Raw genomic sequence first — 55,956 nt, forward strand, 5'->3', positions numbered from 1 at the left:
ATTTTACGCCGATGTCGGATGTTCGTGCCAGCCAGGCGTACCGTCTGCTGGTGGCAAAAAATCTGGTGCGTAAATGTGCACTGGAATTATTACAACCACAACAGCTATCCCGTATTGAAGATATTCACAGCAGTGAGCTGGCATTAAATGCTGTTATCAGCGGCGGGGAGACTCCAAATGCGTAAGTTAATTGATACTCCCGAAGCCGGGGAAATGCTCCGCTCACGGCCTGCGAAAGAAAAACGTCCGGGCCATACCGGCCAGAGCATGCAACATGAAAGTGCCTGCAAACATGTCAGCGGTCAGGCGGTATATGTTGATGATATGCCCGAGTTACCCGGCTTGTTGCATATCGCGGTGGGCGGCAGCGATTACCCCCACGCCAGAATCCGTTCGCTGGATTTACAGTCAGTAAAAGATACCGCAGGTGTGGTTGAGGTGATAACCGTTGCCGACGTACCGGGTCTGGTGGATATCGGTCCGGTGTTTGCCGGAGATCCGGTATTGGTGCAGGAATTATGTGAATACGTTGGCCAGCCGATATTTGCCGTAGCGGCGACCAGTATCGAAATTGCCCGGGCGGCGGTTAAAAAAGCAAAAATTGACTATGAAGTACTGGAGCCTGTGCTGGATGTTGAAAAAGCACTGCAGCAGAACTTTTTTGTGCGCCCGATGCATCAGCATAAGCGCGGCGATTCTGCCAGCGCATTAAAAAATGCGCCACACCGTTTGCAGGGGGCAATGCACGTTAATGGCCAGGAGCATTTTTATTTAGAAGGTCAGGTGTGTACGGTGCAACCAACGGAAGACGGCGGCATGCTGGTTTATGCCTCCAGTCAGCACCCGACCGAAGTGCAGAAGCTGGTGGCAGAAGTACTGGATATCAGCATCAATAAAGTGCAGGTTGAAGTGCGCCGTATGGGTGGTGGTTTTGGTGGTAAAGAAACCCAGGCAGCACCGCTGGCCTGTCTCGCCGCCATTGTGGCTCATAAAACCGGCCGACCGGTGAAATACCGTATGACCCGTCAGGACGATATGGTGATGACGGGTAAACGCCATCCATTTTATAACCAGTACGATATCGGCTTTGATGAGCAGGGTATTATTCAGGGGGCGGAGTTAGTGGTGACGGGCGACTGTGGTAATTCGCCGGATTTAAGTGATGCTATTGTTGACCGCGCCATGTTCCACTCGGACAACGCTTATTATCTGAATAATGCCACGGTCACCGGCCACCGGGCGAAAACACATAAGGTATCGAATACGGCCTACCGTGGTTTTGGTGGTCCACAGGGTGTGATTCTGGCAGAACAGATGATGGACGATATTGCCCGCCATTTGCGGGAAGATCCGTTAACCATCCGTAAGCGGAATTTATACGGTGTGACTCATCAGCATATCCGTACGGCGGATGGAAAAACCGACCCGCGTGATGAAACCCATTATGGTCAGAAAGTTGAGCACAACCTGCTGACGGAACTTATTGACCAGCTGGAGATCAGCTCTGACTATTGGTCACGCCGTGCTGCTATTCGTAAATTTAATCACTCCAGCGCGGTGCTGAAAAAAGGCCTGGCGTTAACGCCGGTTAAATTCGGTATTTCGTTTACGGTGCAGCATTTAAATCAGGCTGGCGCGCTGGTGCATATTTATACTGACGGCAGTATTCATCTGAATCACGGCGGCACCGAGATGGGACAGGGATTATTCCTGAAAGTCGCTCAGGTTGTGGCGGAAGAATTTCAGGTAGACCTGGATACCATTCAGGTATCCGCCACCCGCACCGATAAAGTACCAAATACTTCTCCAACAGCTGCCTCTTCCGGAACCGATTTAAACGGTATGGCAGCCAGGGATGCCTGCTTACGTATTAAAGAAGGGATGTTTGCTTTTGCTTACCAGCATTATCAGGCGGATGCCAACAGTGTGACCTTGCTGGACAACCAGCTGGTGTATACAAAAGACGGTGACGAACAATGTGTGCCTTTTGCTGATTTTGTCCAGCAGGCCTATATGGGGCGGGTGCCGTTGTCGTCGACGGGGTTTTATAAAACGCCAAAAATCCATTATGACCGTGAAACCGGTAAAGGCCGGCCATTTTATTATTTCGCCAATGGCGCAGCCGTCAGTGAAGTGATTGTTGATACGTTAACCGGAGAATACCGGCTATTACGCACGGATATTTTGCATGATGTCGGCCGTTCACTGAATCCGGCTATCGATATTGGCCAGATTGAAGGCGCCTTTATTCAGGGCATGGGCTGGCTGACGACTGAGGAGCTGGCCTGGAATAACGACGGCCGGTTAATCAGTAATGGCCCGGCGACTTATAAAATTCCGGCCGTTGGTGATACACCGTTTGAATTTAATGTCGAATTAATGCAAGACCGGCCGAATGATGAAGCCACGGTATACCGTTCCAAGGCGGTGGGTGAACCACCGTTTATGCATGGTATTTCGGTATGGAGTGCGATTCGTGATGCTATTGCCAGTGTCAGCGATTACAAACTGAATCCGCGTCTGGATGCCCCGGCGACGCCTGAGAGAGTGTTGTTTGCACTTCAGGAAGTGCAATCTGACGGTGATCAATAGTGTATCCGGTATTCGGTTCAGTGGTTGTGTTTCGAGGCCGTCTGCAGCAGGGAAGCTGCAGTCGAGCGTACATGGACAAAATTGCAGGAGCAAATTTTGCACAGCGAAGCTGCCTGCAAGGCAAAGCACAGGGAAGTGGTTTGTGCGTATTTACCGCGTGCCAGAGAAATACAATGACTGAGCTGAATACAATGAATAGTCCTTTGCGTGGAGACCAATAATGCGCTCTCAACACTGGTTTGATGCGGTACAAAAATGCCAGCATAACGGTGAAGCTTATGCCCTGATTACTGTGTTGGGCTGCAGCGGCTCAACGCCGCGTGATCAGAGCAGCAAAATGGTGGTTACCGGAGAAAAAACCTACGACACCATTGGTGGTGGCCAGCTGGAATTTGTGGTGACCAATAAAGCGCGTGAGTTATTGGCGCACAATAACGATGCTCAGCAGATTGATCATTTCCCGCTGGGAGCGTCGTTAGGGCAATGTTGTGGTGGCAGTGCCACGGTATTAATTGAAACTTTTGCTGCCTGCGATTTCCAGCTGGCTGTGTTTGGCGCCGGTCATGTGGCGCAAGCACTGATGTCTATTGTTGCCGGTTTGCCATGTAAGGTGACCTGGGTGGATAGCCGGGCTGAATTATTTCCGGCATCGCTGCCAGACAATGTCAGGGCTGTGGTCAGTGATGATCCGGGTTATGAGCTGGAGCAGTTACCAGCTGCCGCTGATGTATTAATTCTGACTCATAACCATCAGCTGGATTATGAATTAACTGAAACGGCACTCAGGCATCCGTGTCTGAACTCGATTGGTCTGATTGGTTCCGATACCAAAGCCCAGCGGTTTGAGCGTCGTTTAGCGGCCCGGGGATTTTCTGCGGAAGATATCGAACGACTAAACTGTCCGGTTGGACTGAGTGTGGTTCCCGGCAAGTTACCGATGGAAGTGGCGGTGTCGATCGCCGCGCAATTAATCGCAGCTCGCCAGCATCCGGGCCCGGATGAATCCGGTAAGCAGCGTGGCATCAGCTGGAAAACTATTAAACAACAACTCAGTCATGAGCAGCGCCCGGTGGATAGCCGTGGCCGCGGGTCATCGCTGAAGTTGTCCGATTAACACCTGATAGCGAATAATCAGAGATTGTATGAGTACAACAAATCCGTTTGAACAGTTATACACCGATCTGGCCAGCCGCAAACTGGGCGGCCAGGCACTGGCCTGCAGTAACGACTTTTTTGCCGGCATGGAAAACCTGGTAAAAGCCGAAGCTGCGGTATTCGACAAAGACCTGTATGGCGACCGCGGTAAAATTATGGATGGCTGGGAAAGTCGTCGCCGCCGCTTTTTGCCCGATGGCAGCACCGATGATGGTCTGCAGTACGACTGGTGTGTCATCAAGCTGGGTGCCCAGGGCATTATTCATGGTGTTAATGTCGATACCGCATTTTTCCTCGGCAATGCACCACAAACGGTTGCGCTGCAGGCTTGTGTCAGTGATGTGAATCCTGATGACACGACGGAGTGGACTGATATTGTCGCGCGTTCGGCGGTTGGCCCGGGCTGTGATAACTTTTTTACGGTCGAATCCGATCAGGTCTGGACACATGTACGGCTGAATATGTACCCGGATGGCGGGATCGCACGTTTACGTGTTTATGGCGAGGTGGTTGCTGATGCTGCGCAACGGCTTCCCGGTGAGCTGATTGACCTGGCCTATATTAAAAACGGCGCCCGGCCACTGGTGTGTTCGGATATGTTTTTCTCACACATGCAAAATCTGATTATGCCAGGGCGCGGGGTCAATATGGGAGACGGCTGGGAAACCAAACGTCGTCGTCATATCGGCGATGCCGAACAGGACCGTTCCCACGACTGGTTAATCCTGAAACTGGCAGATGCCGGTAACATCGAAAAAGTGCTGGTGGATACCGCTCATTTTAAAGGCAACTACCCACACAGTTTTGCGCTTGAAGGTGCAACTCTGACGGAGGAGCAGGCCGCTGATGTCGAAGTGCTGGCCGCGGATGCGCATCAGGATGCATTGCTGGCTGACCGTGCTCAGCCTTCAGAGATCGACTGGCAACCGATCATGGAGCGAACTCCGCTGTTTGATGATCGTGAGCATACTTTCCGTAAAGAGGTCAAAAATAACGACCATGCATTCACCCATATACGGCTGAAAATGTATCCGGACGGTGGTATCAGCCGGTTACGTTTATGGGGATATCTGAGTGAGTGATTTACGTTACAGCCTGGTTCAGCTGAATCAGCTCAGTGACGCTGACGCGGCGTTTGCTTTCAGTAACTGTTGTACTGCGCAGCGCTGGATTGAGGGTATGGTCGCGGCGCGACCATTTTCCTCAAAAGAGCAGTGCTTACAGGCTGCCGAACAGGTGTGGGCAAAGCTAGACGAAGCTGACTACTTGCAGGCCTTTGAAGGCCATCCAAAAATTGGTGATGTTTCCAGCCTGAAAGCCAAATACGCACACACGAAAGAACTGGCTTCCGGTGAACAGAGCTCTGTGAATGAAGCCTGTGATGAGGTGATTGAACGTCTGGCGCAAGGCAACCATGAATACCATAAGAAAAATGGTTTTATTTTTATTGTTTGTGCTACCGGAAAATCTGCGGCAGAAATGCTTGAGCTACTGGAACAGCGTCTGCCCAATTCGCGCGAGCAGGAACTGGTTAACGCTGCGGCGGAACAGGCAAAAATCACCGCGATCCGACTTAATAAACTATTACCGGAAGAGGCGTAATTATGTCTGCATCTTCACCGATTACCACCCATGTTCTGGATACTCATCTTGGTAAGCCAGCCGTGGGAATGGCGGTTGTGCTGGAAAAACGCAGCAACGATGATCAGTGGCAAGAAATTGCCCGCGGCGAGACTAATGCTGATGGCCGGATTCTTGATTGGCTGGCGGGTCAGCAGCGCGAGGCCGGTGTTTACAGAATCTCGTTTGCCACCGATCCCTATTTTACAAAGCAGGGGCTGACCTGTTTTTATCCCAGCGTATCGTTCGAGTTTCGTATCGAAAATCCGGACGAGCACTACCATGTACCGCTGTTAATTTCGGCGCATGGTATGTCGACGTATCGGGGGAGTTAGTTGACACAACGTGACTGCATGCCTATGCCTGAAACTCGCCGCAAGTACATCCGTGTAGGCTCGACTGCTGCATCCATGCAGCAGACGGTTTCATTCATAGGCATCCAGCCCCTTTGAGTGTCTCACGGTGTTTGAGCTGAGCTGCTGGGATGTATTGGTGAGAGCCTTGGCGCCATGGATGGCGCGAACGAGCGTACAAGGACGTATTCACAGCGTCTCGCACCAATATATCCCAATAGCTCAGATATTTTCTTTGTATTAGACGTTGTAATTATGACCTTTATTTTAAAACCCCAGCCATTAACAACAGAAGCCTTTGCACCGTTTGGTGACGTGGTCGAAGCGGGGGCAAAGACGGCAATTATGATTAACGGCGGCAATACCGAGCGTTATGATTCACTGGCCAGGGTGCAGGTGGAAAATTCAGATGATTATGCGGTCATTAATATCTTTCGTGCTCAGCCACGGATGACTCAATACGGTCAGCGAGCTACGGATAAACGCACTATGCAGGTTGAAATGATGGAGCGCCATCCTTTTGGTAGCCAGTCATTTCAACCGTTGTCAGGAGAGCCGTATCTGGTGTTAGTGGCCGATGCGGTTGAGCACCTGAAGCCTGAAAATCTGCATCTGTTTCTGGCCCGGGCCGATCAGGGCATTAATTATCACAAAAATACCTGGCATCACCCGGTGTTGGGATTAAATAAGGTGTGTGACTTCCTTGTGGTGGATCGCAAAGGCAGTGGCAACAATTGTGAAGAATTTTATTTTGATCAGGATCAGCGGATAGAAATCCAGCTGTAACATGATTCTGAATAGTGAGAGAGAGCTAATGAATACCCAGAGCACGACTGTTTATCGAGCCAGTATCCTGCATTTCCTGGATGATCCGGACAAGGCGGGTGAGGATGCCTATGAGTTTTTTGAAGACGGCGCTTTAGTGGTCGAAAACGGTAAGGTAATAACAACCGGGAATTTTTCCGAGCTGGAGAAAACCCTGGCGGAAAACGTGGAGCAGGTGGATTATCGCGGTCATCTGCTGATGCCGGGCATGATCGATACTCATATTCATTTTCCCCAGGTAGAGGTGATCGCTTCGTATGGTGAGCAGTTGCTGGATTGGCTCAACAACTACACCTTTCCGGCTGAGCGTCAGTTTGAAGACAAAGAGTACGCCAGTAAGATCGCTAATTTCTTCCTTGATGAATTGCTGAAGTGTGGCACTACCACAGCGCTGGTGTTTGGCACGGTGCATAAACAAAGTGTTGAGGCCTTCTTTGAAGCCTCAGAAAAGCGTAATACCCGGATGATTTGTGGCAAGGTGATGATGAATCGCAACGCCCCGGATTTTTTGTGTGACGATGTTGAAAGCAGTTACACCGATAGCAGGGAACTGATCGAACGCTGGCATGCTAATGGCCGGCAGTTATATGCGGTAACGCCACGTTTTGCTATTACTTCCACGCCAGAGCAGCTTGAGAAGGCCGGCCAGCTGCTGGAAGAATATCCGGGTGTTTATATGCAGACCCACATTTCTGAAAATAAAGATGAAGTGGCGTTTGTTCAGGAGTTGTTCCCACAGGCAAAAGACTACCTGGATGTTTACGACCAATATAAGTTGTTGGGTGAACGCAGTGTTTTCGCTCACGGTATTCATTTAACGCCACGTGAACATCAGCGTTTCCGCGAAACCGGCTCCAGTGTTTCCTTCTGTCCTACTTCAAATCTTTTCCTTGGTTCCGGCTTGCTGGATATTGCTGAACTGGAAAAAGAGCAGGTGGCTTACAGCGTTGCGACGGATGTTGGTGGTGGCACCAGCTTCTCCATGCTGCAGACGCTGAACGAAGCCTATAAGGTGTGTCAGCTGCGTGGGAATAAATTGTCGCCGCTGAAGAGTTTGTACCTGGCAACCTTAGGTAACGCTCGCACGTTGAAGCTGGACGATAAAATCGGTTCGTTTAAGGCTGGTAATGAAGCTGACTTTATTGTGATAGATTTTAATGCCACGCCACTGATGGCATTAAAACAGAGTAAATGTAAAACGCTGGCGGAAAAACTATTCGCCATGATTGTTCTGGGTGATGATCGTACCGTCAAAGCAACCTATGTGGCCGGCCAGGCACTGCACCTGCGTGATAGCGGAGGTAACTGATGGAAGTCTATTTTTACGACTGGTTAAATTTGTTTTTTCGCTGGTTTCATGTCATTGCCGGTGTTGCCTGGATAGGTGCTTCGTTCTATTTTGTCTGGCTGGATAACAGCCTGGAAGAGCCGCCGCAGTGGAAAAAAGACAAAGGTATCGGCGGTGATTTATGGGCTATTCATGGCGGTGGTTTTTATGAAGTGGCCAAATATAAGCTGGGGCCGGAAGCCATGCCGACTAATCTGCATTGGTTTAAATGGGAAGCTTATACCACCTGGCTGACCGGCATGGTGATGTTGTGGGTGGTGTATTATGTGGGGGCGGAAAGTTTTCTGATCGACAGTTCACGTATGGCGCTGAGCCAGGGTGAAGCGATTGCCGCAGGCCTGGGTTTTATTGCGGTGGGTGTCGGGATTTATGAGTTAATGGTGCGCTCACCGTTGCGCCATAACGGCAAATTATTTGGCATTATCCTGTTTGCGATTCTGGTGTTTGCGTCCTGGGCTGCCAACCAGATTTTTTCAGCGCGCGGGGCATATATTCACGTTGGTGCCATCATCGGTACGATTATGGCCGGTAACGTATTTCTCGGTATTATGCCGTCGCAGCGAGCGCTGGTTGAAGCGGTTCAGCGAGGTGAATCACCAGACCCGAAATATGGTGCCTTTGCCAAGTTACGTTCGACCCATAATAACTATTTCACCTTGCCGCTGATTTTTATCATGATCAGCAATCACTACCCGATGACCTACAGCCATGAATACGGCTGGCTGGTATTAGCGGCGATTGGTTTTATCAGTGCCTTTGCCCGGCATTTCTTTAACCTGCGTCACCGTGGTGAGTTTAAACCGGTTATTCTGCTGATTGCTGCGCTGATGCTGATATCGCTGGCGGTGGTTATGGCGCCGCAGAAAATTGAAGCCAAAGCCGGTGAAGCAATACTGAGTGATGCGCAGGCGCTGCAGATTGTTGAGCAGCGCTGCACTTCCTGTCATGCACAGCAACCCAGCAATCCCGGATTTGCCTCAGCGCCGGCGGGCATTGTGCTGCAAAATGCCGCGCAGCTGATGGCGGTGAAAGACAAAACCATCCCGGCGTTACAAAGTGGTTATATGCCGTTGGGAAATCTCACTGCGATGACCGATGATGAGCGTCAGGCTTTGCTGGTTTGGCTGGCGAAATAACGCTGACCGCTCTGATAAAAGAAGCCACCAATCCGGTGGCTTTTTTATGGCTGTTTGATGGCGTTATCCGGCTTTTAAGCGCAGAATCTTCTGCTGAGCGTCAGGCCTCAATCTTCGGTGGATGAACCCGGCGCCAGTGTTGTGCAATATCAATACGGCGGGTTACCCAGACGTCGTCATGGCTCTGCACGTAATCGAGAAAACGTGCCAGTGCTGCTGCTCGTCCCGGACGCCCGACTAAGCGGCAATGCAAACCGATATTCAGCATTTTAGCGGCGGCGGGGTTGTCTTTACCTTCGGCGTATAACACATCAAAGGAATCTTTCAGGTAAGCAAAAAACTGGTCGCCACAGTTAAAACCCTGATTGGTGGCAAAACGCATATCGTTGCTGTCGAGGGTGTACGGAATAATCAGATGGGGTTGTGAGTAGTCATAACACCAGTAAGGTAAATCATCAGCATAGGCATCGCTGTCGTAAGCAAAACCGCCGGCTTCCACCACCAGGTCGCGGGTATTCGGGCTCATACGGCCGGTATACCAGCCTTGTGGCCGTTCACCGGTGACTTCGGTATGGATACGGATGGCTTCGGCGATGTGCTGACGTTCGGTGTCTTTGTCGATGTACTGATAGTCGATCCACTTCAGGCCGTGGGAAGCAATTTCCCAGTTGGCATCTTTCATCGCCTGAACAATTTCCGGATTGCGCTGCAGCGCTGTCGCCACACCGTACACGGTGACCGGCAAATTGCGCTGGGTAAACATCCGGTATAAGCGCCAGAAGCCGGCACGGCTGCCGTATTCGTAAATAGACTCCATATTCATGTGGCGTACGCCTTCCAGCGCCTGTGCTCCGACAATCTCCGACAGAAAGGCTTCCGAGGCTTTATCACCGTGGAGAATGCAGTTTTCACCGCCTTCTTCGTAGTTGATCACAAACTGCACCGCAATGCGGGCATTGCCCGAACCATCAGCCGCAGGGTTCGGCCACTGCGGGTCGGGAGTGTGTTGACCGTAGCCAACCATATCGCGTGGATAATTTTCAGGCAGATCGCTCATGATGGTGTCGCTCAGTGTTCGCAGATCCGGCTAGTGTAAAACATAAAGCTGACCAGGTGGTTTGCTTTTTGCCGGTTTTCGCCGCTTTGTCGGGCTAATGACTGAGCTGGCTGCTCAGTTGTATCTGATTAAAGTCACTCGCCCGGGGGTGCTGGCTGTTGCCAGCCGGCTGTTCATCGCGTACCAGCCAGCAGGTTTGCATGCCGCAGTCGGCGGCGGCATCCAGTTCCTGTTCGATATCGGATAAAAACAGGATATTGGCCGCGTCGATATCGTGTGTTTGTTGCAGCCAGGCAAGAATGTTGCGGTAGGACTGTGCTTCCCGTTTATTACCGACGCTGGTGTCAAAATGGCCACTGAACAGTGGCAATAAATCACCATCCTGGCTGTATCCGTAAAACAGCTTTTGTGCCTGCACCGACCCGGAGGAATAAACGTACAGCGGAATGCCCTGAGCATGCCACTGGCGCAGCTGATGGGTGGCATCGGCATACATATGAGCCTGATAGGCAGCCGTTTCATAACCCTGCTGCCAGATCATGCCCTGCAGCGCTTTCAGAGGAGTGGCTTTAACGTCGGCGCGGATCCAGGCCAGCAGCTGTTGCGTTAACGCATGCAGGTCGTCGTCGATGGACTGGCCGGACTGTTGCCGGACCAGCTCGGCAGTGGCCTGTAACTGTTGCCGGACGTCGGCTTGCTGTTGGTGGTCGCGGATAAACTGCGGCAGGTGCTCTGCAGCATAAGGAAACAACACCTCTTTAACAAAGGCAATCGACGAGGTGGTGCCTTCGATATCGGTGAGGATCAGTTTTATCTGAGAAAAAGACGGCATGATAGCTTCCGGGTGGATTAATCTTCCAGGCGGTTGTAATGGCTGGCAATATCACTGCCGGTATATTCTGCCACCCAGCCCTGTGGATTATTAAACAGGCGAATGGCAATAAATTCAGGCTCTGGTCCCATATCAAACCAGTGGCGGGTATTGGCCGGCACACTGATCAGATCGCCGGCGGTACATAATATTTCCACCACTTTGCCTTCCAGATGCAGAGTAAACAGCCCCTGACCAGCGACAAAAAAACGCACTTCATCTTCGCTGTGGGTATGTTCGCTTAAAAACTTCTGCCGTAATTCATCTTTTTGCGGGTGATCGGCTGTGAGGCTGATAACGTCGACCGTCTGGTAGCCGCCTTCGGCTTTGAGGCGATCGATATCCGGCTGATAGGCTGCCATCACCTGCTCGCTGTCGGCGCCGGCGCTGAGGGCATCTGCGGTTTGCCATTGTTCGTAGCGAATCCCCAGTGGCTGCAGTCGTTCAGCAATGCGTTTTTTATTGTCGCTGGTAAACAACAAGTTGGTCATATCGGTTTCGGTATAAATACGGATCTCACTCACGCGCTTGCTCTCACTTGTTGTTCGTGCCAATGGGTTGCTGCAGCTGTAACAGCTGTAACTGATATCCCAATAAATGTTCCAGTGCTTCCAGATGGCGGAAACATTCGCTGATGTTTTTGCCCCAGGTATAGACCCCGTGTCCGCGGATCAGATAAGCGTGCCCCTGGCCCTGTTGCGCCATCCGTTGTTCCACTGCGGTGGCCAGACGGTCGATATTCTGATCATTGGCAAACAGCGGTATGGCGACCGGGTGTTCGTGGCTGGTTTCTCCGGCAAATGCCTTCTGCAGCTCCCAGCCCTGTAACGTTAAAACGTCTTCAGGCCACAGCTGTGATAACACCACTGCGGTGGCGGAATGGGTATGTAACACCGCCCCGATCGCCGGGTCGCGGCGGTACAGCTGAGTATGCAGCAGGGTTTCAGCCGACGGTCTGGCGTCGACTTTATGTTGTGGGTGGGGCAGTGGCTGGCCATCCAGGTCAACCACCAGGATATCGTCCGCTGTCAGTTCGCCTTTGTGTTTGCCCGAGCTGGTTAAGGCGCAGCAGTGGTCATTCAGGCGAATGGAATAGTTGGAGCTGGTGGCCGGTGACCAGTCGCGCTGATACAGCGTCCGGCCGTAGCGGCATAGCTCAGTGGCGGCCAGGTTAAAATCATTGATGTCGTAGGCAAATTGAGTCATAGCGGCTGGCCTTAACGGGCGAACAACATGGCGACGGTTTCGCGGCTGGGTTCCAGGATCAGGCCCTTTTCGGTGACGATGGCATCGATCATTCCGGCGGGGGTAACGTCAAACGACGGGTTGATGGCATCACAACCGGCTGGCGCGATTGGCTGGCCGTTCAGGTGGGTGACTTCATCGGCCGGGCGTTGCTCAATCGGAATATCCGCGCCGCTGCTGAGGGTTAAATCGAATGTGGTGGTGGGGGCCGCAACCATCACTTTAATGCCATGTTGTCTGGCCAGTACCGCCAGGCTGTAGGTACCAATTTTGTTGGCGGTATCACCATTGGCGGCGATACGATCGGCGCCGACAATCACCCAGCTGATGCCGCCCTGGCGGAACAACTGAGCCGCGGCACCGTCACATACCAGCTTCACCGGAATCTTATCCTGCATCAGCTCCCAGGCGGTTAACCGTGCGCCCTGTAACCAGGGCCGGGTTTCTCCGGCGTACACCTGTTGCAGGCGACCATCCTGATAAGCGCTGCGGATCACTCCGAGTGCCGTACCATGACCACCGGTAGCCAGTGCACCGGTGTTGCAATGGGTATAAACCGCTGACCCTTCGCTAATCAGGGCGGCGCCAAACTGCCCCATGGCGAGGTTCGCCTGAATGTCTTCGGCGTGAATCTGACGCGCTTCAGCGACCAGTACATGAGGATCCTGACTGCTCAGCGCCGCCATCCGCTCTAATGCCCAGAACAGGTTAACCGCCGTTGGGCGGGATTCAGCCAGAACCCGGTAGGCGTGTTGTAAGTCGCGTCCGGCCAGTGCATCCAGGGCATAACCGTAAGCCGCGGCAATACCAATCGCCGGGGCACCACGCACCACCATAGCGCGAATTGCATCGGCGACTGCGGCTGCGCTGTTGTAACTCAGAGTCTGATGCTGATGCGGCAGGTGGCGCTGGTCCAGCAGATGCAATTGTTGGTTATGCCATTCGATGGCATGGAAGGAGGCGGTATAAGTCATGCCGGACCCTGCTGCGGAACATAAAAGAGTCGCCATTTTACTCCGAAACCAGCAGCGGATATAGACGAACGCTGGCATCCGTCTGGCTGTTATTCAGTTTGGGCACGCTAAAGCAGATTCTGCATGTCGTGAAAGGCACGCACCAGGCCGTTGGTGGAACCATCAAAGTGTTGTGGTATGTCTTCGCCTTCGAGGGCGGATAACACCTTACTGCCCAGCTGTTTGCCCAGTTCCACACCCCACTGGTCGAACGAGTTGACGCCCCATAAGAACCCCTGAGCCGCGACTTTGTGTTCGTACAGAGCAATCAGTGCACCGACGGTATGGGGCTTGGATTTCGGGAAATACAGGGTGTTGCTCGGGCGGTTACCGGGAATAACTTTTTGTGGTGCGGTGACAATCGCTTCCGCTTTACTCATGCCGGCTGCCATCAGCTCCGCCACGGCTTCCTCTTCCGATTTACCCTGTAGCAGTGCCTGGCTCTGGCTCAGGCAGTTGGACACCAGCATGGCGTGGAAGTTATCGATCGGGTTATGGCTGCACATCGGCATAATAAAGTCACACGGCGAAAAATGGGTGCCCTGGTGTAGCAGCTGGTGGAACGCATGCTGGCCATTGGTGCCCACGCCTCCCCAGATCACAGGGCCGGTGTGATAATCCACCTGGTAGCCGTCGATGGTGACCGATTTACCATTACTCTCCATATCCAGCTGCTGCAGATGGGCGGGCAGCGAGCGCAGGTAATGGTCGTAGGGCAGAATGGCGTGTGAGTTAACGCCAAAAAAGTTGACGTACCACAGCCCCAGCAAGGCCATGGTGATCGGCATATTCTGTTCGATCGGGGCGCTACGGAAGTGTTCATCCATGTCGTAAGCTCCGCGTAACATATCGCGGAAATTGTCGATGCCAATCGCCAGAGCCAGTGGCAGACCAATGGCAGACCACAGCGAATAACGACCTCCGACCCAGTCCCACATGGGGAAAATATTTTCTTCCGCAATGCCGAATTCCAGCGCTTTGGCGACATTGGAAGAGACCGCGGTAAAGTGTTTCGGCAGATCGGCTTCAGTGCCGCCGTTATTCAGAAACCACTCGCGGCAGGCGAGGGCATTTTTTAACGTTTCCTGAGTGCCGAATGATTTCGACTGCACAATAAATAACGTGGTGGCCGGGTTCAGCCGTTTCAGAATTTCGGTGATATGGGTGCCGTCGATATTGGCCAGATAATGAATATTCAGGCCGCTGTCCCAATAAGGCTTGAGCGAACTGGAGGCCAGTTTCGGGCCGAGGAACGAGCCGCCGATACCAATCGATACCACATCGGTAAACGGCTGATTATTAAAGCCGCGCCACTGATTACGGCGGATTTTCCAGCAGAACTCTTCCATACGTTGCATGGTATGGCGCACTTCCGGCATCACATCAACGCCGTCCACCAGAACTTCCCGGTTACCGAAGTTACGCAGTGCGGTGTGTAATACCGGTCGTTTTTCACTGCGGTTAATCGCTTCGCCGCTGAACATGCTGTCGATCTGACCCGGCAAATCGCGTGCTCGCGCCAGTTGCTGCAGCAGCTTCATGGTTTCTGCGGTGATGCGGTTTTTTGAATAATCGAGATTCAGCCCCGCAGCCTGCAGGTGAAAGCGCTCAAAACGATTGGCATCGGTGGCGAACCAGTCGCGCATGTGCTGACCCTGAATATCCTGATAGTGTTGCGCCAAGGCGTTCCAGGCGGTGGTTCGGGTAAGGCTGGCGCCGGTCATAGGCTGTATTCCCTGTTGGTTGGCCGGCAGTGGACCGGCGGGTAAAACGGTAACAATCAGCAGGGAGTATAAGGAGGCGCGCCGGGGTTGTGAATCGCGGCCAAAAAAAACGCCGCAAAGCGGCGTTTTTGTCGATATTGCGTGCGCTCAGGAATTAAGCAACCTGAACCGGAATATCGAAACTGGTATGGCTTACGGTGTTATCTTCATTGATGTACACCATTTTTGGCTTAAAGGTCGCCAGTTCGTTTTCATCATAGTTGCCGTAGGCACAGATGATAATACGATCACCGACGTCGGCCATATGTGCCGCCGCACCATTGACCGAAATTATACCGGAGTCGTCTTCGCCACGAATAATATAGGTGGTGAAACGTTTGCCATTATCAATGTTATAGATCTGGATCTGTTCAAACTCGCGCATTCCAGCGAGATCCAGCAATTTTCCGTCAATGGCGCAAGAACCTTCGTAGTTCAGCACCGAGTGTGTCACCCGGGCCTGATGCAGCTTGGCTTTGAGCATGATGGTTTGCATGGTAAACCCTTTCTTTGCTGTTCGGACGATTCTTCGTCACAGAACCTTGTTTTCCGACCCTGTGGTCAGCTTCTGCTACCGGGTTCTGGGACTCCGGAATTGTTCAATTCTTGGCCTCATTGGCGCAAGGCGCGCAAGTATGCCTCATTCAATCGCCTGATTCAATGTCACCTGAATATTATCAATCAGGCGTGCGCTGCCGAGGAAAGCCGCGCCTAAAACGACCACAGAAAAATTTGTTGGCAAGTCTGTCTGCAGCTGCTCTGAGGTCAGTGGTTGCAGGCTATCGGCGTGGCGTACTTCCAGATAATCGGGGCGTAAGCCGCGCTGGCCAAGGCGTTCACCAGCCTGTTGAATGCAGTGTTCCAGTGTGCTGCCCTGGCTGAGCGCTGTGGCTATCTCCTGCAGCGTTTGATGCAACCCCGGTGCCTGCTGGCGTTCTTCGGCGCTCAGGTAACCGTTGCGGGAGCTGAGTGCCAGGCCATCTTCCGCCCGGGCGGTGGGAACCGCGATCACAGTGACCGGCATACACAGATCGGCCACCATTTTGCGGATCACCGCAACCTGCTGAAAATCTTTTTCGCCAAAGTAGGCGTTGTCGGGTAACACCTGATTAAACAGTTTGCTGACCACGGTTGAGACACCGTCAAAGTGACCCGGGCGGCTATCACCACACAGACCTTCAGATACCACCGGCACATGGACGATGCTTTGTTCGTCCTGACCATTGGGGTACATCTCATCGACGTCCGGAGCAAACAGCAGGTCGCAGCCTGCGGCTTCCAGTTGCTGCTGATCCTGAGGCAGGGTGCGTGGGTAGCGGCTCAGGTCGTTTTTGTCATCGAACTGCAGCGGATTAACAAAAATGCTGGCAACGGTGAAACACTGATCGGCCTTCGCCCGATCGATCAGGCTGATATGTCCGGTATGCAGATTACCCATCGTGGGGACAAAACCGATGGTTTTACCGGCCTGACGGGCAGCCAGCACCTGCTGACGCAATTGCTGAATGGTATGCACAGTCTTCATGATGTTGTTTCCTTATCAGGCAAAGCCGTGTTCGTTACCGGGGAATTCGCCTTGTTTGACCTGCTCGGCATAAGCCTGGATGGCTTCGGCAATGGTGCGGCCATCGGTCATAAAGTTTTTCACAAACTTAGGCACGTAACCTGTGTTCATGCCCAGCATGTCGTACACCACCAGTACCTGAGCGTCGGTGTCTGCGCCGGCTCCAATGCCAATCACAGGTACCTGGACGGCATCGGTGATGCGTTTGCCCAGCTCGCTGGGGACACATTCTAGCAGGATTAGGTCAGCGCCGGCGGCTTCCAGGCGCAGTGCATGTTGCACCATGGCATCGGCTTTTGCTTCATCCCGCCCCTGTACCTTGTATCCCCCCAGCTTATTCACCGCCTGAGGGGTTAACCCTAAATGAGCACACACAGGTACACCCTGCTGCGACAGTGATTCGATCAGCGGAATCAGCCATTCATCGCCTTCAATTTTGATCAGCTGTGCACCGGCCTGCATAACTTTGCGGGCACTTTCCAGACCCTGCTCCAGAGTGCCATAACTCATAAACGGCAGGTCTGTCATCACCAGTGCCGGGGTTTGTGCACGAGCGTTGCCGCGGGCGACCATTTCGGTGTGGTAGGCCATTTCATCAATGCTGACCGGCAGTGTGCTGTCCTTGCCCTGCAATACCATTCCCAGCGAATCACCAACCAGCAGAACTTCAACGCCGGCGTCGGCCGCAACTTCGGCGAAGGTCGCGTCGTAAGCGGTTAACACAGCGAATTTCTGGTGTTCTGCTTTGCGTTGTTTGAGGGCAGGAATGCTGATGGATTTCATGACATTTTCTCCGGTTTATCCGCCAGTGCGGACTTTATCGTGAGGGCGTATGGTGCGGATTGTGGGCGTCTTGTCAATAATTTGTGTGTCTGTGACAGCGCTTCAGAGGCAATCTGACAGGCTTTTCAGGCGCTGTAATTCACCATCAAATTCGGCTGTCAGTTCAGTCAGGTAGCGGCCATCGGGCAACTGCAGCTGCGGGGCGATTTCGGCCAGTGGAACAATCACAAAACTGCGCTTATGCATTTCGTGGTGCGGCAGGTTAAGACGCTCGCTGCGCAGCTGAAGGTCGCCGTAGAGCAGTATATCCAGATCGATATTGCGCTCCCCCCAGTGACGTTTGCGTACCCGGCCCTGATCCAGCTCCTGTTGTTGCAGCGTATCCAGCAGCGCCAGTGGCGGTAGCGAAGTTTCCAGGCCGGCAACGGCATTGAGAAAGTCCGGCTGATCCTGTGGCCCCAGCGGTTTACTGCCATACAGTGATGAAACCGCGGTCAGGCGGCAATCCGGCAACTGGCGCAGAAACGCCAGCGCGCTGCGGATCTGCTGTTCCGGGTCGTTCAGGTTGGCGCCCAGGCCGATGTAACAACGGGTCATCAGTCCGGACGCTGACTGCGTGGTTTACGGCGGCGGTTGGGCCGGCGGCGGCGTTTTTCACCGTCCGGGTGGTGGTCGCGCTGGTGTTGTGAGCTGTTCTCTGGCAGCGGATTCTGTTCCTGGTAATGTGTCCACCAGTCGCCCAGGCCATCGAGGTTTTCACCGGACTGTTCGCGTAACAACACAAAGTCGTAGGCGGCACGGAAGCGCGGGTGTTGCGCCAGCTCGTGTACCCGTCGGGAACGGGTTTTTGGCAGGCGCAGCTGCATTTCCCAGATTTCCCGCATCGGAATCGAAAAGCGTTTGGGGATGGAGGTGCATTTGGCCTGTTGTGCAATGACCCGGTCGGCGGCCTGATGCAGGGCCGGGTGAGGAGCAACACCCTGGGCTTCAAACTCGCGCTGCACACGTTGCACTACCGGCCACAGCAGTGAGCCGAAGAAGAAATACGGCGTCACCGATTTGCCGCGGCGAATGCGGGCATCGGTGTTACGCATGGTGTTTTCCACCATAGTTAACGCCTGAGGATCATCGCGCAGGCATTGCTCGGTCGCCGGGAATAACGGTTCGAATAAATTGTACTGCCGCAACATACGGAAGGTGTCGAGTGCACGACCGTGTAAAAACAGTTTCAGCACTTCTTCGAACATCCGTGCCGCCGGGATCTGCAGCAGCAGGGGGGCCATGGTCGGAATCGGCGCCGCGGTGCCGGCTTCGATTTCGAAGTCCAGCTTTACCGCAAAACGGATCGCCCGCAGCATCCGCACCGGATCTTCGCGGTAACGGGTCTGTGGATCACCAATCAGGCGTATCTGGCGCTGTTGCATATCCTGCCAGCCACCGGCATAGGCGTGAACGCTGAAATCGGCGATATCGTAATACAACGCATTGATGGTGAAGTCACGACGCATGGCGTCCTGATCTTTGTTGCCGTAAACGTTGTCGCGCAGGATCATACCCTGATCGCCGGTGGCAGCGACCTTGCTTGAGTGTTCGCCTGCTGGCGGGGCGCGGAAGGTTGCGACCTCAATCACATCGCGACCAAATACCACGTGAACCAGTTTGAAACGGCGGCCGATTAAACGGGAATTGCGAAACAGCTTGTTGACCTGTTCCGGCGTCGCGTCGGTGGCGACATCGAAGTCTTTCGGGTGCAGATCCATCAGGTTGTCGCGCACGCCACCGCCTACCAGAAATGCCTGGTGCCCGGCCTTATTCAGGCGATACAGCACCTTCAGCGCGTTTTCGCTGATGTTGCTGCGGCTGATAGTGTGCTCATCCCGGGGAATAATCTGTAACCGGGTGCGATCCGCTGCCGGATCTTCCTTGTTACCCCAGAGGCGGGATAACGGGCTGATCAGTTTGTTTAACCGGCTCAAGGTGTCTCTTTTCTGGTTGTTCGATGAAAGCGGCTGAGTGTAACGGTTCCCCGGTGGCAAATAAACATAAGGGGTGGTAATTGCGGGTTTCTGCAGCGTTAAACAGCAAAAAAGCCGCTTTTGCGGCTTTCCGAGTCCCGTGTTTGTTATTTTTATTGTCCCGGGCTGTCAGCGGTTGCTGAACAGAGGTAACAGGGAGAATTTATTGTTTTGCATAAACAGGCGCTCAGGGCCCTTTATTTTTCTTATTGTTCACAGCACAAACGGCTGGTCATCCAAAACAATAAATTCATAACGTCAGACCTGTTGTTATTGTTAGTGGTCTGCTGACGGCAAATTGTTATTTTTATTTTGTGCCGCTGACATTGGATGCTGTTGTTATTGTTTTGTTATTTTTATTGTTCGTTGCATCCTGTCTGAGTTGTTTAAAGCAGAAGCCGTGCCAGTTTTTGTTTTTCTTTATTTTTCAATAACTTACAAAATCTGACCGAATGGTTGTTACCGTGTGTTTCGACCAAAGTGTTACCACTGGAGTGCCAAAGTAACAAAAAGGTAACAGAGGTAACGAATTGTAAAGTCCAGGTGTATGCAACGGCCGGAGTGTCATGACTGGTGTTGTGACTGGTGTTGTGACTGGTGTTGTGACTGGTGTTGTGACTGGTGTTGTGACTGGTGTTGTGTCCGCTCCGGAAAGCGGTTGTTGTGGCTGTTTATTTCCGGGCAGCGAACGGCACGGCTGTGATCATCGGTTGCCGGCTAAACAGTTGGCGGTGATGGGTGTTTGGCGTTTCAGTGCGGGGGGATAAAGAGGAATAAGTTCATTGTTTTGAGTCACCGGCTCAGGCCGTTGTTATTGTTATTTTGTCAGACTGAACAGTCTGCTCAAAACAATGAACTCACAAGTGCTCAGACTTAGCTGATCACCACCCCGGTTATTATTATTGTCTGGGGTGTCCTGCTGCAGGCTTTGTTATTTTTATTGATGCCTGTCGTTGTTACGGCAATAGGGACAATTATTTTTATTCTGGTCCGCTTGTCGTGAACTGTATAAAGCAGTTGTCGTGCCAATTATTAAAAATCCTTTAAAATCAATGGTTTGCTGAAATGCATAAGCGGTTTTAGCTGTTCTGAGACTAAAGTGTTACGTAGTTTTGCTCCCTGAGGTAACAACGCGTGTGTGGCGTAACAGGTTGCCGGTTAGTCAGGTCGTCGTGATGTTACTAAGCCTGATGTTGCATGCTTGGCGGAGAAGACGTGCAGGGGAGGAGTGCAGGATATTTACCAGCAGCTGGTAGTCAGGGGAGATTTTGCATCGAGCAGATATAAGAAAGCTGATTGCTTTGGCCACGCCCTGGGGAGCGAACAAAGGAATCAGCTATCAGTGAGTCGGGGCTGTTATTATTATTTTTCAAACTCTTTCGCCCGTTTTATTTTTATTATTGGGCTTATTATTGTTTGAACACGCGTCTGAGACTTTTTTATTGTTATTGAGTGCTCAGTCGTCAGTGTCTTGTGATTTATATAAAGCGATTAGCATGCCAATTTTTGATATAAAAGGTAAAAATCCTTTTAAAACAGTAGGTTAGCGTTCTTTGACTTAAGGTTAAGGCAGGACGGGCAAGCCCTGGCCCGTTTGGATGTTACCTTGAGTGGCGTGTAATGACGGATTTGGCGTGCAGTGTAACCCTGAGGGTTACACTATTTGTTACCTTTCTTTCTCGGGATACCCAGGCGCTGGCGTCGTTCCCACAGGCTTTTACGTGAGATGCCGAGCTTCCGCGCCAGATCGGTTTCCGTCATGCTGGCTTCGTTTTCCAGTACAAAGTGGACAAAGTAGTCGTCGAGTGACAGGTCGCCCTGTTCCTGCTGTGGATCGGCAGCGCTGTAGGGTTCACTTTGTAACAGGTTCTCCTGCAGTGTCTGGCTGACATAACGGTCGCCGGAGGTATCCAGGCCGAGAAATTCAGCCGCGATGGGTTCACCTTCATCGGCCAGAATGACGGCCCGCTCAACGGCGTTTTCCAGCTCGCGCACGTTACCTGGCCAGTGGTACAGGCGGATGGTTTCCAGCGCATCGGCGCTGAAGGTCATGGCCGGCTGTTCCATTTTATCGCATGCCCGGGTCAGCATCGCCTGGGCCAGTTCGATCACATCGTTACCACGTTCGCGCAGTGGCGGCAGATGCAGTTCAACCACGTTCAGACGGTAGTACAGGTCTTCGCGGAATTCGCCTTTGCTGGCCAGTTCCTTCAGGTTGCGGTGGGTGGCTGCGACCAGCCTGACATTGACCTTCTGGCTCTGAACTGAACCAACGCGGCGGATTTCACCTTCCTGTAATACCCGTAACAGTCGTGCCTGAGCTTCCAGCGGCAGTTCACCGATTTCATCCAGAAACAGGGTGCCACCATCGGCGGCCTCCACCAGTCCCTGGCGTTGTGCGGTGGCGCCGGTAAAGGCGCCTTTTTCATGGCCAAACAGCTCCGATTCGATCAGGGTTTCCGGAATCGCGGCGCAGTTTACCGAAATCATCGCCGCCTCGGCACGCCGGCTCTGTTTGTGCAGCGCCCGGGCCACCAGCTCTTTACCGGTACCGGATTCGCCCTGGATCAGTACGGTGGCATCGGTGCGGGCTACTTTGCTGATTTTTTTAAACAGCAGCAACATAGGTTCGCAGCTGCCGATAATGCCGCTGACCGGATATTCTTTGCTGACTTCCTGTTGCAGGCGGCTGTTGTTGTCGTCCTGGTTGCTGGCCAGCCGGGACTCTTTCAGAATACGTTCCACTGCCAGGATCATTTCATCGTGGTCGAAGGGTTTGGCGATGTAGTCCACCGCCCCCATTTTCATGGCATCGACCGCAGAACGCAGGCTGGCATAGCTGGTCATGATCAGTACCGGGGTGTTACCGGCCAGTTCAATCAGTTCCGTACCATCACCACCTGGCAGTCGTAAGTCGCTGATAATCAGGTCGTAAGCACTGAAGTCCTGGGCTTTGGCATCATCGAGGTTATCCACATCCGTCACCTCATGGTGATGACGCTGCAACAAACGTCGCAGGGTCAGGCGGATGATGGACTCATCTTCAACGACTAAAATCTGGCTCATGCAGAGGTATCCACTTCTTCTGTTTGGTTATAACGCGGCAGGCTGACTTTAACACAGGTTCCGCGCCCTTCGGCTACCGGACTTTCGATCGCGATATGGCCATAGTGTTCTTCGATAATGCTGTACACCAGTGCCAGCCCCAGCCCGGTGCCGGACCCCACCTCTTTGGTGGTGAAAAACGGTTCAAAAATATGATCCAGTTTATCCGCCGGGATACCGTGGCCCTGGTCGGTGATACGTAACACCACCTGATGTTCGTCGGCTTCTGCTGTCACCCGGATCTGGTCGCCCGGCTGGCTGGCATCGCGGGCATTACTGAGCAGGTTAACAAACACCTGTACCAGACGCTGGGCATCGCCTAACAGCTGCAGTTCGGCCGGGCACTGATTGATAAATTCAATGTCCTGGCTGCGTTTACTCAGGCGCAGCAGCTGCATGGCCTCATCGATGCAATGACTGACTTCCACGGCCTCGTGTTCGGTGGAGTGATGGCCGGCGTGGGAAAAGTTCATCAGTGACTGCACGATACGGGTTACCCGGCGGGTTTGTTCCTGAATCTGGTCAGCCATTTCCTGCAGTTCGGGGTTATCGGTTTCGTAACGAATCAGTTGTGCCAGGCCATCGATACCGGTAATCGGGTTGCCGATTTCGTGAGCCACCCCGGCTGCCAGGCGGCCAATAGAAGCCAGCCGCTCGCTGTGCATCAGTTCTTCTTCGAGAATCTGGGTTTCGGTCTGATCCTCCATCAGCACCACAATACCGCCGGGTTGCCCGCCACTGGGCTGGATCAGCGCTTTGTGCAGGCTGTACCAGCGTGGCCGGGCATCCACTTCGATGCGTTTTTTGTGTTCGTGCATTTTGTCGCTGGCGACAAAATCACTCAGTAACGATTGCCAGGGTGCGGACAGACGATCGAGGTGAGAACCACTGACGCGGCGAGAGTCGATGCGGGTCAGGTCCTGCATCGCCTGATTCCACATCAGGATTTCGCCATCGTCGGCCAGAGAGCAGACGCCAATCGGCAGGCGCTCAAGGGTCTGGCGGTGGTAGCGGCGCAGATTATCCAGCTCGCCGGCCAGACCACTGAGGCGGTCATGAAAACCTTCCAGCCGTTGTTCGATCTGGTAAATGTCTTCGCTCAGCTCGGCATTTTCCTGGAACGGCAGATAACGGCCGATAATATCGTGTGCCACTGTCGGCCCCATCAGCCCCGACAGGTTGGCCTCCAGCCGGGCGCGCAGGCGGCGCAAGGCATAAGGCCGGTCTTCGTAGGATGGCAGATCAAGGTCGGCCAGCGCCTGATACACCTCACGTTCAGCGACGTAACGCCCCAGCGGTTTGCTCAGTGACACAATCACGTCGTTGGAATTACCGGCAATCAGTGGTCGTCGTGACGGTCGTGACACGGTGTCGATGGAGCAGGCTTCGGCGGCGGATACTTCCGATGGTTTTTGTCGGGTTGCCAGGCTGATCACAACAAACAAGGTGATATTGGCGGCGAATGAGGTCAGTGCCGCCAGGTGCCAGTTACTTTCATCCACCGCCGGTAACGGCAGCGGTACCTGCCAGCCCAGCGCCAGTTCCGAAAACGGCAATAACAGGGTGTATAACCAGCATAAAATGCCGGCGATCAGGCCTGATAAAAAGCCTTTGCGGTTAGAGCGTGGCCAATACAGCAGCCCTAATACGCCGGGTAAAAACTGCAACGCAGCGACAAACGCCAGCAGCCCCAGGCGGTTGAGGTCGAGGTCGGCGCCCACCAGCGCATAAAAGCCGTACGCCAGCAGCAGAATGGCGGCGATTAACGACCGTCGCACCCATAACAACCAGCGGTAAAAGTCGGCCCGAGGGCTGGGTTTGTGTAACGGCAATACCACATGGTTGAGTAACATGGCAGCCATCGCAATGGTAATAACAATAATGATGCCGGATGCGGCGGCGAGGCCCCCAAGGAAGGTTAATACCACCAGAAACGGTGATTCCAGCTGCATACCAATGCCAAGGGCGTAATATTCCGCCGGCAGATCAATGTTAAGATAGACCCCGGCCCATAAGATCGGGGGCACCGCCATTGCCATCAGCAGCAGAAACAGCGGGAAGCCCCAGCTGGCGGGTTGCAATGCATGGCCGTTGACGTTTTCGGTAAAGGCAACGTGAAACATGTGTGGCATGACTACCGCGGCGGCAAAAAACACCAGCAATAACGTCCGCCACGGCCCTTCCTGTAAGGTGACCTGCTGGTTAAGGCGATCCTGGTGTTCGGTGAGCCAGGATTCCAGTCCGCCAACTTCGGCAAACACACCGTATAACGCCACACCGGCCAGGATCAGGATGGCGGATAACTTCAGCAGCGACTCAAACGCCAGTGCCAGTACCAGGCCTTCGTGTTTTTCCCGGGGGGACACATGACGGGCACCAAACAACACCGCAAATACAATCATGATGACGCAGAAACCAAACGCCAGCTGTGGCGCTTTCCAGTCGCTGTTAAGGATATGCAGGGTATCGGCGATGGCGGTGACCTGTAACGTCAGCATCGGGATCACCACCGCCAGCATAAACAGGGTGACCAGCGTACCGGCCAGGCGTGAGCGATAACGAAAGGCTAATAAATCGGCTAACGAACTGAGCTGGTAGATACGGCTGATATTCAGCAACGGCCGCAGCAGAATCGGCGACATCACAAAGGCGCCGGAAATCCCCAGATAATACGCCAGGTAACCGTAACCGTACTGATTGGCCAGACCAACCGAACCATAAAAGGCCCAGGCGCTGGCATAGACCCCCAGCGATAATACGTACACCAGTGGATGGCGCACCCAGCGTCGTGGCACCCAGTTACGTTCAACCGCGTAGGCGGTGGTGAATAGTGCGCTGAGGTAAGCAAAAATAATCAGCCCCAGCTGACCCAGACTAAAGCTCATCGTCACCCCGCTTCATATTCATCCAGATATACAGGCCGATCAGCAGCAGCCAGATAGCAAATGGCCGGTACCAGGCGCCTTTGGCGTCCAGCCACCAGTCCATCATGATGGGAGAAAACAGGTAGATGCCAATCAGCAGCAATAAGCCGAGGCGGTAATCGTACATACGGGCAGTTCCGTGTCAGCCAGATGAGTCAACGGCGCAGAGTAGCACACTCCGTAACGACGCCGAATGGCAGCAACGACCGACCTGCTCTGATGTTGCTGATCAGCCGGGCGGATGTAGCTGATTGCTGGCGCGCTGCCGCCCGGCGGGGGCCGGTTGCTGGCGCAGGCCTTGTAACGCGGTTAACTGCCAGTGGTCGATGGCCCAGTCAATCACGGCCTGGTTGCCGGCGTTTTTCAGCGTTGCCGGCGGTGCCTGTTGCAGCCAGTCGAGTGCCAGCCACAGCGTATTGCCAGAGTCATCGGGCAACAGCGGTTGCGCCAGGTTCTGTTTGCTCAGCTTCTGGCCGTTGGCTTCCAGTGCTACCGGAATATGGGCGTAATGTGGCTGCTGGTAGCCCAGTGCCTGCTGCAGGCAATGCTGGCGGATGGTGGAGTCGATCAGGTCAATGCCGCGTACCACATGGCTGATCTGCTGGTCGGCGTCGTCGACCACTACCGCCAGCTGATACGACCAGGGGCCATCACGGCGTTTCACCACAAAGTCGCCAATGTGCTGTTCCAGTTGTTCGCAATAATGACCCTGTAAGGCGTCATCAAAACAACAGCGGCCGCGGCCGCTGGCAAAACGCCAGGCAAAATCCTGTTGCTGCTGTTGCGCGGCCGGCACGACACAGCGGCCCAGATGCAAACGGCCGGCGAGTTGTTTACGCGAGCAGGCGCAGGGAAACGCCCGTTGTTGTTCAATCAGTTGTTCCAGTGCCTGCTGGTAGGCCGGCTGACGCTGGCTCTGATAACGCACCTCGCCATCCCAGTGCAGCTGATAAGCTTCCAGAATGTGCAGGATCTGACTGGCGGCGCGGGGGTCTTCGCGTGGCGGATCAAGGTCTTCGATACGGACTAACCAGCGGCCCTGATGGCTGCGGGCATCGAGATAACTGGCTAACGCGGCCAGCAAAGAACCAAAATGTAATGCACCGGTGGGGGAGGGAGCAAAACGACCGGTATAAGCAGGAGTGACAGACATAACAGCGGCAAGACACATCGGCAGGGGGAAAGCAGTCCCTGCCGACGGTCAGATCAGAATCAGAGACCCAGTTGTTTCTCTTTGATTTCCGCCAGGGTTTTACAGTCGATACATAAATCGGCGGTTGGGCGGGCTTCCAGACGACGAATGCCGATTTCCACACCACAGGCATCGCAATAGCCGTAGTCGCCGGAGTCAATCAGATCGAGAGTTTTGTCGATCTTCTTAATCAGTTTGCGCTCACGGTCACGGGCACGCAGTTCCAGGTTGAACTCTTCTTCCTGGCTGGCACGATCATTCGGGTCAGCGTAGTTGTTGAGTTCGGTTTGCATGTGCTCTTTGGTGCGATCAACTTCTTCCATCAACTCCTGCTTCCAGTTGCGGAGAATGCTGGTGAAGTGCTCCAGCTGAGCATCGCTCATATATTCTTCACCTTCCGACACCTCGTAAGGGGTGAAGTTGGTCAGAGCAAATTCTTTAATATCTGGCATGGTTATACAGCCTCACCTGGTTAGCCGGACAATCGGCAATTCAAGTCCATGCGCCGGGGGCGCTCCAAATGACAAGCGGGGGAAATTAGCAGATAACACTGGCGGCGCCAACTCTTTATGACGCTAATTTGATTACGGTCCGGTTTACTTCTGGCACAATGCGTCGCCTGCCCGGCGTATTCGTGCAAGATTCCGGGTTTACTGCACAATAATTTCATTGGTTAAAGTAGTCCCTTGGCATGACAGATACAACAAAACGTGGTCAGGAAATACAGCCATTTCAGGTGATGGCGATTCTGGCCGAAGCCCAGGCGCTGGAAGCGGCCGGCCGGGATATTATTCACCTGGAAGTGGGCGAGCCGGATTTTGCCACTGCTGCACCTATGGTGGATGCGGCGGTGGCTGCCATGCGCGCCGGGCAAACCAAATACACACCGTCACTGGGATTGCCGCAACTGCGCGAAAAAATCGCCGGTTATTATCAGCAGCGTTTTGGTGTCAGCATCAGCGCCAGCCGCATTGTTCTGACTCCGGGTGCCTCCGGTGCCTTGTTGTTACTCAGTGCTGCGCGGCTGGAAGTGAATGACCGCATGTTGCTGGCTGATCCGGGTTACCCCTGTAATCGCCATTTTGCCCGTACCTTTGAGGCACACGGTCAGCTGGTGGCCTGTGGCCCGCACAGCAAATATCAGTTAACCCCGGATCATCTGGAGCAACACTGGCAGGCATCTACCAAGGTCGCACTGGTTGCCAGTCCGGCTAATCCGACCGGCACGGTATTAAGCTCCGATGAATTGTCGGCTCTGGCGGCAAAAGTACGCCAGAAGCGTGCGCAGTTTGGCCAGGGTGAGCTGTGGGTGGATGAAATTTATCAGGGGCTGAATTACGGCGCACCGGCGCAAACGGTACTGTCGGTGGCAGATGATGCGGTGGTGTTAAACAGCTTTTCCAAATTTTTTGGCATGACCGGCTGGCGGCTGGGTTGGTGTGTGGTCCCGGAAAGCTGGGTGCCAACTCTGGATACGCTGGCGCAGAACTTTTTTCTGGCACCGCCAACGCCTGCTCAGTTTGCGGCGCTGGCAGCATTTGATGATGAGGCCATGGTTATTTATGAGCAACGCCGCCAGGAGTTACAACAGCGTCGCGACTATCTGCTGGATGCCCTGCCACAGCTGGGCTTTGAGATTCCGGTAGTACCCGAAGGTGCGTTTTATATTTACGCTGACGCCAGTCGCTTCACCGATAACAGTCTGGCGTTTTGTGCCGAAGCGTTACAAGCCACTGGTGTGGCCTTTACTCCGGGGGTGGACTTTGGCGAGTACCAGGCCAACACGCATGTGCGTTTTGCTTTTACTACTGCGCTGCCCCGGCTGAAGCAGGCGGTGGAACGACTGGCAGACTGGCTGGAAACACGAGCGTTATGAAGTATCCACAAGCATTAATTCCGGCCACCTTAATCAAACGTTATAAGCGCTTTCTGGCTGATGTGGAATTAGCGGATGGTGAGCAGATAACGGTTCATTGCCCGAATACCGGATCGATGAAAAACTGTGCTGAACCCGGCTGGCCGGTGTGGTTATCGGATTCCAATAATCCGAAACGTAAATACCGTTACAGCTGGGAATGGGTCGCGGTGCAGGGCCGCTTTAAAGCCTGTATCAACACCGCCCGGGCGAATCAGCTGGTGGCGGAAGCGCTGGCCGGGCAACACATCGCTGAGCTGACGGGCTATGGCGATATTCAGCCGGAGCCAAGAGTCGCCGATGGCCGGCTGGATTTTTTATTGCAGCCAGACAACGCCGGTGTGCCAGCGGCTTATGTGGAAGTTAAAAGTGTCACCCTGCTGGAGCAGGAAACCGGACTGGGCTGTTTCCCGGACGCGGTGACCGAACGCGGCTTAAAACACCTGAAACGTTTATTGGCTTTACATCAGCAGGGCTATCGGGCGGTGTTGTGTTTTTGTGTTTGCCACGAAGGTATTGAATGGGTGCGCCCGGCTGATCATATTGACCCGCAATACGCGGCCACCTTACGTGAGGTCGTGGCGCAAGGGGTGGAGGTGCTGGCCTACCGGGTGACATTCGCCGAGCAATCAATGCGGCTAGATCGTCGTATTGACGTTGAACTGTAAGGACGTATTTAAATTAAGGAATAACGATGAAACGAACTCTGATTGTATTAATTATTGGTGCCCTGCTGGGTGGTGTGGTGGTGTACAACCTGATGAACGATCGTGACCCGTTTGCGAATCCGTTTAAGTCGGATTCGCTGCTCGACCGGGTAAAAGACCGCGGTTCCGATTTACTGGAAGACGGTGCCGATACGCTGCGTGATGGCTTAAACGAACTCAGCGAATAACCTGGGTTACAGCCGGATCTGTAACCGGCCGTCCTGCAGCTGATGTTCCACCACCTTTAAGCGCTGGCCCTGGCAGGGGCCGGCGATGCACAGGCCGGTGTCGATCAAAAACAGCGCGCCATGCATGGCACACTGCACCAGAGTGCCATCGGCGGTCAGAAACTGGTCGTCCTGCCACTCCAGGTTGATGCCCAGGTGTGGGCAACTGTTGTGATAGACATGCAGCTGCTGCCCCTGGCGTACGACAAAAATCGACTGGTCGTTATGCTCAAAGCCCTTACTCTGTCCTTCCTCAATATCGTCGATGTGGCACAATGTCTGCCATTTGTTCATCTGTATGGGTCCTTCTGTTGAGCCAGTCTGCTGTTATTCGCCGCCAGCATATCCTGCCATTAGTGCTGGTGCTACCGCTGTTGTTTGTGTTTTCCGGAGTGGTTACCGGCGGCCAGGATTTTCGCTGGCTGCTGCAATCCGAATCCGGCCAGCTGATTCTGTGGCAGATACGTTTGCCCCGGGTACTGATGGCATTTCTGATTGGTGCTGCGCTGGCCTGGGCCGGGGTATTGATTCAGGGGGTGGTGCGTAATCCGCTGGCGGATCCCGGGCTGATAGGTGTGTCTGGTGGTGCCGCAGTGGCTGCGGCCTTGTTTGTGGTCATCAGTTCCTGGTCGCCGCTGCCGTTCTGGTTGCAGCCGCTGATGGCTTTTGCCGGTGGTTTATTAGCATTGCTGGTGGTAATGCGTATGGGGCTCAGCGGTGCTTCCATGCACGCCATGAGTTTTCTGGTGCTGGCCGGTATTGCGATAAATGTGATGGCCAGTGCTCTGATTGGTTTGTTGTCTTATATGGCCAGCGACAGCGCATTACGCCAGATTACTTTCTGGTCACTGGGCAGTTTGTCCGGCGCTAACTGGTACTGGATTACGGCGTTGGCCGTGGTGCTGAGCGGCGCGCTGCTGTATTGGCCGAAACGACTGCGGCAGCTGGATGCGTTGTTGCTTGGCGAGGTGGAAGCCCGCTCTTTGGGGGTTTCGGTCAATGCCATGCAGTGGCGGGCGGTAATATGGGTGGCGTTGATGGTCGCCATTGCGGTTACCGCCAGTGGTGTGATTGGTTTTGTTGGCCTGATCAGTCCTCATATCGCCCGTTTGTTAACCGGTGCTGCTCACCAGCGGGTATTACCACTGGCGGTGGTGATAGGTGGTTGTTTACTGGTAGCGGCGGATACCCTGGCGCGTACGATCCTGGCACCGGCAGAATTACCCATTGGTATTGTCACCACCTTGTTGGGCGCACCGGTGTTTATCAGTTTGTTGCTGCGCGAAAAACGACGTTTGTCCTGGTGAGGCTGAAATAATGATGACACTCGATCAGCTCGGCCTGAGCAAAGGTAACACGCCGATCCTGCAGAATATCTCAGCCCGGTTACCCGCCGGGCAGCTGACCATGCTGGTAGGGCCCAACGGGGCGGGCAAATCCACTCTGTTATCACTGCTGGCGGGCCTGTCGTTACCGTCGGCCGGCGGTCTGCAATTCGCGGGTGACGATACCCGCCACTGGACGCGGCAGCGCTGGGCTCAACAGGTGACGCTGGTACCACAGCTCAGTCAGATGGGTTTTCCGTTATCGGTGCGTGAAGTGGTGGAGCTGGGTGGGCTGGCCCATGCGACCTCTGTGGTGCAATTGCGTGAGGCCACCCGGCAGGCACTGGCAGACTGGGATATTGGTTATCTGGCCGATAAAGAAGTGCGGTTGTTATCTGGTGGTGAACAACAGCGCACGCAGCTGGCGCGCAGCTGGATTCAGATACAGCAGCCCGGCAGCCGGCTGTGGTTACTGGATGAACCCCTCAGTGCATTGGATCTGCGTCATCAGCGACAGTGTCTGGAGCGGGTACGGCAGCTGCAGGCAAGCGGTAAAAGTATCCTGATGGTGGTACACGATCTGAATCTGGCGCTGCGTTATGCCGATCGGGTGCTTATGTTATGTTGCGGTGAACTGGTGGCGGATGGTCCGCCAGATCAGGTATTAACGGCGGAGCGGGTGTCGCAGGTGTTTCAGGTGGAGACCCGGCTGAGTCAGGGATATCTGCACTGGCTGTAACCGCTTTGTGGTTTTGCTGAGGCCGTATCCGGTGTGCTATCGGGCGGCAAAAAAACGCCCCTCACTCTTTTCAGAGGAGGGGCAAACAACCGTGATTAGCTTGATGAGAGAGATCACCACCGGATGATGAGTCCGGATGCTGAACAGCGGCGTTATTGCTAACGCCGATATGTAAATAATATACATTCTCATTTAAGTTGCAAGCACTAAATAAGAAAAATTCTCAAAAAGATTCAGAATTATTGCGACTTGCTGCCAAAGTCTTCAGTAACCGGGCAGATGATGGCATGACGCCGATAAAAAAACGCCCCTCACTCTTTTCAGAGGAGGGGCAAATAACCGTGATTAGCTTGATGAGAGAGATCACCACCGGATGATGAGTCCGGATGCTGAACATCGTTGCTATCGCTAGCTCCGATATGCAAACGATATTGATTCTCGTTAATGAAATCAAGAACTATTCTCGTTTAATTGCAAAAAAATGGCAGAAACCGCAAAAAGTACCAGACCTGCTGATTTATTGTGCAGCCGCCCAGCATAAAAAAGCCGCAGTGATGCGGCTCTGACGGGCAAACAGCGGTGATGCCTGATTCGGTCAGGATTCACCTTTATCGATCAGTTGCTGATTCATCATCGTAATTCGGCGTGCCAGATTCTCGATCAGGTTGAGTGCCGCTTGTGGCTGGGCTTCGATCAGTGAGGCAAAATCTTCCTGTGGCACCGCCATAATGGTGCAGTTGCTGCTGGCGATGACGGTGGCAGAACGCGGTTCGCCGGTGAATACCGCCATGGCGCCGAACACTTCCTCCTCGCCAATGGTGCCCACGTTTACATCATCGACAAAGACATCGGCCTCCCCCTGAATGATGGTGTAAACCAGGTCGGCGCTGTCGCCCTGGCGGATAATGACATCGCCCGGCTCCAGGTTCTGAAAGCCTGCGGTTGGTCGTGTATCTTCTTTAACTAAATCGGCCAGGTAGTCGAGTAATAACGCATTCTGGCAGATCAGGTAATGGCTCCAGTAGTGCTGGCGGCGCTTATCGGAATACACATGGCGCAGGAAGCGGTCACGGTCGAAAGGAATCAGTTCAACGTATTCATCGGTACGCAGTATCGGGGTCGACATATCGAATGAAGCGGTTACACCAACAATATCGCCTTCTTCAAAGCTGGCCAGATTCTGGCCGTTACGACTGAAATGCAACATGCCATCCTGAATCAGAAACAACTGGTCGCGATCAAATAACTCGTACAGATTTTCCACTGCTTCCAGTGTGATGGCCTGTTGTTCACACGCGAAGTCTTCTAATAATACGTTGGTTAGCTGGCGCAGGCGTTGCAGTAGCTGATTGACGTCCTCGGATGTTTTACCCGGCAGGTACATGGTATTCCCTCGTGGTGCACAGCGGCGTTCATATTGTTTGCTTCAATGTACCCTAATTTTATGTGGGCTTGAATAACACAGCGGCGGATATTTGATGCAGTTCAGGGTTGTAACGTGGTTATTGGCTGGCTGCTTCTTTAAACTGCAGTCTGTTCTCCGATTATTTCACCCGACTTCATGAATCAGCGACTGCCCGGCTTTTTATTAACCTCCTCCTGGGACGATGATCCGGACAGTGGTGAAACCCTGCTGACTTTTTGGTGGAGCACCGGGCAGGGCGCGGTGAAAACCAACATCCGTCAGCCGGCGATTTGTTTTATCCCGCGCAGCTGGCAACAAAAAGCACGCGACATTGCTGCGACTCTGCAATGGCCGGTACGAATCGAGGCTGTGTTGTTGCAGTCGTTTGCCGCCCGGCCAGTCGCAGCCTGTTATTTGCCACATTCCTATGTGTATCGCTGGCGGGATGTACTGGTCGAGCAGGATATTCCCTGCTGGGAAGTGGATATCCGGCCAACTGACCGCTACCTGATGGAGCGCTTTGTATACGGCGCGGCGGAGTTACAAGGCGACTGGCAGACACAGCCGGGTTATGGCCAGCTTAATAACGTGCGTCTGCGGCCGACCCGTTATCAGCCGCAGCTGAAAGCGTTATCGCTCGATATAGAAACCTCTTTCCCGCGTCAGGGAGAGCCCGAGCGGTTATTTTCCATCGGTTTTTATGGCACCGGGTTAGAGCTGGTGATTATGCTGGGGGAGCCGCAACAGTCATCGCCGCAGCTGCAACTGGTAGCGGATGAAGCGGCTTTGCTGCAGCGTCTGGTTGAGGTTATCGCCGATTACGATCCGGATGTGATTATTGGCTGGAATGTTATTCAGTTCGATTTTGCCTTTTTACGGCGCAAATTCCTGCAGCATCAGATTCCGTTTGTGATCGGTCGTGATGGCAGTGAACTCAGCTGGCGTTCCAGTAAACGGAATCCGGAACGGATTTTTCTGCAGATCGCCGGACGGGTGGTGCTGGATGGTATCGCACTACTGAAAAATGCCACCTGGCAGTTTGAAAGTTTTGCTCTGGATGCGGTGGCTGAACACTTTCTCGGTGAAGGAAAACTGCTGCACGGTGATGACCGTGGTGGTGATATTGAACATTTATTTGTGCACGATAAAACCGCGCTGGGCCAATATAACCTGAAAGACTGCGAATTAGTCTGGCGTATATTTGAAAAAGCCGATTTATACAATTTTGCCATTGAACGCAGCCATATGACGGGCTTAACCATGGATCGTATGGGTGGTTCAGTCGCGGCCTTCGAAAACCTGTATTTACCACGGCTGCATCGCCAGGGCTATGTCGCGCCCAATATTGAAGAAGGGTATCACGCTCAGAAAAGCCCGGGTGGTTTTGTTATGAATTCCCGCCCTGGTTTATTTGAACATGTGCTGGTGCTGGATTTTAAAAGCCTGTATCCATCGATTATCCGTACCTTTAAAATTGACCCGATGGGATTAATTGAAGGGCTGAAGGGCCGCTGGCAGGGGGCCGATGAACAACAGCTGGTACCCGGCTTTTTTGCTGCGGTTTTCCATAAAGAAAAAAATGTATTACCGGATCTTATCCGCCAGCTGGGCGAATGGCGTGAGCAGGCGAAGCGTGAAAATAACCAGCCACTGGCGCAAACCATTAAGGTCATTATGGCTTCCTGTTATGGCGTGCTGGGCTCAGAGGGTTGCCGTTTTTACGATACCCGGCTGTCCAGTTCGATTACCAAACGAGGTCATCAGATTATTCAACAAAGCTCTGACTGGATTGAGCAGCAGGGCTATGACGTGATTTATGGCGATACCGACTCGGTCTTTGTCTGGCTGAAAAAAAGTGTTTCAGATCAACAGGCTGATGATATTGGTCAGCAGCTGAGTCAGGGGTTAAACCAATGGTGGCAGCAGCGCCTGCAGCAGGAGTTTGCTCTTCCGAGTTATTTGGAAATGGAGTATGAAACCCATTACCAACGCTTTTTTATGCCGTCCATCCGCGGCGAGGAAACCGGCAGTAAAAAACGTTATGCCGGTATGATCCGTAACCGTAACAGCGCCGAGTTGGAAATGGTATTTAAAGGACTGGAAGCGGTACGTAGCGACTGGACCCCGCTGGCGCGACATTTTCAGAAAGAATTATACCGCCGGGTATTTTATGGCGAACCCTATCAACAATGGGTGAGGGAGCAGGTTCAGGCGCTACTGGCCAGACAGTTGGATGATCAGCTGATTTATCGTAAACGTCTGCGCCGGCCATTGACGGCTTACCAGAAAAATATTCCACCTCATGCTCAGGCCGCCGCTAAGCTGGAGCGCTGGCGTCAACAACAGGGGCTGTTACCACGTTTTGCCGATCGTGGTGGCTGGATTCGTTATTATATCGGCATTAATGGTCCACATCCGGTGGACATACCGGATGTGGTGATTGATTACAGCCATTACCTGGAAAAACAGCTGATGCCGCTGGCCGATGCAATTTTTCATTACACCGGCGAAAATTTTTCTGAGATGGCGGGTCAGCAGCTGTATTTATTCTGACGTATTAACAGGCCCTGGTGCCCTTTAATCACCATCGGAGAAACTTAATCCCAGGCCAATACCGATGCCGTCTTTCAGTTCGCGTTTCATATTGCCGTCGAGCAAACGAAAAGCAGCATAAATATCTGCATTATTACCGTCATTAATGCTGTCTTTGGCGCGTTGAATATTGCTGCGAATAGTGAATAAATAACGCGGGCTGTTTTCTGTCAGCAGTGCAGAAAAGCTGTCCTCGCTATTAGCCTGCCCTTCGACCATGTGTTCTACCGCTGCAACCGATGCCATTAATTGTGGATAAATATTGCCGGAGAGTTGTGCTGCTTTGTCGAGCACCAGGCGTCTAGGGACGTAATCAAAATACTCCTGGGCGGAAACAATCAGTTTTTCTGCAGCCGGAGCGCCATCTTCAGGCGTTTTTATGCTTTCCAGTTCGCCATTAATTAATAAATCACGATAGCTTTTTCCGCTGTTTTTGTAGTTGTTGGTCCAGCCGGACACAATCGACTCTGCCCTTACTGCCAGGCGGTTGCTGTAAATGGAAAGGATGGCACATTTATGACTGTTGGTATAATCGTCAAGAATTTCCGCGGCACTGTTGCTGGCCGTGTTGTGATGCTCAAACAGCAGAATTTCCAGTGCTAACAAGCCTCGTAGCTGATTGCCTTTTTGCTGGAAATCCGCCAGCGTCAGTGCTGTATCTGCATCCATCATGGTGCGAATATCGGCTCTGATGGATTCTGTATTATTGATACCGCGGTGCCTGAGTGCATCAATGTAAATATACTCCGGTTCGACAATATCGTTAATCGTCGGGCCAAAGTTAAAAGGTAATAACCGGTACCAGGCGGTGGATGTCTGTTTCCATTGATTCTGAACCTGGGCAAGGTTGGTTGGGGTTATAGCCGCACAGAAATTCTGCGCAGCGCTGTCCAGCTGAGCGGCCTGTGTATAAAAATTTTCAGCAGCCGGAATAACGCTATGGTCGATAATGCCAGCTACGGCGACGTCCGCCGTTCTTGGTTCTTGATAAGCCGTGTGCTTGCTGCTGGATTCCGAACCACAGGCCAGCAGCATAGCAGCCGCTGCGGCAACGATCAGACTGCGTAAAGAATTTAAACGTGGTTTTGACATGCTTTATTTTACCTAACATTAACCGAGCAGGTTGATTGCCATCATATGGTTGTCCCAGGCCATTGCCGGAAACTCCATGCGTAAGGTTTTATCTTCTATTAATGTGGCAGTGCTAATCTGGCGTATTTTGCCGGCTGAATTGGATAATACAAAATGGCTGCCGTTGTTATTCAGAGCCAGGCCACAGACATCGTGGAAGGCATGATACGCCTGAAGGGAACCATCATCCAGGTGCCAGAACATCGCCAGATCACCTCGTGGACTGGTAAAGGCGGCGATCCGGTGTTGTGAGTCGATCGCCACACTGCCCATATAATCGTGCAGTGCCAGAGTGAGTGTCTCTGGCGCATGCAGCAACTGAATTTCCTGGCCGGGCTTATGAATAGCCGCGAGTGGTACCAGGTGGTTATCACTCATCGCCTGGCGTTGTACCTGCATACCAAACGCGACGCTGCCATCATCGGCGATATCAAAATGGCGGATGCTGGCTTTGTTGTCCGGTACGCGGTGTTCACTGATTAACGTACCATTATGGCTGTCGATATAACTCAACGTCGAACGCATGGTGTCCGGGTTGAGTACCCGACGGCCGGAATCCGGATGGGTTAATAAACCGCCGTTGGCCACCACCAGGGTTTTGCCATCCGGCATCAGACGGATTTCGTGCGGGCCAATGCCATGGCTGGAGAAGTTATCCACCAGCTGCAGCGTACCGCTGTCGCGTACTGTGATACGGCCGTCGCCGCTGTGGTAATTGGATTCTGTGGTAAATAACCATAAGCCATCGGCACTGAACCAGGAATGTCCCTGCATATGATGGTTGGCCGGGCTGTGAAATGTGCGGCTCTGGCCAGTCAGCAGGTTGACTTCCAGCCCGGTTAATCCCGGCCGGCGGGCGCTCATTACCACGATATGAGGTTGTTGCGGGTGCTGACAAATGGCATGGCCACGAAAGCCGGAGGGAATATTCAGTGCCTGATGTTGCTGTGGACTGATGCTGGCCAGCCCGTAGTGTGAATTATCTTTCCCCTGAGCACTGAGCCAGCGTTCATACGGCTGTGGCTGCTGGCGCTGTTTGCCGTACCACAAACCTGAGGTTGCACTGCCGATGCCGCTGGCCGCCAGCAGTGTTAATAAGCGGCGGCGTTGTTGGTCGGGATGGCTGTGTTGGTCGGGATGGCTGTGTTGGCGCGTATTCGGTTTCATTTGTTGTGCTTTAAATCATTCTCAGAATCATAACGATTTTACAAATTCAATCAGCGCCTGTCGTTGTGCCTGATCAAAAGAAACAAACTGTTGCCGGCTGTTACCGGCCTCGCCGCCATGCCAGATAATCGCTTGTTCAATGCTGGTCGCCCGGCCGTCGTGCAGCAGTGCCGTACTGCCATTCACCTGTTGTTGCAGACCGATGCCCCACAGCGGCGCGGTACGCCATTCATTGCCGGAAGCGAGAAAATCCGGACGGCCATCCGCCAGGCCGGGTCCCATATCGTGTAGCAGCAGGTCGGTATAGGGCCAGATGGTTTGCTGGCCCAGATGTGGATTACGCGCGCTGGTGGTGGTGACAAACGATGGCTGATGACACTGCTGACAGCCAGCCTGGTAAAACAGAATGCGGCCTTGTTTAACTGCTGCGTCGTTGACCTTTCGGCGTTTAACCGGCGCCAGATTGCGGCTGAAATTTGCCACCAGCTCTAATAAATCGTCCGCCAGCTCGACGTTCTGTACATCATTGCCATCTGGCGCCTGCTGACAGGCTGTTTGTTGTAGGCTGCAGGGCTGCTCGGGGAATAAGGTGGTGGTGATGCCAACGTCGCCGTTAAAGGCGGCAGCGGCCTGTACTTTGACTGACGGCTTGTTGGCTTTCCAGCCGAACCGCCCGGTCACGGTTTGTTGCTGTTCAGCATCCCAGACGCGGTTGATACGCCCGGAAATGCCATCATTATTCTGGTCCTGCGGGTCTGCCAGTGCCTGCAGATCAGTTTCCTTCACCAGTTCCAGCAACCCAACCCCGTGTAACGGTGGAGCAACCCGTAAACTGGTTAATACATCCTCTCCCAAAGGTCCGTAGCCGAGCTGTTCAAAGCGTAACTGTGGCTGGCGTAACGTTACCTTATGGCCGTCAGGATAAACAAACTCCGTGGTTTGCCAGTCAATAAAGACATACGCTTCCGGAGGCACATCATGCGCCACCTCACCACTTTTAAGTGCGTGGCGTAACTGGTGCGCCAGTGATGTTGATTGCCCCTGAATCTGATCACCATAGACCGGATGGGGAACGACGCCCTGGCGCTGATCAGCCTGGCCCGGAATACTCAGCCGTACCAATGAGCTGAGCATCGGGATCTCACTGTTATCAGGCACAAATCCTTTACCGCCTTTGATATGACACATCAGGCAAGTACGTGAGTTATACAGCGGACCGAGACCATCACGCATGGTCGTGACCGTTGGTGCCTTGACCCAGGGTTGATTAGCCAGTGCTTTTCCGGCGTGAAAATCAGGCTTCTGTTGCTCCGGCATATTGGCGGCCGGTAATTCAAAGCTGGCAAAGGGTTCAGCGGCAACCGTGGTCTGGCCACCCGGGTACTTTTCCGCTTCAACAAAGGCAGGAACGGTCGTTGTTTCCGGAGTGCAGGCCGATAACAGCAATAAGGAAAACACGGCGGCGAACAAAACTTTCATGACTTTTCCCGGTAACAGCATGACGAGAACAGAGGAAATTGGGGGTAAAGATAAAGCAGAAAAGCCGGGCAGAGCCCGGCTTTAAAACGAATGCGTCAGCGCTAACGCATCAGCACTCGCTATCCGGATTCTGGGTGTTACATTCAGAAGCACCCTCATCAACAACGTCACCCAGGCTCAGAGCATCAGCAATATCCTGAATTTTGATGGATTGAGCGAACAAGGCTGCAATCGTCTGACGAACCGGGTTATCGGCTTTGTTTTCGTCGGTGTGGTATTCCGGCATGATCAATACATCAAACGGCTTACCGTCACGGGCAGACTGATCGATTTTGGTATAAGCCGTTTTGGTCGCCTGCAGGGCTGCGTGCATCTCTGCTGCCAGCGCAGAACGCTGAGTATCGGCCAATAAGTCATCCAGGCCATAACCGTTAACCGCGCGGGTGGTGTTGTCATCGGCATCGATATCACCATCCAGATTACTGTCATAGCCTTTGTATTCACCGTAGTAGCTGTTGGCAACACCCAAAGCATTCAGAACCACATCGCGGTGGGTGTTATCAGAGAAGCATGAATGTTCATCTTCCTGAGAGTTACCCGCATAAGCGATTTGCATACGCTCACCGGCCAGCTCACCTTCTGACAAAGTACCCATGCCGGTCAGAATTTCCGCCAGGCGCTGGTTGGCATCAGCCTGGCTGTTGATCGTGGTAAATTTTGTCCGGTAAACAGCACCTTCTGCCCAGCCATCACGCACCTGTTTCAGATCTGCAATCAGTTTATCTACCGCCACTTCCAGGTACTGGTGACGACGATCGGCTTTATCACCTGGTTGCGTTGAAACGAAGTCAGAAACCGGGCGCTGGCCACCCATACTGCCGGTGTTGACGGCTTGATCACGGTCAGTACCGTCAGTGACTGCCTGGTTAGTTGTGTTCAGATCCTGGCCCCATAGCAAGAATTCAATCGCGTGGTAACCGGCAATAACGTCGTGCTCGTCATCTGCTGTAGCAGTGTCGCCCAACAGATCGGCATTGATAGTGATTGTGCTTTGACCAATGATGTTGTTGTCCTGGTTTGCTTCTGCCTGCGCAGCGGTCAGGGCGCCATTACCGTTAACACCTGCCAGGTTAGCCGTGACACCAACCTGATCATCGCCAAAGTCAGTAGTATTTACTTTAACGTAATCGATCAGGGCTTCGCCCAGCGGCCATGCATTGATATCGCCTTCCGGACCGTCTTCATCGCTGTAGTTGGTGGAATCAATCGGGCTGTTACGGAAACGATAGACTTCGGTCTGGCCGTACGGTTCACGGGCTACCAGCCAGGCGGTTTTCGCTGCTGCCAAGGTGTCATCTTTTGGCTCTTCCCTAAAGGCTTTCAACGCTTCTTTCAGTTTGACCGCGGTATCAACAGAATCTGAATAGGCTGCCAGTGCGATATCGGCGTTGGTGTTCAGAACTTTCTGCACCTGTGGGTTGGAATAGCTTTCGTTACTGTCGTTATCGTCGTCACTGCCACAGGCGATCAATAAAGAAGAAGCGGCAATGCAGGCGGCTAACTGGGTCAGTTTCATGATGTTGTTCCTTTCCATAAGTCTGCGAGCGGAGAAACCATGACGTTTTTCCGGGAATAGAGGAGTTGCACTCTATGATAAATGAGAACGATTGGCAATAACTTATAAGAGTGATTGTTTTTATATTCCTTTTCTGGAATGAATCTCATTTGAAGCCCATAAAAAATGTAGTAGTATTGCCCGCTCTTTAACCAGGTGTGAATGTTATGAAGTACCTGATCTCATCTTTTATCCTACCCATCTCTTTGCTGTTAGCAGCTTGTGGCAGTGATAGTGATAACAGCACAGTCCCTTCTCCGTCTGCTTCGCTTGTTTGTAGTAATCAAACATCTGATCCTATGGCCGATCAAAAAGCGGAACTTGGGGAACAGTTATTTTTTGATACCAGCCTGTCGCGGGATAAAAACCAATCCTGTGCGACTTGTCATAATCCACAACAGGGATTTATTGATGGGCGCATCAATGATGCCAGTACGGGGAATCACCCTGCTCCTGCTTCATTAGGAAGCAATGGCCACTCCATCGGTGATCGCAATGCGCCGACGGCGGCCTACGCGGCCTTCAGCCCATCCTTTTGTCGCGGTGAACGCGAGCGCTCGCCCAGTCAGCAAACCAGTGGTGTCGGAGAATATCAGGGCTATTTAGGTGGACAGTTCTGGGATGGCCGGGCTAAAAATCTGGCAGCCCAGGCCGGTGGTCCGCCATTAAATCCGTTGGAAATGGCCATGCCGGATAAAGCATCGGTGGTCGCCCGTATTCAGGAAAACCAAGACTATATTCAATTGTTTCAAACGTTATATGGTGCTGATATCTTTACCGATAACGACGCTGCTTATGCCGCGCTGGCCGACGCCATCGGCCAGTTTGAGCGCAAAGATAAAGAAAGCTTTTATCCCTTTGATTCCAAATACGATCAGTCTCTGGACGGTAAATATTTTTACGACCCGGATAGTCCGGCGACTACCGGTAAAGCCCGTTTTTTCTCTTCCGACTTCAGTTGTTCTGCATGTCATCAGTTGCGCAGCAGTAACCGCAATAAAGTTGAAATATTCACCAGCTTTGAATATCACAATATTGGTGTACCGGAAAATACCAGCCTGCGTGCGTTTAATGAGGTTGCCGAAGACTTTGTTGATCTGGGACTGGCATTGAATCCGATGGTGGCTGAAGCCGATAAAGCAGCAAGCGAAGGCAAGTTCAAAGTACCCACTTTGCGCAATATTGCAGTGACAGCACCTTATATGCATAACGGTGTTTTTAACGACCTGAAAACGGTTATTTTGTTTTATCAACACGCGAAAGAGCGGGCACTGAATAAGCCGTTCAGTGTTGTTAACCCTGAGACCGGGGTTGCGTTCCGGACTCCGGAAGTTGACCGGAATATTTCTGACAGCTTGTTGGCTGGCAATGATACCGATATTAATGAGCAGGTTGCGCTGGAGTTCGAATGTTTCTTGTTAACGCTGACGGATCAAACTTACGAACACCTGCTTGATACTGAAAAAGTAGAACAGTGCGGTATTTAAAACGGCTTTGATCTAAGCAAAAAGGCTGTCGTAATAGACAGCCTTTTTTGTTTGTGCCGGACGGAGTTGCGTCTTCAGGTGGACTAGTTTGAAATAAGAACTGCCGGAGGACCCAGACTATGCAGGCCATATTATTTGATCTTGAAGGGGTTATTTATCAGCAAAAAAAGCTGATTGATGGTGCCGCGGAAACCATGGAATGGGTCCGGAAACAACATATCCCACATTTATTTGTCACCAACACGACGACCATGTCACAGCAGCAGGTCAGCGCTTTATTAACATCGCTCGGTGTTTATAACACTCCTGAGCAGATACTGACGCCAGCTGTGACAACCCGTGACTGGCTGCAGCAACACCCGGGACAAAAAATGGCGGTTTTTGTGCCGGATGCCATTCGTCATGAGTTCGATGACGTTGTGAGTTTTAACGACAGTGAAGCCGCCGGCGTTATTGTCGGAGACCTGGGAGCTAACTGGAACTATTTCACCCTGAATCATGCATTTCGTATCCTGACGCAATCGCCGGAAACGGTACTGGTGGCATTAGGAATGTCACGTTATCACGCGGATGATGCGGGTTTGCATATGGATGCGGGTCCGTTTATTAAGGCACTGGAATTTGCCAGTGGTAAGTCGGCACTGGTGATGGGAAAACCCGCCTCATCGTTCTTTCAGGAAGCTCTGCAAAAACTGAATGCTGATGCCAGCCAGGTGTTGATGGTAGGGGATGATTTAATGGCTGACGTTATTGCAGCGAAAAACTGTGGTATTCATGGCTGCCTGGTGCGTACCGGAAAATATCAGAGTCAGGATGAACGTGGGGTGATTAAGGCGGAGTTTGTGATTGATTCGATTCGCGATCTGCCAACACTGTGGGTTGAAGGTCAGCTCAGTCAGGTGAGCTGAGCCCTTCATCAGTCTGTAGTAATCGCGGCAAAGGTCGCGCGGGTCAGTGTGGCCAGGTCGGTGGCGGCCAGTTCAATTTCCAGTCCGCGTTTGCCGGCACTGACGTTAATCCGCGGTTGAGTTTCTGCACTACTGTCGATCACTGTAGGCAGTGCTTTTTTCTGCCCCAGAGGGCTGATGCCGCCGACTATGTAGCCGCTGCTGCGTTCGGCAACTTTAGGATCGGCCATCTCGGCTTTTTTGGCTCCCAGAGCTTTGGCGATGGCTTTCAGGCTCAGCTTGTGGCTGACCGGAATTACGGCCACAGCCAGTGGACTTTTATGGCCGCTCAGGCTGACCAGCAGGGTTTTAAATACCTGTTGTGGTGCCAGCCCGAGCGCCGCGGCGGCTTCTTCACCATAAGATTCACTGTTGGGGTCGTGTTGATATTCACGCACCTGGAAATCGATTTTGGCTTTTTTGGCCAGGTTGATGGCTGGTGTCATGGTCAGTCGGCTTCTATCAGTTCAAACCGTGGTATTGCCTGGCCATCGACTTCAACCGTTTCGCTGAACATCACCAATGGCCGTACCCAGCTGCTGTGGTCGCCGTACAGGGTTTTGTACAGCACCAGGGTTTCTTCAGTTTCGGAGTGTTTGACCAGGCCAATTACCTGATACTCATTACCTTTGTAATGACGGTAACGGCCTGGTACGGGTGTCTTCAGGTTCATTATTTCAGCTCATAGCTCAGAGTAACGGAAGCTGTCAGGCGCTGCTTCTGGATCAGCATGGGAGCCGGGCTCGGGTCAGCGGCCTTTTCCATGCGCGCCATCGACATCGCCATCATAGGTTGTGGCACATGGCTGCTTTGTTCCTGAATGGTTAATACTTCACCCAGTTCGCTACCGGCGGCGGTGGCCATTTTATCGGCTTTTACCCGAGCAGCAACCACGGCTTTGGCGAGTATCTGGTTTTCCAGTGCCTGGCGATCGTTAAATTTCATCTGGCTGCCATGAATCCGGATTTCAGCAATATCCAGCAGCTGGTGGGTCAGGCTGGCATAGCGGCTCAGATCTCGCAGGGTAATGGTAATACGGCGGCTGACCTGTTCTCCCTGATATTCACGACCTTGTTTATTCCACTGATAAACCGGGCGGTTGCTGATCTGGGCGGCATCGATGTCTTTTTCATCGACGGCGTTTTTTTTGCTGCTGGCCAGCAGTGCCTTCATGGCTTTATCCACTTTTTGTTTCGCGGCTTTCAGGCTCGGCTCAGTGGCTTCCAGAGACAGGTTGAGTTCCAGGTAATCCGGCATCACTTCGATGCTGGACTCAGCGCTGACACGGATGTAACGATCATCGGCCAGGGCGGTGAATGAGGTGATTAATAAGGTCAGGGCAAGAAAAAAATGACGCATAAATAATATCCTTATGATGACTGAGACTGATTAAACTTTTCCAGTTGTTCGGCTGTGGCGGGTTGCTGATGTTTGGCTTTCCATTCGTCGTAGGGCATGCCATAAACCTGTTGCCGTGCCTGGTCGTAGTCGACTTCAACGCCCTGCTCTCCGGCCGCAGCGCTGTACCATTTAGCCAGACAATTACGGCAGAAGCCGGCCAGGTTCATCAGTTCAATATTCTGGACGTCTTTGCGCTGATCCAGGTGTTCGAGCAAACGACGAAAAGTGGCGGCTTCGATGGCCTGTTGTTGTTCCGGTGTCATAAATAAAGGCTGCTATTAACGAATTTGTAAGCACTATATTAAAAATATTGCGATAAATCCGTAAAGAAAAGAAAAAGACGGATTAGCAGCTCAGCCGTTAATCCGTACTGATTAGGGTGCCCAAGAGGCGCTATTGTGAAATAAATGGTCGGCGTAATCGCGATAGCCGGCCCGGGAAGATACTTTTTACTGTACCCTGTTACTAAATTACGCGTCCATTGCAGAGATAGTTATTCATGTTAGTAGCGCTTGTGGATCTTCCCCGGCCCTGTGCCGAATCGTATTGTGACTTTATGCTGCTCTATCGCGGGGCTTCACGACGACACCTGCTGGTGTATGAGAAACACCGGGATTTTTTGTCGGCACCACGCAGCTTTGTGGTGCTTACACTGCACTGCGACGCCGCCGCTTTGATGTTGGCTGCTGATACACAATATCCGGATGTTGAATACGATGAGCAGGGAGAGATGCTGGAGGTTGGTTTTTTCAGGGTGACGGACAGTGAGTATGCCGGGGACGATCAGCAACACCTGCTGCTGAGTTTCCCCGGGGAGCGTATTGAAGCGTTAGCGGAGGATCTGGAGATGACTGCCGACGTCGTTGCCGTCAGCGCTCAGGCGGCACTGTTACAATATATGGCGAGCGAATAACTGACCGTGCCGTTTAATCCGCCAGGCTGTTCGGCTGCTCAGCCGGATCGTCGGCCAGTTCATCGTTCAGCAGAGTACGTTCCAGCCGACTGACAGGTTTGAGGATATGCAGCCCGAGTGGCGTTTTTATCGCCTGGGTGTAAGGTTGCTCGCCATCCCAGGCCGCCAGTGCTTCCACTAGTGCGCTCGGCAGGCGGTCGAGGTCATGGTAGCCGGCAAAGCCCTGATTGTTTGCTGACGGGCAGGCGGAATATTCTTCGGCGAGGTCAGAAAAGTCGGCCCCCAGCTCCAGCTCGTGCAGGATATCGTTCGCCAGTAGCGGGCTTTTTACCAGAATATGGTGCAGGGCAACGGTGGTGTTGGCAGAGGTCATCAGCTTAATTCGCTTTACAGAAATTGTTTAACAGCTTAGCAGAAGATTGCTAACTCGCTGTTCTGACAGGCATTGCTGCTACTCTGGCCGTGCCCGGCTCTTAAGGGGGGGCGCTATTCGCTGGCGGATTGTGACTGAGCCAGCAACTGGCCGGACAGGATCGATAATAAGCAGAAGGCGGCAAACCAATAGAACCCGGTGAGCAGCTCGGCTTCCAGTTCTGCTGTGGCCTGAGCGGTAAAAAATGCCACCAGAATTGCCACTACAAAGACATCGGCCATCGACCATTTACTGACGGCCGCAATAACGCGCCAGCGCCGTGGAGAAGGTTTCAGCCAGGTAAAAATAATCAGCAACGCTTTACTGACCGGAATAACAACACTGAAGGTAACGATGGCTACGGCTACCGCGCTGTAGCCAAGCTGGTGCAGAGTTTCAACGGTTTCCCAGATGGAGCGGGTTTCGTGAAACATCTGGGTTTTCAGACCAAACAGGCTAACGGAAGCACTCAGGGTCATGATGGGTTCCATCACACCGGGATACAGCAGGCCATAACTGATGATGGCCAATAACAAGCCCAGACGCTGTAGCCGCGTCTTTTCGGTCCAGCTGTTGATCAGAGTGCTCATTGGCGGATCAGTCATCCTCGGGCAGGGTTACATTCAGCTCCAGCACGGAGGTTTGCCCCTGCTGTTCCAGCTGAACGTTCACATCATTTTCCTCGATGGCGACGTATTTACGGATGACGGCAAGAATCTCCTGCTGCAGCTGCGGCAGGTATTCCGGGCCGTTATGGCGCAGGCGGTCATGGGCAACCAGCACCCGCAGCCGCTCTTTGGCCACACTGGCCGATTTAGTGTCCTGCTGTTCCTTGCGGAAAATATCCATCAAACTCATGTTCTGTTCCCCGTATCAGCCGAATACACGTTTCAGGAAGCTTTTTTTCTGCTTCTCCAGAAAACGGTGTGGCCGGTCTTCACCAAGATAACGTGCCACAGCGTCGGAATAGGCCTGACCGGCATCGCTGTCTTCATCGTGTACTACTGGTACACCCTGGTTCGATGCTTTTAATACCGCTTCGGATTCCGGAATCACACCCAGCAGGTCAATGGCGAGAATTTCTTCGACATCATTTACCGATAACATTTCGCCACGTTCTACCCGCTCCGGGTTGTAGCGGGTTAACAGCAGATGTTCCTTAACGGATTTGCCTTGTTCTGCCATACGCGATTTGCTTTGCAGGATACCGATGATGCGGTCTGAGTCACGTACTGAAGACACTTCCGGGTTGGTGACAATCACGGCTTCTTCGGCAAAGTAGAGTGCCATCTGGGCGCCGTGTTCGATGCCCGCCGGGGAGTCACAGATAATAAAGTCAAAATCGGCAGACAGGTCGTTCAGCACCTTTTCAACGCCGTCTTTGGTCAGAGCGTCTTTGTCGCGGGTCTGAGACGCGGGCAGAACAAACAGATTATCCAGCCGCTTGTCTTTGATCAGCGCCTGTTTCAGAGACGCTTCGCCCTGTACCACGTTAACAAAGTCATATACCACGCGGCGCTCACAGCCCATGACCAGGTCAAGATTACGCAGGCCCACGTCAAAGTCGATAACGACGGTTTTGTGTCCTTTCATCGCCAGTGCAGCAGAAAACGCAGCACTGGAAGTGGTTTTACCTACTCCGCCTTTACCGGAGGTAACAACAATGATCTTAGCCAAGGCCCGAACTTCCCTTATAAATGTTGTGTAGTCGCACCGAATTCAGTGTCTGTCGCAGTATTTATGAAACACCGTTGATGTTCAAGTAAGGTGCTTCGTCTCCAGCATTCTGGCTGAGTTGGATGACCACCGCTTGTTTGTACTGCTCGTGCTGATTTTCAAATAACTTGTATTGGCCGGCGATCGCTACCAGTTCCGCATCAAACTGCTGGGCACTGATAATAGCCGCCTCATCACCTTTGGCACCGGCCAGGGCCCGGCCTCGCAGAGCGCCATAAATATGGATGTCGCCGGTCGCCAGTACTTCGGCTCCGGCACTGACCATACCGAGAATAAACAGGTCACCATCAAAATACAGCTGTTGTCCGGAACGCACATTCGCATGGTGGATCTTAACCGCTCGCTGGGCTTTTTCCTCGCTGACGGCGGGATGTTTTACCGTATTTTGCATCCCCTCCGGCTGAGCCGGAGTTTCACTGGCGGGACGGGTATTCTGTTTACTCTGGCCACGGCCGAGATCGGCCAGTTGTAAGCTGTTCAGCTGTGGTAACAGGGCTGCCGGGCAGTTTTTCACTGCGATGGCGGATAACCCGGCCTCACGGCAGATGGTTTTCAGCTGCGGCAAATCAATGTCCGCCAGACCACTGAGGTCCAGTACACAGGGCAGGTTGGAGAACAAAGCCGGTGCTTCGGCCCGTTTTTGTGCCAGCTGCTGCTGTACCTGATTCAGGTCCGAACCGCTGAAGCTCAGCGTGGTCAGCGGTACCAGCCCGGCTTTGAGTTTAACGTCCGTGCTGTTGCTCATAATCAGACTGCTTTGGCTGCCAGTGGGAACTGATCAAACTGAATATTGCTTAAGCCTTCTTTTAACAGGCGGCGCAGATTGTGGTGGTTATCGACATCCGGAGTGGCCAGCACATCGCGGTAATGTTCACCGAAGCAGCGTAACGCCTGCTCCTGAGTCAGCTCCAGCTGGTGTGCCAGGGCAAATACCTTGCAGCTGCCCTGATTCTGGTCGGCAGCGTTAACCACCTCACCGTTGTTAAAGGCGGACGGGGTAAAGTCGAACCAGGTTTCAATAAACTCCAGGGTGCTGGCAAATACATGATCGTCGTTATGCAGCTGTTGCAGGAAGGTGTCTTTGGCTTGCTGAAAATCGCTCATACGTGTTACTCAACTTGTCTGATAGAACGCGGCTTGCAAGGCTATCATCGGGGGTGATTTTTGTCATTACAGGGGCACTTAAGGGCATATTGGTCGCGCTAATCACAGGCGTGCCATTTTCAGACAAAGCTTGGTATATTGCACCGATGGTACTGTATGTATAAACAGGCGTTGAGTGACTTTATCCGTGTGTGACGCAGCCCCCGATCCAGCCCTGAAACGTAAGGTGATCCACATTGACTGCGACTGCTTTTTCGCCGCCGTCGAGATGCGTGAGAATCCGGCCTATCGTGATATTCCGATCGCTATTGGTGGTGACGCCAGTCGCCGCGGGGTGATATCCACCTGTAACTATCCGGCGCGTGAGTTTGGTGTACGTTCGGCGATGCCAACGGCCCAGGCGTTAAAACTGTGCCCGCAGCTGACGCTGGTGCCCGGGCAGATGGCGCTGTACCGCGAAGTCTCCCGGCAAGTGATGGTGATTCTGCAGCAATACGCCTGGCAGCGCGATGGTATTACGCTGTTGCAGCAGGTTTCTGTTGATGAAGCTTATCTGGAAATTGATCCGGCATTAAATGCCAGTGATATCGCCGAGCGGATTCGCACCCAGGTGCGCGAACAGGTGGGCATCACGGTATCGGCGGGTATTGCACCGAATAAGTTTCTCGCCAAGGTCGCCAGCGACTGGAACAAGCCGGATGGTTTGTGTGTGGTAAAACCCCATCGGGTGATGGATTTCGTCAGCCTGCTGGATGTGGGCAAAATTCCTGGCATTGGTCCGGCGATGCAGAAAAAGCTGGAACAACAGGGGATCGAAACCTGCGAGCAGGCGCAGCAATGGAGTCAGGCGGATCTGGTGCGCACTTTCGGGCGTATGGGGGCGATGTTGTATCAGCGTTGCCGCGGGATCGATACGCGTCAGCTGAGCCTTGGCCGGGAACGTAAATCGATTGGCGTGGAGCGCACCTTTGCACAGGATCTGGCCGGTGAGCAGGCGTGTCTGGAGCAGCTGCCACGGTTATGGCAATTGTGGACCGAGCGGGTGGCAAAAACTGAATTTGAAGTTGAACAGCTGGCGCCGTTTGTGAAAGTTAAATTCGCAGACTTCAGCCAGACCACGCTGGCCGATGCTCACGAAATTGCCAGCGAGCAGGGGTTTGCCCGGTTGTTAACACAGGCGATTAAACGCAAAAACCAGGGCGTGCGGTTACTCGGTATTGGTGGTCGCTGCCCGCAACTGAATCAGCAGCAGCTGGCGTTATTCTGACCACCAATGAATTCTGAACAATCGCTGCAGAACTCAGACAAACATGCCGGCCGGAAATAACGCCAGTGAGCCCAGGCTGATAAGGCTTCCCAGTGCTGCACCAACCAGCACATCCGTGGGGTAGTGCATGCCCAGAATTACCCGCGACAACGCCACCAGCAGGGCAAAAGGTACAACCAGCCAGAACAGTGCCGGGAAAAATGCGCAGAATAAAACAGCAAAGTTGACCGCATTCATGGTGTGGCCGGACGGGAAGCTGTATAAATCCAGCGGTGCCGTGTGTGCGGTAATGTCGCGGAAGGAAATAAAAGGTCGCTGGCGCACCAGGCGGTTTTTTAACTGGCTGTACAACGCCACACAAAGCAGCGCACTGATGGTGATATGGCCCAGCGCGTATAACGCCTCGGCACCATAAATAAACGGCACAAGCAGCGCCAGGCTGTACCAGAATACGCCGTCACCAAGGCGGCTGATGCCTTTAAAAAATAACCGGATGGCACGGTAATAGCCCATGCGGTTGAGCTGCTGGCACAGTGTCAGTTCCAGCTGGTCGGCCTTGTTAAACAGTAGCGCTGCTTTTGCGGGCATTGGTTTTACGCTTTCCATGACGGCTTACCTCTGTTTGCGCGCTGCTTAAGCGCGAAATAAATTCTTCAACAATGCTGTCCCAGGCAATCGTGCGGGCAGTCTGACGTGCCTGCTGGCGCAGGCGTTTTAATAAGTTCGGGCTGTCGAGCAGTGTTTCGGCATGTTGGATATACGCCTGGTCATCGCCATAGGGCGCCAGTAAGCCGTTGTCCCCGCTGCTGATGTGTTCGTGGGCGGCGGCATAATCAAAACTCACCACTGCCAGACCGCTGGCCATGGCTTCGGTGACCACATTGCCGAAGGTGTCGGTTTTACTGGGAAATAAAAACACATCACCACTGGCATAATGTTGTGCCAGCTGTTCGCCACGTTGCATGCCACAACAGATAATTTCCGGCTGCTGCTGGCGGATGTTTTCCAGCTCCGGACCGTCTCCCACCAGCACCAGCCTGACCCGTTCGTCGGCCTGTTGCAGTTGCCGGTAAGTGGCCAGTGCCAGTGCCATGTTTTTTTCTCCGGCGATCCGGCCAACGTATAACAGCACCAGATCGTCATCGCGTACGCCCCATTGCCGGCGCAGTTCTGCACTGCGTTTTTGCGGGCTGAATAGATCGCTGTCGACACCGCGGGCTAAGACCCGCACGTTGTTAAAGCCATGCCTTTCCAGCTGGTCACGCTGATTGCGGGTCGGTACCAGAGTGCCGGCGGTCAGATTGTGAAAATAACGCAGGTAGCGGTAGGTCGGTTTTTCCAGCGCACCGAGGCGGTAATGTTCGATGTATTGGTGAAAGTTGGTGTGGAAACCACTGATGATGCCGCGTTGCTGTTTGCCGGCAGCGCGGGCAGCGGCCCAGCCCATCGGCCCTTCGGTGGCGATGTACACGGCCTGGGGGTCGAACTGTTGTAACGCTTTGGCAATCCGGCCCTGCAGCGGCAGGCCAAATTTCAGCTGGTTGTAACCGGGAATGGGTAAACCGGGTAACGTCACTGTGTGCAGCTGACCCTGAATGCGGTTGTCGTCCTGACGGTGCTGACGTGGACGAATTATCTGAACCTCAATGCCCCGGGCCAGCATACCGCGCACCAGGTGGCCAAGCGTATTGGCAACGCCGTTAATTTCCGGTGCAAAGGTTTCTGTTACCAGGGTGATCCGCTTCAGTGTCGCATCCATAGTTCGCCCAACAGGTCGTACTCTTATTGATCGTGTTTTCTACTTTGCGATCTGAATGTGACACTTATCTTGCAGTGCTGTGACAGTCCGGTGAAGTGACGTCAGGGAAACAAAAAAGCCCCTGACTTTTGAGGTTCAGGGGCCTGATTTGGATTGGCTTGTCAGTCGTCGTTGTCGTTTTCGCTGCGGTAATACGACGGCGCGTGGCCGGTCCAGCGACGGAAAGCTTTGCGGAAGTTGGACGGGTCGGAATACCCCACCAGGGCGGCAATCTCTTCGATCGGCAGACTGGAGTTACGCAGGTATTCGATCGCCATTTCTTTGCGTACTTCATCCAGAATACGCTGATAAGAGGTGCCGATTTCCTGCAGGCTGCGGCTCAGAGTCCGGGTTGAGGTCGCCAGGTGGCTGGCCACCACATCCACCGGCGGAAACTGGCCCGGGTTGGATAATAAAATGCGCCGGACTTTGGCGGTAATACCTTCTTTGGGTCCCATACGATCGAGAATTTCAGCGCACTGATTTTCCGCCATCGTCGCCGTTGCCTGGTCTGCCATGATCACCGGCAGATCGAGTACCGCACTGTCGATAATCAGTTCTGTACGTGGCTGATCGAATAAAATCGGGGCATTAAAATAGTCATTGTAGGCGTCGACGTAATCCGGCGCCGGGTGGTTCATGTGGACTTCGATCGGTTGCAGATCCCGACCGGTCAGGAAACGGCCGATACTGGCAAAATTCACCACAAAAATATCACACAACATGCGGTAAATCGGGTCGATCGGAATGTGTGTGGTTAACCGGATGGCGGTGGTTTCCCCCTGGTCGACGACTTCAAAAGTGAAGGCCGGGTCAATCAGTGGGTGATACTTCAGCCCCAGTTTCAGGGCGCTGCGAATATCGGCACAGCTGAGAATGGCGTAGCCCAGCATACCGTATTGATTAATATTGACCGCCGCACCCAGGTCCAGGCCGACAGTTTTGCCGGGATAGTGGCGAATCAGATTCTCCGCCAGTAGCAAAACCTGCTGATAAGTCAGCCGTGCTGCAGGGTCGGCCAGCATATCCGGAGTGATACCGGTATTCTGCAGCAACACTTCCTGTTGCAGGCCTTTCTCCACTCCTACACGAATCATAGTCGCCGATACGTTAACCGGCACTAAGGGTTCCGTGAGGCTCCAGGTACCTCTGATCATGCGCTTACCATTTATTAGTTTTATTTTTAACGGGCTTAGGATGACAGGCTTTTTTGCTAAATCAAGCGCCATGACAGCCTTTTATGACTTAAAATGACCCACTCAATCTGCTGATACTGGCCTGTAATGGTGCATTTATTGGTTGCGGAAAGGGTAGTAATGACGGCTCAGGTAACGTCCCAGATCGGTTACCTGCTGGCTGGAGCGATTGTTCTGCAGGCTGAGCAATATATTGTTCAGTTTGCGGTTACTTTTGCGGCCGGCGAGGATCAGCAGGTCGCTGCGGCGCCACTCAAATTCACATGGAATCACACCAAAACCGGCCTGATCGAGCAGTTGCAACACCTGATAAGCATCGTCACGCTGCATCAGAATTAACCAGTATTTACTGCGAATAGCGTCCAGTGTGGGCAGATGCAGGCTTTCAACATTAATGCTGGCGCTGATGCGGGCATCTCGTTGCTTATGCTGACAATGCATCAGCACGGCCGCCAGGTGTAGCGGTTCTTCTTTATTGAGCCAGTAATAGCGGCCATCCCACTCGCGGTAGACCATACGGTGCGGTATGTCCTGCTGTGGAAATGCCTGCAGCAGATGGTGCTCGAATTGTTCTGTCGTTTGCCATTCCTGTTGCCACTGCGGTTGTTGCAGCGCGTGTTCGGCGTAGGACAGAATATTGGGGAATTCATCTTCATGGGTTGAATATTCGACACCGTGAATAGCGCTGACGGACAGGTGCCGCTGATAATCCTTTTCCACGATTAGTTTTCCCAGCAACTGGTGCAGCTCCTGCCAGTCTGGTCCGGCGTTTTCCAGTGATCCCTGCATGGCCTGAATCACGCTGTGCATGCTCAGCCAGCGGTGTGATAAAAAGCTGTTAGGGTTCAGGGATCCCATATCGTGCAACGGCATTTCCCGTACCGCCTGATTGGCATACCAGGCCGGGAACAGGCGCTGAATCAGGCTGTTCAGAAAAGCTTCGAGGTCGAAGGTAGAGGCTCCGGGTGGCATGTTGGTTACCTGATTAGCTGAATTCCGAAAAATGATGGTCGACTGGCTATGCTTATTATAGGCCCGTTGTTTTTAAGGGCGTTGTTTTTAAGGACGTTGTTTTCAGGGGCATTGAGTAAGGTATCGGCATCGGTGCCAAACTCTGAACCCGGGAGGTAAAACATGACGGAAAAATCTCCGGTTCCGACTTCGCTGCAAGTACAGGCGCAGATCGATCAGGCTCTGGCTGAATCCGGCCTGGCTGAACAACACGTCGAGCGGCAGCCTCTGCCGCTGTTTTATTCGTTACTTCAAGAGTGGCTGAGTTGTCAGCATTTGCCGCAGCCCGAGCCGGGGGCGGCGGCCTGGCCACAGCAGGCTGAACAACTGTTGCAGCAGTTGTCGGCGCGCGAAGTCAGTGAATCGTTACGGATGATGGTTGAAGAAACGCAACAGCTCAGTCGTGCCCATGGCTGCCTGACGATCTGGAATCAGCGCGAACTGGATAACCGGCTGCGCGATATGATCCGGGAGGTTGAGCAGCAGGAGCGGTGCCGTGAACTGGCCCGTTCCCGGCGTGCCGATACCAGCCGGCCGGGTGAATACTGATATACTGGCCACGGAACAGAATAAGGGGGTATCCATGGCACGTATTTATATTCCGGTCGGCAGTGTGACCGGTACCGCTCTGGCCGTTGCACAGGCGGTCAGTCAACAGCTAGAAACAGAAGGGCATCAGACCCGGGTCGATGAAAACGCCGCTGTCGAACAGTTGCAAGACTGGGACGTCGTGCTGGTCTGTACCTCGACCACCGGGCGTGGCGATGTGCCTGGCAACCTGCTGCCGTTTTACCAACAGCTACAGCAAGCAGAAGCTCTGACGGGCAAGCCGTTCGGGGTTATTTCACTGGGTGACAGTTCGTATGATTTTACCTTTTGTGGCGCCGGTGAGCGCATCGAACAACAATTGCTGGCACTTCAGGCGGTGCAACTGGTGCCACGGGTGACGATTGATGCAACTGAAACCGCAACACCGGATGACGATGCGTTGTTCTGGTTGAAGGAGTGGAGCGCCAGACTGAGCGGCTGATTCCTGGCTCAGGTACTTTGATTCTCAGGTACTTTGATTCTCAGGTACTTTGATTCAGGCACTCTGACGTTCTGTCAGGTGTCTGGCCGATGCCAGGTTTTCCACCAGCGTGTGCATCCGGCCAATTTGTTGACGCTGACTGTAGCCGATCTGGTCGCTGTCGAATCTTTGTTTTATCGCCCCTAACAGGCCCAGTGCATCTAAGGTTTCGTCCTGCTGTAACTGTCCGCGGGCATTGTGCAGCACGGCAAACGCCGACATCTCATTCCCCTGCAATAAACCGTATTGCTGCAGCTTCAGCTGCAGTTGCCCAACCTCCTGCTGTGCCAGGTTCTGAACATCAAACTCGGCTGCAACGGCACTCATCAATATGGCCCGCTGTGACGGTGAATACGCCCCGGCCTCCAGCGGTTTATCGTCGCCAGCAGCAGCAACGGCCTGGGCTTCCGCCGTCTGGCCGCTGCTGAGAGGCTGGTTCTGTAAATAATTGGATAGGGCGTTCAGTTGCATAACGGTCTCCTGCTTAATTTGACAAAAGCAGGAGCTGTGCCAGTTTCAGAGAACGCCGTCAGAGCGGCTGTCAGAAACGGTAGCTGGCAAACAATACCGGGCCAACAGCGGCAAATTGCCACCGTTGTGGTGGTGTTTTTGCCGCCTGTGCTGGCAGCGTGTTTTGCTGGTAAGCCTGCAGTAGCTGCTGACTTTGTTGCGGTGCGGTGTAGATTTTCAGCTCGCTGGCCAGGGTGCCACTGACAAAGGTGGCGATCCCCTGAGCCGTACGTTTCCCCTC

General features: G+C 53.2%; 60 protein-coding genes (2 of these 60 cut by a window edge). 22 read left to right on the forward strand and 38 right to left on the reverse strand.

Annotated features, from left to right (window positions below):
* The 9 genes from xdhA to ACFOMG_RS00325 all read left to right on the forward strand — a co-directional run.
* A protein-coding gene (xdhA, locus tag ACFOMG_RS00285) for a xanthine dehydrogenase small subunit (protein WP_376864097.1) crosses the window boundary here: on the forward strand, positions 1-185 show its final stretch. 1,345 nt of this gene lie to the left of the window's left edge; 185 of the gene's 1,530 nt are visible here — the last part of the coding sequence; its start codon lies beyond the left edge, outside the window; it ends in the stop codon at positions 183-185.
* Entirely contained in the window at positions 178-2,592 is a 2,415-nt protein-coding gene (xdhB, locus tag ACFOMG_RS00290; RefSeq protein WP_376864098.1) for a xanthine dehydrogenase molybdopterin binding subunit, read from the forward strand. The genes xdhA and xdhB overlap by 8 nt, the downstream gene beginning before the upstream one ends.
* A 220-nt stretch (positions 2,593-2,812) precedes the next feature.
* Positions 2,813-3,706, forward strand: a complete 894-nt coding sequence (gene xdhC, locus ACFOMG_RS00295) for a xanthine dehydrogenase accessory protein XdhC (protein ID WP_376864099.1) — start codon at positions 2,813-2,815, stop codon at positions 3,704-3,706.
* Between the two features lie 28 nt (positions 3,707-3,734).
* A complete protein-coding gene (gene alc, locus ACFOMG_RS00300; RefSeq protein WP_376864100.1) occupies positions 3,735-4,829 on the forward strand; it encodes an allantoicase in 1,095 nt (364 codons plus the stop codon).
* Complete coding sequence (gene uraD / locus ACFOMG_RS00305; RefSeq protein ID WP_376864101.1) at positions 4,822-5,349, forward strand: 2-oxo-4-hydroxy-4-carboxy-5-ureidoimidazoline decarboxylase; 528 nt, start codon at positions 4,822-4,824, stop codon at positions 5,347-5,349. Before alc ends, uraD begins: the two co-directional genes overlap by 8 nt.
* Before the next feature lie 2 nt (positions 5,350-5,351).
* Complete coding sequence (gene uraH, locus ACFOMG_RS00310) at positions 5,352-5,702, forward strand: hydroxyisourate hydrolase (protein ID WP_376864102.1); 351 nt, start codon at positions 5,352-5,354, stop codon at positions 5,700-5,702.
* Between the two features lie 273 nt (positions 5,703-5,975).
* A complete protein-coding gene (locus tag ACFOMG_RS00315; RefSeq protein ID WP_376864103.1) occupies positions 5,976-6,506 on the forward strand; it encodes an ureidoglycolate lyase in 531 nt (176 codons plus the stop codon).
* Positions 6,507-6,534: 28 nt separating this feature from the next.
* A complete protein-coding gene (guaD, locus tag ACFOMG_RS00320; protein WP_376864104.1) occupies positions 6,535-7,854 on the forward strand; it encodes a guanine deaminase in 1,320 nt (439 codons plus the stop codon).
* Positions 7,854-9,029 (forward strand): urate hydroxylase PuuD, encoded by a 1,176-nt coding sequence (locus tag ACFOMG_RS00325; protein WP_376864105.1) that lies wholly within the window; start codon positions 7,854-7,856, stop codon positions 9,027-9,029. The genes guaD and ACFOMG_RS00325 overlap by 1 nt, the downstream gene beginning before the upstream one ends.
* Positions 9,030-9,129: 100 nt before the next feature.
* Here the strand turns inward: ACFOMG_RS00325 and puuE are convergent, their stop codons facing one another.
* The 16 genes from puuE to dksA all read right to left on the reverse strand — a co-directional run bounded on the left by puuE (position 9,130) and on the right by dksA (position 27,013).
* Positions 9,130-10,086, reverse strand: a complete 957-nt coding sequence (puuE, locus tag ACFOMG_RS00330; RefSeq protein WP_376864106.1) for an allantoinase PuuE — start codon at positions 10,084-10,086, stop codon at positions 9,130-9,132.
* Positions 10,087-10,180: 94 nt separating this feature from the next.
* Positions 10,181-10,918 carry an acireductone synthase gene (gene mtnC, locus ACFOMG_RS00335; RefSeq protein ID WP_376864107.1) on the reverse strand — a complete coding sequence of 246 codons (738 nt, stop codon included), beginning with the start codon at positions 10,916-10,918 and terminating at the stop codon, positions 10,181-10,183.
* Between the two features lie 17 nt (positions 10,919-10,935).
* Positions 10,936-11,481, reverse strand: coding sequence for a 1,2-dihydroxy-3-keto-5-methylthiopentene dioxygenase (locus ACFOMG_RS00340; protein ID WP_376864108.1), 546 nt, complete (start codon positions 11,479-11,481; stop codon positions 10,936-10,938).
* A 10-nt stretch (positions 11,482-11,491) separates the two neighbouring features.
* Positions 11,492-12,163: a methylthioribulose 1-phosphate dehydratase gene (locus ACFOMG_RS00345; protein ID WP_376864109.1), complete on the reverse strand. Its 672-nt coding sequence runs from the start codon at positions 12,161-12,163 to the stop codon at positions 11,492-11,494.
* 11 nt (positions 12,164-12,174) lie between these two features.
* A complete protein-coding gene (gene mtnA / locus ACFOMG_RS00350) occupies positions 12,175-13,176 on the reverse strand; it encodes an S-methyl-5-thioribose-1-phosphate isomerase (RefSeq protein WP_376864110.1) in 1,002 nt (333 codons plus the stop codon).
* Between the two features lie 107 nt (positions 13,177-13,283).
* Entirely contained in the window at positions 13,284-14,939 is a 1,656-nt protein-coding gene (gene pgi / locus ACFOMG_RS00355; protein WP_376864111.1) for a glucose-6-phosphate isomerase, read from the reverse strand.
* Positions 14,940-15,093: 154 nt separating this feature from the next.
* On the reverse strand, positions 15,094-15,474 hold the full coding sequence (panD, locus tag ACFOMG_RS00360) for an aspartate 1-decarboxylase (protein WP_376864112.1): 381 nt from the start codon (positions 15,472-15,474) through the stop codon (positions 15,094-15,096).
* A 144-nt stretch (positions 15,475-15,618) separates the two neighbouring features.
* Positions 15,619-16,503: a pantoate--beta-alanine ligase gene (panC, locus tag ACFOMG_RS00365; RefSeq protein ID WP_376864113.1), complete on the reverse strand. Its 885-nt coding sequence runs from the start codon at positions 16,501-16,503 to the stop codon at positions 15,619-15,621.
* Between the two features lie 15 nt (positions 16,504-16,518).
* Entirely contained in the window at positions 16,519-17,325 is an 807-nt protein-coding gene (panB, locus tag ACFOMG_RS00370; protein ID WP_376864114.1) for a 3-methyl-2-oxobutanoate hydroxymethyltransferase, read from the reverse strand.
* 102 nt (positions 17,326-17,427) lie between these two features.
* On the reverse strand, positions 17,428-17,922 hold the full coding sequence (folK, locus tag ACFOMG_RS00375; RefSeq protein ID WP_376864115.1) for a 2-amino-4-hydroxy-6-hydroxymethyldihydropteridine diphosphokinase: 495 nt from the start codon (positions 17,920-17,922) through the stop codon (positions 17,428-17,430).
* Positions 17,922-19,301, reverse strand: a complete 1,380-nt coding sequence (pcnB, locus tag ACFOMG_RS00380; RefSeq protein ID WP_376864116.1) for a polynucleotide adenylyltransferase PcnB — start codon at positions 19,299-19,301, stop codon at positions 17,922-17,924. Before pcnB ends, folK begins: the two co-directional genes overlap by 1 nt.
* 1,698 nt (positions 19,302-20,999) lie before the next feature.
* A complete protein-coding gene (locus ACFOMG_RS00385; RefSeq protein ID WP_376864117.1) occupies positions 21,000-22,406 on the reverse strand; it encodes a sigma-54-dependent transcriptional regulator in 1,407 nt (468 codons plus the stop codon).
* A complete protein-coding gene (locus ACFOMG_RS00390; protein WP_376864118.1) occupies positions 22,403-25,330 on the reverse strand; it encodes an ATP-binding protein in 2,928 nt (975 codons plus the stop codon). The genes ACFOMG_RS00385 and ACFOMG_RS00390 overlap by 4 nt, the downstream gene beginning before the upstream one ends.
* Complete coding sequence (locus ACFOMG_RS00395) at positions 25,320-25,496, reverse strand: hypothetical protein (RefSeq protein WP_376864119.1); 177 nt, start codon at positions 25,494-25,496, stop codon at positions 25,320-25,322. Before ACFOMG_RS00395 ends, ACFOMG_RS00390 begins: the two co-directional genes overlap by 11 nt.
* Before the next feature lie 102 nt (positions 25,497-25,598).
* A complete protein-coding gene (gene gluQRS / locus ACFOMG_RS00400) occupies positions 25,599-26,522 on the reverse strand; it encodes a tRNA glutamyl-Q(34) synthetase GluQRS (protein ID WP_376864120.1) in 924 nt (307 codons plus the stop codon).
* A gap of 59 nt (positions 26,523-26,581) precedes the next feature.
* Positions 26,582-27,013 (reverse strand): RNA polymerase-binding protein DksA, encoded by a 432-nt coding sequence (dksA, locus tag ACFOMG_RS00405; RefSeq protein WP_376864121.1) that lies wholly within the window; start codon positions 27,011-27,013, stop codon positions 26,582-26,584.
* A 239-nt stretch (positions 27,014-27,252) separates the two neighbouring features.
* On the opposite strand from dksA, the gene ACFOMG_RS00410 reads away from it, so the two are divergent.
* The 3 genes from ACFOMG_RS00410 to ACFOMG_RS00420 are packed head-to-tail and all read left to right on the forward strand — an operon-like array spanning position 27,253 to position 29,371.
* On the forward strand, positions 27,253-28,437 hold the full coding sequence (locus ACFOMG_RS00410; protein WP_376864122.1) for a pyridoxal phosphate-dependent aminotransferase: 1,185 nt from the start codon (positions 27,253-27,255) through the stop codon (positions 28,435-28,437).
* The gene (gene sfsA / locus ACFOMG_RS00415; RefSeq protein ID WP_376864123.1) at positions 28,434-29,144 is read left to right on the forward strand and encodes a DNA/RNA nuclease SfsA; all 711 of its coding nucleotides are present in this window, start codon (positions 28,434-28,436) and stop codon (positions 29,142-29,144) included. The genes ACFOMG_RS00410 and sfsA overlap by 4 nt, the downstream gene beginning before the upstream one ends.
* A gap of 26 nt (positions 29,145-29,170) precedes the next feature.
* Positions 29,171-29,371, forward strand: a complete 201-nt coding sequence (locus ACFOMG_RS00420; protein WP_376864124.1) for a hypothetical protein — start codon at positions 29,171-29,173, stop codon at positions 29,369-29,371.
* Between the two features lie 6 nt (positions 29,372-29,377).
* Here the strand turns inward: ACFOMG_RS00420 and ACFOMG_RS00425 are convergent, their stop codons facing one another.
* The gene (locus ACFOMG_RS00425; RefSeq protein ID WP_376864125.1) at positions 29,378-29,704 is read right to left on the reverse strand and encodes a Rieske (2Fe-2S) protein; all 327 of its coding nucleotides are present in this window, start codon (positions 29,702-29,704) and stop codon (positions 29,378-29,380) included.
* Between the two features lie 17 nt (positions 29,705-29,721).
* On the opposite strand from ACFOMG_RS00425, the gene ACFOMG_RS00430 reads away from it, so the two are divergent.
* From ACFOMG_RS00430 to ACFOMG_RS00440, 3 genes are all read left to right on the forward strand, one after another.
* On the forward strand, positions 29,722-30,717 hold the full coding sequence (locus ACFOMG_RS00430) for a FecCD family ABC transporter permease (RefSeq protein WP_376864126.1): 996 nt from the start codon (positions 29,722-29,724) through the stop codon (positions 30,715-30,717).
* A gap of 10 nt (positions 30,718-30,727) precedes the next feature.
* Positions 30,728-31,474 (forward strand): ATP-binding cassette domain-containing protein, encoded by a 747-nt coding sequence (locus ACFOMG_RS00435; RefSeq protein ID WP_376864127.1) that lies wholly within the window; start codon positions 30,728-30,730, stop codon positions 31,472-31,474.
* A 386-nt stretch (positions 31,475-31,860) separates the two neighbouring features.
* Positions 31,861-32,040: a hypothetical protein gene (locus ACFOMG_RS00440; protein ID WP_376864128.1), complete on the forward strand. Its 180-nt coding sequence runs from the start codon at positions 31,861-31,863 to the stop codon at positions 32,038-32,040.
* Between the two features lie 29 nt (positions 32,041-32,069).
* On the opposite strand, the gene ACFOMG_RS00445 is transcribed toward ACFOMG_RS00440, so the two are convergent.
* Positions 32,070-32,858 (reverse strand): Crp/Fnr family transcriptional regulator, encoded by a 789-nt coding sequence (locus tag ACFOMG_RS00445; RefSeq protein ID WP_376864129.1) that lies wholly within the window; start codon positions 32,856-32,858, stop codon positions 32,070-32,072.
* 177 nt (positions 32,859-33,035) lie between these two features.
* On the opposite strand from ACFOMG_RS00445, the gene ACFOMG_RS00450 reads away from it, so the two are divergent.
* Entirely contained in the window at positions 33,036-35,432 is a 2,397-nt protein-coding gene (locus ACFOMG_RS00450; RefSeq protein WP_376864130.1) for a DNA polymerase II, read from the forward strand.
* A gap of 24 nt (positions 35,433-35,456) precedes the next feature.
* On the opposite strand, the gene ACFOMG_RS00455 is transcribed toward ACFOMG_RS00450, so the two are convergent.
* From ACFOMG_RS00455 to ACFOMG_RS00470, 4 genes are all read right to left on the reverse strand, one after another.
* Positions 35,457-36,563 (reverse strand): imelysin family protein, encoded by a 1,107-nt coding sequence (locus tag ACFOMG_RS00455; RefSeq protein ID WP_376864131.1) that lies wholly within the window; start codon positions 36,561-36,563, stop codon positions 35,457-35,459.
* Between the two features lie 18 nt (positions 36,564-36,581).
* Complete coding sequence (locus tag ACFOMG_RS00460) at positions 36,582-37,769, reverse strand: DUF1513 domain-containing protein (RefSeq protein ID WP_376864132.1); 1,188 nt, start codon at positions 37,767-37,769, stop codon at positions 36,582-36,584.
* A gap of 27 nt (positions 37,770-37,796) precedes the next feature.
* Positions 37,797-39,248: a di-heme oxidoreductase family protein gene (locus ACFOMG_RS00465; RefSeq protein ID WP_376864133.1), complete on the reverse strand. Its 1,452-nt coding sequence runs from the start codon at positions 39,246-39,248 to the stop codon at positions 37,797-37,799.
* A gap of 109 nt (positions 39,249-39,357) precedes the next feature.
* Positions 39,358-40,824 carry an imelysin family protein gene (locus ACFOMG_RS00470; RefSeq protein ID WP_376864134.1) on the reverse strand — a complete coding sequence of 489 codons (1,467 nt, stop codon included), beginning with the start codon at positions 40,822-40,824 and terminating at the stop codon, positions 39,358-39,360.
* 338 nt (positions 40,825-41,162) lie between these two features.
* On the opposite strand from ACFOMG_RS00470, the gene ACFOMG_RS00475 reads away from it, so the two are divergent.
* On the forward strand, positions 41,163-42,350 hold the full coding sequence (locus ACFOMG_RS00475; protein WP_376864135.1) for a cytochrome-c peroxidase: 1,188 nt from the start codon (positions 41,163-41,165) through the stop codon (positions 42,348-42,350).
* A gap of 119 nt (positions 42,351-42,469) precedes the next feature.
* A complete protein-coding gene (locus ACFOMG_RS00480; protein ID WP_376864136.1) occupies positions 42,470-43,258 on the forward strand; it encodes a TIGR01458 family HAD-type hydrolase in 789 nt (262 codons plus the stop codon).
* A gap of 8 nt (positions 43,259-43,266) precedes the next feature.
* Here the strand turns inward: ACFOMG_RS00480 and ybaK are convergent, their stop codons facing one another.
* From ybaK to ACFOMG_RS00500, 4 genes are read right to left on the reverse strand one after another with little or no spacing between them, the layout of a single operon-like run.
* Positions 43,267-43,743, reverse strand: coding sequence for a Cys-tRNA(Pro) deacylase (ybaK, locus tag ACFOMG_RS00485; protein WP_376864137.1), 477 nt, complete (start codon positions 43,741-43,743; stop codon positions 43,267-43,269).
* A 2-nt stretch (positions 43,744-43,745) separates the two neighbouring features.
* Positions 43,746-43,970, reverse strand: coding sequence for a DUF1653 domain-containing protein (locus ACFOMG_RS00490; protein ID WP_376864138.1), 225 nt, complete (start codon positions 43,968-43,970; stop codon positions 43,746-43,748).
* Positions 43,970-44,656 carry an SIMPL domain-containing protein gene (locus tag ACFOMG_RS00495; protein WP_376864139.1) on the reverse strand — a complete coding sequence of 229 codons (687 nt, stop codon included), beginning with the start codon at positions 44,654-44,656 and terminating at the stop codon, positions 43,970-43,972. Before ACFOMG_RS00495 ends, ACFOMG_RS00490 begins: the two co-directional genes overlap by 1 nt.
* Positions 44,657-44,667: 11 nt before the next feature.
* Positions 44,668-44,961: a DUF1244 domain-containing protein gene (locus ACFOMG_RS00500; RefSeq protein ID WP_376864140.1), complete on the reverse strand. Its 294-nt coding sequence runs from the start codon at positions 44,959-44,961 to the stop codon at positions 44,668-44,670.
* Positions 44,962-45,197: 236 nt separating this feature from the next.
* On the opposite strand from ACFOMG_RS00500, the gene ACFOMG_RS00505 reads away from it, so the two are divergent.
* Positions 45,198-45,611 (forward strand): hypothetical protein, encoded by a 414-nt coding sequence (locus tag ACFOMG_RS00505; protein WP_376864141.1) that lies wholly within the window; start codon positions 45,198-45,200, stop codon positions 45,609-45,611.
* 13 nt (positions 45,612-45,624) lie between these two features.
* Here the strand turns inward: ACFOMG_RS00505 and ACFOMG_RS00510 are convergent, their stop codons facing one another.
* From ACFOMG_RS00510 to ACFOMG_RS00535, 6 genes are all read right to left on the reverse strand, one after another.
* Positions 45,625-45,984: a peptidylprolyl isomerase gene (locus tag ACFOMG_RS00510; protein ID WP_376864142.1), complete on the reverse strand. Its 360-nt coding sequence runs from the start codon at positions 45,982-45,984 to the stop codon at positions 45,625-45,627.
* Between the two features lie 113 nt (positions 45,985-46,097).
* Positions 46,098-46,613, reverse strand: a complete 516-nt coding sequence (locus ACFOMG_RS00515; protein WP_376864143.1) for a paraquat-inducible protein A — start codon at positions 46,611-46,613, stop codon at positions 46,098-46,100.
* Between the two features lie 7 nt (positions 46,614-46,620).
* The gene (gene minE / locus ACFOMG_RS00520; RefSeq protein WP_376864144.1) at positions 46,621-46,881 is read right to left on the reverse strand and encodes a cell division topological specificity factor MinE; all 261 of its coding nucleotides are present in this window, start codon (positions 46,879-46,881) and stop codon (positions 46,621-46,623) included.
* A 15-nt stretch (positions 46,882-46,896) separates the two neighbouring features.
* On the reverse strand, positions 46,897-47,700 hold the full coding sequence (gene minD / locus ACFOMG_RS00525) for a septum site-determining protein MinD (RefSeq protein WP_376864145.1): 804 nt from the start codon (positions 47,698-47,700) through the stop codon (positions 46,897-46,899).
* Between the two features lie 61 nt (positions 47,701-47,761).
* Positions 47,762-48,505 carry a septum site-determining protein MinC gene (gene minC / locus ACFOMG_RS00530; protein WP_376864146.1) on the reverse strand — a complete coding sequence of 248 codons (744 nt, stop codon included), beginning with the start codon at positions 48,503-48,505 and terminating at the stop codon, positions 47,762-47,764.
* 2 nt (positions 48,506-48,507) lie between these two features.
* Entirely contained in the window at positions 48,508-48,864 is a 357-nt protein-coding gene (locus tag ACFOMG_RS00535; protein WP_376864147.1) for a HopJ type III effector protein, read from the reverse strand.
* A gap of 175 nt (positions 48,865-49,039) precedes the next feature.
* On the opposite strand from ACFOMG_RS00535, the gene dinB reads away from it, so the two are divergent.
* Positions 49,040-50,131, forward strand: a complete 1,092-nt coding sequence (dinB, locus tag ACFOMG_RS00540) for a DNA polymerase IV (RefSeq protein WP_376864148.1) — start codon at positions 49,040-49,042, stop codon at positions 50,129-50,131.
* Between the two features lie 33 nt (positions 50,132-50,164).
* On the opposite strand, the gene ACFOMG_RS00545 is transcribed toward dinB, so the two are convergent.
* The 4 genes from ACFOMG_RS00545 to ACFOMG_RS00560 form a co-directional block, all read right to left on the reverse strand.
* Complete coding sequence (locus ACFOMG_RS00545; RefSeq protein WP_376864149.1) at positions 50,165-50,719, reverse strand: phosphatase PAP2 family protein; 555 nt, start codon at positions 50,717-50,719, stop codon at positions 50,165-50,167.
* A complete protein-coding gene (locus ACFOMG_RS00550) occupies positions 50,691-51,890 on the reverse strand; it encodes a glycosyltransferase family 4 protein (RefSeq protein ID WP_376864150.1) in 1,200 nt (399 codons plus the stop codon). Before ACFOMG_RS00550 ends, ACFOMG_RS00545 begins: the two co-directional genes overlap by 29 nt.
* Before the next feature lie 161 nt (positions 51,891-52,051).
* Positions 52,052-53,086 (reverse strand): AraC family transcriptional regulator, encoded by a 1,035-nt coding sequence (locus tag ACFOMG_RS00555; protein ID WP_376864151.1) that lies wholly within the window; start codon positions 53,084-53,086, stop codon positions 52,052-52,054.
* A 135-nt stretch (positions 53,087-53,221) separates the two neighbouring features.
* Positions 53,222-54,097, reverse strand: coding sequence for a hypothetical protein (locus tag ACFOMG_RS00560; RefSeq protein WP_376864152.1), 876 nt, complete (start codon positions 54,095-54,097; stop codon positions 53,222-53,224).
* Positions 54,098-54,259: 162 nt separating this feature from the next.
* On the opposite strand from ACFOMG_RS00560, the gene ACFOMG_RS00565 reads away from it, so the two are divergent.
* The gene (locus ACFOMG_RS00565) at positions 54,260-54,685 is read left to right on the forward strand and encodes a hypothetical protein (protein ID WP_376864153.1); all 426 of its coding nucleotides are present in this window, start codon (positions 54,260-54,262) and stop codon (positions 54,683-54,685) included.
* 34 nt (positions 54,686-54,719) lie between these two features.
* Positions 54,720-55,166, forward strand: coding sequence for a flavodoxin domain-containing protein (locus ACFOMG_RS00570; RefSeq protein ID WP_376864154.1), 447 nt, complete (start codon positions 54,720-54,722; stop codon positions 55,164-55,166).
* A 54-nt stretch (positions 55,167-55,220) separates the two neighbouring features.
* On the opposite strand, the gene ACFOMG_RS00575 is transcribed toward ACFOMG_RS00570, so the two are convergent.
* Together ACFOMG_RS00575 and ACFOMG_RS00580 are read right to left on the reverse strand one after the other, a co-directional pair.
* Positions 55,221-55,676 carry a hypothetical protein gene (locus ACFOMG_RS00575; protein WP_376864155.1) on the reverse strand — a complete coding sequence of 152 codons (456 nt, stop codon included), beginning with the start codon at positions 55,674-55,676 and terminating at the stop codon, positions 55,221-55,223.
* Between the two features lie 70 nt (positions 55,677-55,746).
* Positions 55,747-55,956: the 3' portion of a hypothetical protein gene (locus ACFOMG_RS00580; RefSeq protein WP_376864156.1), read on the reverse strand. 465 nt of this gene lie beyond the right edge of the window; only the last 210 of its 675 coding nucleotides appear in the window; its start codon lies off the right edge, out of view — the gene reads right to left on this strand; the stop codon is at positions 55,747-55,749.

The sequence above is a fragment of the Bacterioplanoides pacificum genome (assembly GCF_042648445.1).
GTDB lineage: Bacteria > Pseudomonadota > Gammaproteobacteria > Pseudomonadales > Oceanobacteraceae > Bacterioplanoides > Bacterioplanoides pacificum.

Coding starts and splice junctions, on each gene's coding strand:
- xdhB (WP_376864098.1), top strand. CDS start 178: ATGCGTAAGTTAATTGATACTCCCGAAGCCGGGGAAATGCTCCGCTCA.
- xdhC (WP_376864099.1), top strand. CDS start 2,813: ATGCGCTCTCAACACTGGTTTGATGCGGTACAAAAATGCCAGCATAAC.
- alc (WP_376864100.1), top strand. CDS start 3,735: ATGAGTACAACAAATCCGTTTGAACAGTTATACACCGATCTGGCCAGC.
- uraH (WP_376864102.1), top strand. CDS start 5,352: ATGTCTGCATCTTCACCGATTACCACCCATGTTCTGGATACTCATCTT.
- ACFOMG_RS00315 (WP_376864103.1), top strand. CDS start 5,976: ATGACCTTTATTTTAAAACCCCAGCCATTAACAACAGAAGCCTTTGCA.
- guaD (WP_376864104.1), top strand. CDS start 6,535: ATGAATACCCAGAGCACGACTGTTTATCGAGCCAGTATCCTGCATTTC.
- ACFOMG_RS00325 (WP_376864105.1), top strand. CDS start 7,854: ATGGAAGTCTATTTTTACGACTGGTTAAATTTGTTTTTTCGCTGGTTT.
- puuE (WP_376864106.1), bottom strand. CDS start 10,086: ATGAGCGATCTGCCTGAAAATTATCCACGCGATATGGTTGGCTACGGT.
- mtnC (WP_376864107.1), bottom strand. CDS start 10,918: ATGCCGTCTTTTTCTCAGATAAAACTGATCCTCACCGATATCGAAGGC.
- ACFOMG_RS00345 (WP_376864109.1), bottom strand. CDS start 12,163: ATGACTCAATTTGCCTACGACATCAATGATTTTAACCTGGCCGCCACT.
- mtnA (WP_376864110.1), bottom strand. CDS start 13,176: ATGACTTATACCGCCTCCTTCCATGCCATCGAATGGCATAACCAACAA.
- pgi (WP_376864111.1), bottom strand. CDS start 14,939: ATGACCGGCGCCAGCCTTACCCGAACCACCGCCTGGAACGCCTTGGCG.
- panD (WP_376864112.1), bottom strand. CDS start 15,474: ATGCAAACCATCATGCTCAAAGCCAAGCTGCATCAGGCCCGGGTGACA.
- panC (WP_376864113.1), bottom strand. CDS start 16,503: ATGAAGACTGTGCATACCATTCAGCAATTGCGTCAGCAGGTGCTGGCT.
- panB (WP_376864114.1), bottom strand. CDS start 17,325: ATGAAATCCATCAGCATTCCTGCCCTCAAACAACGCAAAGCAGAACAC.
- folK (WP_376864115.1), bottom strand. CDS start 17,922: ATGACCCGTTGTTACATCGGCCTGGGCGCCAACCTGAACGACCCGGAA.
- ACFOMG_RS00385 (WP_376864117.1), bottom strand. CDS start 22,406: ATGAGCCAGATTTTAGTCGTTGAAGATGAGTCCATCATCCGCCTGACC.
- ACFOMG_RS00390 (WP_376864118.1), bottom strand. CDS start 25,330: ATGAGCTTTAGTCTGGGTCAGCTGGGGCTGATTATTTTTGCTTACCTC.
- ACFOMG_RS00395 (WP_376864119.1), bottom strand. CDS start 25,496: ATGTACGATTACCGCCTCGGCTTATTGCTGCTGATTGGCATCTACCTG.
- gluQRS (WP_376864120.1), bottom strand. CDS start 26,522: ATGTCTGTCACTCCTGCTTATACCGGTCGTTTTGCTCCCTCCCCCACC.
- dksA (WP_376864121.1), bottom strand. CDS start 27,013: ATGCCAGATATTAAAGAATTTGCTCTGACCAACTTCACCCCTTACGAG.
- ACFOMG_RS00410 (WP_376864122.1), top strand. CDS start 27,253: ATGACAGATACAACAAAACGTGGTCAGGAAATACAGCCATTTCAGGTG.
- sfsA (WP_376864123.1), top strand. CDS start 28,434: ATGAAGTATCCACAAGCATTAATTCCGGCCACCTTAATCAAACGTTAT.
- ACFOMG_RS00420 (WP_376864124.1), top strand. CDS start 29,171: ATGAAACGAACTCTGATTGTATTAATTATTGGTGCCCTGCTGGGTGGT.
- ACFOMG_RS00425 (WP_376864125.1), bottom strand. CDS start 29,704: ATGAACAAATGGCAGACATTGTGCCACATCGACGATATTGAGGAAGGA.
- ACFOMG_RS00435 (WP_376864127.1), top strand. CDS start 30,728: ATGATGACACTCGATCAGCTCGGCCTGAGCAAAGGTAACACGCCGATC.
- ACFOMG_RS00440 (WP_376864128.1), top strand. CDS start 31,861: ATGCTGAACATCGTTGCTATCGCTAGCTCCGATATGCAAACGATATTG.
- ACFOMG_RS00445 (WP_376864129.1), bottom strand. CDS start 32,858: ATGTACCTGCCGGGTAAAACATCCGAGGACGTCAATCAGCTACTGCAA.
- ACFOMG_RS00450 (WP_376864130.1), top strand. CDS start 33,036: ATGAATCAGCGACTGCCCGGCTTTTTATTAACCTCCTCCTGGGACGAT.
- ACFOMG_RS00455 (WP_376864131.1), bottom strand. CDS start 36,563: ATGTCAAAACCACGTTTAAATTCTTTACGCAGTCTGATCGTTGCCGCA.
- ACFOMG_RS00460 (WP_376864132.1), bottom strand. CDS start 37,769: ATGAAACCGAATACGCGCCAACACAGCCATCCCGACCAACACAGCCAT.
- ACFOMG_RS00465 (WP_376864133.1), bottom strand. CDS start 39,248: ATGAAAGTTTTGTTCGCCGCCGTGTTTTCCTTATTGCTGTTATCGGCC.
- ACFOMG_RS00470 (WP_376864134.1), bottom strand. CDS start 40,824: ATGAAACTGACCCAGTTAGCCGCCTGCATTGCCGCTTCTTCTTTATTG.
- ACFOMG_RS00475 (WP_376864135.1), top strand. CDS start 41,163: ATGGCCGATCAAAAAGCGGAACTTGGGGAACAGTTATTTTTTGATACC.
- ACFOMG_RS00480 (WP_376864136.1), top strand. CDS start 42,470: ATGCAGGCCATATTATTTGATCTTGAAGGGGTTATTTATCAGCAAAAA.
- ybaK (WP_376864137.1), bottom strand. CDS start 43,743: ATGACACCAGCCATCAACCTGGCCAAAAAAGCCAAAATCGATTTCCAG.
- ACFOMG_RS00490 (WP_376864138.1), bottom strand. CDS start 43,970: ATGAACCTGAAGACACCCGTACCAGGCCGTTACCGTCATTACAAAGGT.
- ACFOMG_RS00495 (WP_376864139.1), bottom strand. CDS start 44,656: ATGCGTCATTTTTTTCTTGCCCTGACCTTATTAATCACCTCATTCACC.
- ACFOMG_RS00500 (WP_376864140.1), bottom strand. CDS start 44,961: ATGACACCGGAACAACAACAGGCCATCGAAGCCGCCACTTTTCGTCGT.
- ACFOMG_RS00505 (WP_376864141.1), top strand. CDS start 45,198: ATGTTAGTAGCGCTTGTGGATCTTCCCCGGCCCTGTGCCGAATCGTAT.
- ACFOMG_RS00510 (WP_376864142.1), bottom strand. CDS start 45,984: ATGACCTCTGCCAACACCACCGTTGCCCTGCACCATATTCTGGTAAAA.
- ACFOMG_RS00515 (WP_376864143.1), bottom strand. CDS start 46,613: ATGAGCACTCTGATCAACAGCTGGACCGAAAAGACGCGGCTACAGCGT.
- minE (WP_376864144.1), bottom strand. CDS start 46,881: ATGAGTTTGATGGATATTTTCCGCAAGGAACAGCAGGACACTAAATCG.
- minC (WP_376864146.1), bottom strand. CDS start 48,505: ATGAGCAACAGCACGGACGTTAAACTCAAAGCCGGGCTGGTACCGCTG.
- ACFOMG_RS00535 (WP_376864147.1), bottom strand. CDS start 48,864: ATGAGCGATTTTCAGCAAGCCAAAGACACCTTCCTGCAACAGCTGCAT.
- ACFOMG_RS00545 (WP_376864149.1), bottom strand. CDS start 50,719: ATGCCCGCAAAAGCAGCGCTACTGTTTAACAAGGCCGACCAGCTGGAA.
- ACFOMG_RS00550 (WP_376864150.1), bottom strand. CDS start 51,890: ATGGATGCGACACTGAAGCGGATCACCCTGGTAACAGAAACCTTTGCA.
- ACFOMG_RS00555 (WP_376864151.1), bottom strand. CDS start 53,086: ATGATCAGAGGTACCTGGAGCCTCACGGAACCCTTAGTGCCGGTTAAC.
- ACFOMG_RS00560 (WP_376864152.1), bottom strand. CDS start 54,097: ATGCCACCCGGAGCCTCTACCTTCGACCTCGAAGCTTTTCTGAACAGC.
- ACFOMG_RS00565 (WP_376864153.1), top strand. CDS start 54,260: ATGACGGAAAAATCTCCGGTTCCGACTTCGCTGCAAGTACAGGCGCAG.
- ACFOMG_RS00570 (WP_376864154.1), top strand. CDS start 54,720: ATGGCACGTATTTATATTCCGGTCGGCAGTGTGACCGGTACCGCTCTG.
- ACFOMG_RS00575 (WP_376864155.1), bottom strand. CDS start 55,676: ATGCAACTGAACGCCCTATCCAATTATTTACAGAACCAGCCTCTCAGC.